Origin of the sequence: Arthrobacter sp. fls2-241-R2A-172, assembly GCF_030208885.1 — a bacterium.
Classification (GTDB): Bacteria; Actinomycetota; Actinomycetes; order Actinomycetales; family Micrococcaceae; genus Arthrobacter.
Genome location: NZ_JARVTB010000013.1, coordinates 111,042 through 166,900 on the forward strand (window position 1 = coordinate 111,042; position 55,859 = coordinate 166,900).

Here is a 55,859-nt window from a genome sequence, read left to right on the forward strand (position 1 = left end):
GCTTGGCACTGACCCGCGACGTTTTGTGGGACAAACTGCCGGAGCGCGTGCAGGAGCAGCTCATCGCGTGGTTGGAGACCGTGATCGGCGAGGAATATCCGCCCATCAACTGGGTGTGGTTCCAGATCGTGGTGGAGACGTTCCTGGCGTCGGTGGGCGGGCGGTCTTCGGACGAGGACATCGACGCAGGGCTCGCCATCCATGACTCGCTGTACCGGGGCGGTGGCTGGTTCGCGGACGGTCCCGAGCGCGCGTATGACCACTACGTGGGTTGGGCGTTTCAGGTTTATCCGCAGCTGTGGGCCCTGATGGCACCCAACGATCCGCGGGTGATTGCCCGGAAAGCGCTCGACGGCGACCGGCTGGCAGATTACCTGGACGACGCTGCGTATTTGGTCGGTGCGAACGGAGCTCCGCTGATCCAAGGCAGGAGCCTGATCTACCGATTCGCGGCGGCCGCCCCCTTCTGGGTAGGGGAATTGTCCGGGCACACGCGGTTGGCGCCGGGCATGGCCCGCCGGGCTGCCTCAGGGATGCTCGACTACTTTGCCCGCCACGGCTCCATCACTGAGGACGGCCTCCTCTCCATCGGTTGGCATGGCGAGTTCGCGGGCATGAAGCAGGCGTACTCCGGCTTTGGCTCCCCGTATTGGGCCGCGAAAGGCATGCTCGGGCTCGCGCTGCCCGCGGATCACCGGGTGTGGACTGCGGTGGAGGCGCCTTTGCCCGTTGAGGTTGCCGACACGCAGCGCCTCATCACTGCTCCGGGGTGGCAGGTGGACGGGACTGCGGCGGACGGGGTTGTCCGGATCCGGAACCATGCCACGGATCACGCCGTTCCCGGGGCCTTGGTGTCCGACTCTCCGCTGTATGCCCGCTTTGGCTACTCCACGCACACGTTCCCCGACCTGAACCCGGAATCCCGGGACAATGCCGTGGTGTTCCTTTCCCCTGACGGCGCCTTGACGCATCGGACCGGGTTTGAGTACTTGGGCTCCTTTGCCGAGGGCGGCGTCCAGGTGGGCGCTTCCCGGTTCACTGCCCACTGGATCGAACCCGACCCCGACGCCGGACCCGATCACGGCAGCGGCGTCACCGGCACCGCGACCCCTGGGCCTTCTGTAACCGTGGTGTCAGCGACGCGGGGTGCTGTTGAGCTGCGGTTGGTACGCGTTGCCGGTTCTTCGGTCGCTCCGCTCAGGATTGGGGGATGGCCGGTGGACAGTGCCTCCTCCGTGGTTAGCTCGGTGCTTCCCGTGCCTGGGTTTGGGTTGTCCTTGGATACATCGGGGACCTTCGTCCGTTCTGGCGCACACCCCATGGGGTCGGAACTCGCCATTCCGTGGGTGGGCACCTTGGGCACCGCGCACGATGGCGACTACGCCGCCGTCGTGGTTCTCGCCGGTGACGGAGGTGCTGCGGCGGATACTGGTGTCACGTTTGTTGCCGGAGAGGATGGCGGCCGCTTCGTGTTCCCCGACGGCGCCTCTGTGGCCCTCGCGCGGCTCGCCCGTTTCGACGCCTAGCTGCACAGTAGACGACTCCTACCGTCTAACGCGCAGCAAACCATCGAGTCGGTTGCCCGGGGCGTGCGTGGGGAGCCCACGAGGGTCTGCAGTAGGCTCGCTGGATGAGCCAAACCGATGATCGGGCACGCTTCCTCGCGGCCTATGACCAGGACCTTCGCACCGACGCTGAGACCCCAAGTGCCCTCAAAGTGACCCAGTATGGCCCCCTGCGCTTGGTGACCTTCATGAAGGGTCGCGGGTTCGTCACGTACAGGGATCTGGATGATGCGGACGCGCCGACCGTGAAGCGGCTCGTCGCTGAGGCAGGCGCCTACTTCCGTGCTGAACCTGAGATCACCAGGGTGGAATGGAAATCCCGCGGGCACGATCACGCTCCGGGTTTGCACGAGGCGCTCATTGAGAACGGCTTCGCCCAGGACGAGCCGGAGTCGATCATGATCGGTGAAGCGAAGGCTCTGAACACAGCCGTGCCACTTCCCGACGGCGTGACGCTGCGGCAAGTCAGGGACGAGCCGGACGTTCGGGCCATGAGCGCGATGCAGGATGAAGTCTTTGGCGAACCGGTGTCGGATGAGATGGCTGAGGCCTTGCTGCGACGGCTCTCGCTGGGTGACGGGATGCAACTGTGGGTGGCCGAAGCGGAGGGCCGGATGGTCAGCGCCGGACGCCTGGAGCCAGTGCCCGGCACAAGCTTCGCCGGGATCTGGGGTGGTGCCACAAGGGAGGAGTGGCGCGGCCGGGGGATTTACCGGGCATTGACCGCCCGCCGCGCTCAGGCCGCCCTTGAGCTGGGAAAGACACTCATCCACAGCGACTCCACCGAATTCTCGAGGCCAATCCTGGAGCGCTCCGGGCTGCTCAAAGTTTCGACGACGACGCCGTACCGTTGGGTGCGTGGCTGAAGGCTCAGACGGCTTTGAGGGCCAAGGAATTACCTTGTTCCATGCGCTGTTCATTTGCGCGCGCTCGTCCCGCTTCGGTAACGACACAGCAAGGCCCCCCAGGATCCACATCCGGAGGGGCCTCGCTGGCTCAAGAATCCACTACTTACCAGCCGCGAAGAAGCTCACGCACTGCCCCTGGTTCTTGAATACGGGTGACGGACTCGTCTTCCACCCATCGTTCTTGCACGCGTCCTTGCCGGTGGACACACTCACGCGATACTCCTTCGTGGTGCCGTCGGGCGCTGTCACGGTGATTACCGCCGTCGGGCTTTCCGCCGTTGCCTGCTGAACCGTCACCTTTGCGTTCGTGTCCAGCGGGTAGCCGACGACGGCGGGAGTCGCCGACGTCGACAACACCCGGTAGTCGGTGGTCGCCGGAGCGAAGCCCACTACGGATGCCTGGTTCACCAGCAGGCGGCCGAGGTCGGCAAGGCTGCTGTCCGCCAAGCGGGATCCGGCGATGGCTACCTCTGCGATCTTCGTGTACGAAGCCGTGGTCACAAACGACACCCGGATCCCACGGGTGGTGACGGGGTCGAAACGAACCGTCGCTGGTGAAGAAGTGGACAGGCCGGTGATGGTTCCCGCGGAGGTGTCCTTCCACGCTCCGGTCGCGTCCTGGTACTGGACCTTAAGGCTCTGCGCCGCTTTCTCCGCAGACGTGACGGTCACGGAGGAAACGGTGTAGTCGCGGCTAAAGGCGTAATTCAGGCTGTCACCGGCCCGGCCGCCGCTCACCCAGTTGGACCATCGCGTAGAGGCATTGGCGTCGCACGTGTTCTTCGCGATGTACGAGCCTTCGGTGTAGCTGGCGGTGGCGGCTGTGGTGGGGTCCTCCTTGCAGATGTTGATGCTGGGAACCCGGTTCACTACCACGATGGTGAGTGTCGCGGGCAGGGAGCCGGCCTTGCCAGGAACGGTCGCGGAACCAACGGATTCCAACGCAGAGTCAGACAAGGAAGCCCAGTCCCACACCACAGGAATCGGGTTGCGGGCAGGTCCGTCGCCGATCTGTCCGGGGACGGTTGCAGGTGCAGCAGCCTGCACGGCAGCGACGGTAGAGCCAACACCAACTGTCACGGTGGCGGGATCCGTGGCGACGTACTGCCCCGCCGTCACAGTGAGGAGCGCGTCGTCAAAAACCTGCCCGTAAGGGTCAACGCCGGAACCGCGGAGGGTTACCTTGCCGTCCTTCTGCCAGACCGACGGATCAACTGCGGACCAGGTAACGGCCAGCGGCTTGCCCGGACCCGACTTATACAGCGGAGTCACTGTCGAAGGGAGGGTTGGCGCAACGCCGGTGAGTGTGCTCAAGTCAACGGGCGAAACACCCAAGAGCTTTAAGTCAGCGATATCCGTGAAGGCCCACGCCTGATGTGGGCTGGCGGTAGCGGTAGCCGTAGTTCCGGTAGACGACGCCAGGGCCACCGATGTTCCAGCAGCCGTTTGATTGCCCGAAACCTGCAGCGCAATCGCCGCGCCGGCGTTCACCAAGGACCACTGCTTGCCGTTTTCAGTGGTCACTATCCACTGTGCAGAAGGAGTGGCTTTCGCCTGGTCCAATGTCAGGGAAGCCAGTGTTGCCGCACCGCTCTGGCTACCGTTCAGCACGCCACCATTGCCCGTGAGCACCCGGCCATCCTTGTTCGTGACAACCCAGCGGCGATCGTTGGCGACCCCATCCTTGCCATTCACGGCGTTGAACGTCCACATCTGCGGAGCCACCCCGGCAGCGTCCGTGCCCAGTCCTTCAATCGAGGCAGATCCATCCGTACGCCCGGTCAGGTACTTGCCGCTCGCTTCACCGCTGAGGTGGTAGCTGTGGCCGTCCTGCACCGGTGCGGCGTCGTCCGAAACTCCACTGACGCCGTCGACGACGAACGTCACCACTGATGCGGCAGGAACCTCGAGCGTCGCGGACTTCGCCGCGGCGTCGACTGTAACCGGGGTACCCTTCACGAGCGCATTTTTCTCGATGTCATCCAGCGGCGACTTGGTGGTGACCACGGGCGTGACCTGGGCACCCGGCGCGATGCTGCCGAAGCGGCTGAGATCAATGGTGACCTTTTCCGGCGTCGGGGTGTCATTGAAGTGGACCAGCGTGGCGCCGTTGCCGTCGGCACGGAGGGCGCTGGCGGTCTTGGCGTTGTCGTTTTGGATCAGGAAGTCGCCGGGCCGGATGAAGTGGGTGAAGTTGCGGGTGGTGTTGTACTTCTGGTTGGTCAGGACCTTGCACTTGGCGTTATCCAAGGTGGCGCCGTCGTTGATCCTGCGGTTTGAGTAGCCTTCCCGGCCGGCGTAGTTGCAGTCGAAGTCCACGTAAATGGAACCCCAGCCTTTATCAGCCTTCTCCTGCTTGTACGTGTCCTCCACAGGCTGCCAGAAGACCCAGGCGTTGGGGTCGAGCTCACGGAGGTCGTTGACCATGCGGCTGGCGATGCCCAGGCCGTTGGTGATGTTGGAGCGGTCCCAGCCGCTGGTGGAGTCGCCCAGCGCAGGGTTGCCCGGCCAGAATCCGCCCACCTCGCTCATCCACAGCGGCTTGTCCGTGGAGCTGGCCAGGTCCCGGACGCGGCGGCGGTCATTGGTGCCGTACGTGTGGACGTTGAGCTGCGCTACGGCGTCCTTGGCTTCCTGGCTGTACCCGTTCCAGTTGGTCATGAACTTGGTGGGGTCGGTCTCGTCCATCGCGGAGATGACGGCGCCCGTGGTGCCCTTCTCCAGCTCAGCGGACAGCAGTTTGGTCACGCGGTCCTGGGCCGCGGGGTAAATCAGCGCACCCTCCTGCTTCTGCGTGTAGGTGGTGGGCGGTTTGCCGGTGGTGGCGTTGATGTCCGTGCCCCAGTAGCCCGAGTTCGGCTCGTTGAAGGGATCGATGGTATTGACCTTGATGCCGCTTCCCTTTTCGAGAAGTTCGACGGCGTTCCTCATGTAGGCGGCGAACTTGGCTTCGGCTTCGGGCAGGAGATTTTCGCCCTTGGCCGTGTTGACCTGGCCGGAAACATATCCGCTCTTGGTCATGAACCACGGCGGGGAGTTGCTGAACGCTTCCCAATGGGTGATCTGCTGATCCGCGGCGAGGCGTTCCACCCACCAGCGCTGGTTCTGGTCGGCGTCGGGGTTGTAGGACGCGGGATCGTCCGGGTTCCATGCCTTGAGGAACGCGAGCTTGTTGGCCTGCGCTTTGTCGACGGTTCCATCCGGGTTGTACAGGTTCGACGCCGGCTGGCCGGGTTGCGCTTCGGCCACCGGCTTCCACCATCCCTCCACAGCGCTGCCATCGTTGAGGTAGTTGGCTACGTCTGACGCGTTGCCTCCGCCCACGTTGTATCGGGCGATGTTGAGGTTGAGTCCGTCCTCCCCGAAAACTTTCTGGTACAGCTCCTCCCGCAGCTCGGGGGAGTAGCCCGCCGTCGCATTCGCGAACCACACCAGGCTGGTTCCCCACCCTTCGAACGCTTCGCCGCGGGTGGCGGGGTTCGGGGTGATGGTGACGGCTGTTGCATCGTCTGCGTGTGCTTGCAGTGTGGTTGCGGGCATGAGTGCCAGGCTCGCGGCTGCTGTAACGGCTGCCGCCAGGACTGCCACTGGCCGTCGGATTCTTCGCGCGGAAAACGCCATGGGTGGACCTCATCGTCGGGGTTTCATTGGGTGCTGTCCGGGCTTCGGGGAAGGCCGGGCAAGCCGAGACTATGAGGCTCTTGGGGTGGTAAACAAGGCACTCGAACAGGCTCGAACGGGGTTGGTCGGATGTGGTCAGAGGGGTAACAAGATTGCCCGCCACTTCCCCAACCATGTATAGATGTATACAAGTACACCTTCTTCTCGGCAGGGCGGCATCACTTGGCAGATCCACAATCACGCAACACAGGGGCTCACTTGGTCTATGGCGAGCTGAAGCGCCGGATCCTCAGCCTCGAACTGAAACCGGGTGAGCGTATCTACGAACCAGCCATGGCGGCTGAACTGAAGGTCAGCCGCACTCCACTCCGCGAGGCCATGCGTCGCTTGGTTTCGGAGAGCCTGCTTGAGCAGCAGCCCACCGGGGGAGTGCTGGTGCCGGCGCTGGATGAGAAGGTGATTTCAGAGCTGTACGACGTCCGGGCCGCCCTGGAATCCCTGATGGCCCGCGAAGCGTGCGCCAATGCCACCGCGGCAGATCTGGAAGAACTTCAGGGAATCGTCGCCCGGAATGCCGCGATGGTGGAGTTTCCCGACGAAGCCATGAAGTACGGGGTTGCCCTGCACGCCGCGATCGCCAGAATCGCCGGAAACTCCTGGGCCCAACGCTTCCATGGCCAGATCGCCAGCCAGGTTGAGCGCTACCGGTACTTCACCAACAACGCTCCCGAACGCCGCCACGAAGCACTCGCCAATCACCGGCTCCTGGTCGAGGCGATCGGTTCCAAGGACGCGGAAAAGGCAGCAAAGGTTGCCTTCGACCACGTGATCGGCGCGCGGGAGGAGACCTTGCGGGTCATTTCCGCCTCCGGCCTCGTCATCGAATGATCGGCGAACTCGGACGGCGCTCGTCCACCGCACTCCTGGTCCATTCGGCGCTCATCCAAGCCGTCACATTCCTGGTCCGCCCGGCTACCACGTACCGCGCACTCGAATTGGATGTTCCCGGGTTCGCCCTTGGCCTTCTCGCCGCCAGCTACGCAGTGTTTCCCCTGCTGCTCGCCCTGCCCATCGGCGGACTGGTGGACCGCCTTGGTGAGCGTCGGCTCATGGCGATCGGAGCCGCCGTCGTGCTGGGTTGTTCGGCTTTTCTGTTGTTTTGGGGGACGTCAGTCCCCGCGCTGGTGGCTGGAACGGCGCTGTTGGGCGCAGGCCAGCTGGCTTGCGTGGTGGGTCAGCAGGCGGTGGTGGCCAACAATGCTGCGGCTTCCCGGCTCGACTCGGCGTTTGGTTACCTGACTTTCGCCGCGTCCTTGGGCCAAGCCCTCGGACCGTTGGCGATCTCCGTGGTGGGCGGTGCTTCCGTTCGACCGAACACGCAAGCGATCTTCCTCCTCGCGACCGCCATGAGCTTGGTGATGTTCCTGACCACGTTCGTGATCTCTTCGAAGGTCAGCCGGGGCAGGCGCACAGCCAAGGGCACGGGTACCAAGGGCAGTTCACTGGCCCTTCTCCGGACTCCCGGCGTCGTCCGCGCGTTGGCCACCAGCGCCACCGTCCTGGCAGTAGTGGACCTGACCGTGGTCTATCTGCCTGCACTCGGCGCCGAACGCGGCCTCACGGCCGCCACCGTGGGCCTGATGCTGACCGTCCGGGCGGTGTTCTCCATGATTTCCCGGCTGGGACTCGGCAGCGTGACCCGAAAACTGGGGCGCATGAAACTGCTGATCCTGAGCCTGGCCGTCTCCACGGTTGCACTGGCCGTGGCCGCCATTCCCATGCCCTTGTGGCTGCTCTTTATGGTTATGGCATTCCTCGGCCTCGGGCTGGGAATTGGCCAACCACTGACCATGTCCTGGCTCTCAGCCCAGGCGCCCGAAGGCCAACGTGGACGGGCACTGGCTTTGAGGCTCGCGGGAAACAGGGTGGGCCAGGTGGTCCTCCCCAGCGCCATCGGCGTGGTGGCTGTGGGCCTTGGAGCGGCAGGGGTGTTCCTGGCATCCGCCGTGGCTGTTGGCGGAACCATGCTGTTGCTCCGCGGGGTGCGGCTGGACGACTGAGCTGAACCTATTCCGCGAACAGCGCCGCCAAGTCCTCCGCCGTCAACGAACCACCGGCCAGGGCGTCACCTTCCATCACATCCGCGAACAGCTGCGATTTCTTGGCTTTCAAGGCCATGACCTTTTCCTCGATAGTGTCTTTCGCGACCAGCCGGTAGACCATGACGTTGCGGGCCTGGCCGATACGGTGGGTTCGGTCCACGGCCTGGGCCTCGGACGCCGGGTTCCACCACGGGTCCAGCAGGAACACATAGTCCGACTCAGTGAGGTTGAGCCCAAATCCGCCGGCCTTCAACGAGATCAGGAACACCGGGGCCGAGCCGTTCTTGAACTCGCTCACCACGTCTCCGCGGTTCCTGGTGGACCCGTCGAGGTAGCAGTACTCGATGCCCTCGGCGTCCATGCGGTCGCGGACCTTGCCGAGGAAGCCGGTGAACTGGCTGAAGATCAAGGTCCGGTGGCCTTCGGAAATGATGTCTTCCAGCTGTTCGAACAACACATCCAGTTTGGACGACCGCACGGCGGACAGTGAAGAGTCCACCAAGGACGCGTCAAGGCTCAGCTGCCGCAGCAACGTCAGCGACTGGAAAATCGTGAAGCGGTTCTTGTTCACGTCATCGATCAGGCCGAGAATTTTCTGCCGTTCGCGCTGCAAGTGGGTCTGATAGACCTTCTGGTGCCGCGGGTTCAGCACGACCTCCAGGATCTGCTCCTGCTTGGGCGGCAGGTCCTTGATGACCTGCTCTTTGGTGCGACGCATCATGAGCGGACGCACACGACGGCGGAGCTTACCCAGTTGCGCGGAGTCACCGTTCTTCTCAACCGGCTTTTGGTAGTTCTCGGCGAACCGTTTGGGGCTGGGGAACAGCCCCGGCGCCACAATCGAGGTCAGGGCCCAGAACTCCATGAGGTTGTTCTCCAGGGGCGTGCCCGTGATGGCCAGCTTGAAACGGGCCGGCAGCTTGCGTGCACACTGGTACGCCTTGGACTGGTGGTTCTTCACGAACTGCGCCTCATCCAGCATCAGCCCGGCCCACTGGAACGACGCGTAGGCATCGTAATCGATCCGGAACAGCGCATAGGAGGTAATGACGACGTCGGCACCCGCCAACGCGTCCACCGGCGACAGGCCGCTCTTGGCAAAGGTTTCACCGACGGTCCGCACCACCAGGCCAGGGGCGAACCGTTGTGCTTCCAGAGCCCAGTTGCTGACGACACTTGTTGGTGCGACCACCAGGAACGGCGCACGGGGAGCCACGTCCGCGGAAGGCCCTTGAGCAGCAGTAACGCTCTCCGCCGCCAGGTCCTTGGCCGCGCACATCAGCGCGATCGCCTGCACGGTTTTACCCAGGCCCATGTCGTCCGCCAACACACCACCGAGGCTGTGCTTGTACAGGAAGCTCAGCCAGTTGAATCCTTCGAGCTGATACGGACGCAGCTCAGCGTTAAGGCTGGCCGGCAGCGGGAGCCCGGTCACGCCGTCGTCGAGCAATCCGCCCACAGCTTCGCGCCACGCCGCGGCTTGCTCGTCCACAATCCCGAGCTGCGCCAGATCGTCCCAGAGCCCGGCCTGGAAGCGGCTGATCTGCAGGGTGCCGTCCTTGTTGTCCGGGTTGTCCTGCAGGGAGCGCGCTTCGTCGATCAGGGCGCGCAACTGGTGGAGCTCGGGCAGGTCCAAGGAGAAGTAGGCGCCGCTGGGCAGCAGCATGCGGCTCATGCCGGCGGCGAGGGCGGAGAACACCGCGGCAAAGGAAACGGGTTCGCCTTCGAGCGTGATCACGATGCCGAGGTCGAACCAGTCGCCGCTGGCAGTCTCCTTCGTGGAAATCGAAACGACGGGAGCTTCGGCTGCTTCACGGTAGTCGGCGATGTCACCGGAGGTTTCCACCACGACGTCGGGCAGTTCCTTCAGCGCGGGCAGCACCTCCTCGGTGAATGCCAGGGTGTCCAAACCGCTGAGCTCGGCAGAGGCCGCGAGCCGTGGAGCACCCCAACCACCCGTTGCCGACTCCGCCAACGCAGCCACCACATCCCATGGACGGCCCAGCGATTCCAGGATGCGGGCTTCCTCGGGATCGTCGCGGTAGCCGCGGTCGTCCGGGTGCCGCCACAAAGGCTGCGCGGTTACCAAGGTGCCGGACTTGTAGTGCCACTCCCAGTGCAGCCGGACCTTGTGGTCGTTGCCGTAGTTGGCCAGCAGGGACAGCGTGGGGACCGCCAGTGTAGGCAGCTCAACGGACTCATCCGCGGCCTGCACGGGTGTGGATTGCCGCAACTTCGGGTAGAACGACGTCAGGAAGCGGCTCTCATCCTCAGCAGGAATCTGAAGGGTTTGGCCATCGGTAACGAACTCCAGGAGCTCATCGCTGACATCGCCCTCGATCGGGGCCAGGGTGATCAGGTTATTCTGCTGCGGCACGCCCGGCAGGGTGGCGCCCGAATGCGTGAAGAAAATCCCGTTGGCCGGCTTGCCCAGGAATCCCACAGTTCCGGCATCAACGGGCTCCCCGCCGACGGTGACGGACGGCGCAAGCTGCAGGCCGCCGTCGGGCGCCGCGCTTTCGGTTCCGTTCGCGTCCAGGCGCGCCAAGCTGAGTCCGACGACGGCGGGTTGGGTCTCGACGCGGACGGGCTCGCTCCCAGCCGAGTGGATGAGTGGGATGCCGGCTTTGGCGGCGTCGGAAAGGAGGGTCCACAGGTTCTTGGCAGCGAAGTCGTTCAGGCTCAGCCACATGGCGCCCGACGGTTGCTGGCGGCCGTTGCTGGAACCGTGGGCCGCGAGGAAAGTCTGCAGCCATTCGACGTGGATCTCGTTGAATTCGCGCCGGAAACTGATGTAGCTGAGGTTGTTCCAGGAGACGTCGCCGCGGATCCATTTGCCTTTCGCGCCCATCATGACGGGGCGGGCCTTGAGCTGGCGGACGCTGCGCATGGGGTCGCGTCGGCCTGTGTAGGAGAAGTGCGCGGCGGGCTCTTCCACCTCGAACTGGAGCGCGAGCTGAATGCCTGCCGCGCTCGGAGCAGTGCCTGGCTTCGTAATCAGCCTGTTGAGGGCTTGTTCCCAAGCCGGACGGGCGGTACCGCCCTGGTGGCCCGAGCCCAGGCGCGATGTCTGGATGCCGGGTGCCTGGGAAAGGAGCTGCGCGCGGATGGTGGGGTGATCCTCAGCCGTGAACAACAACGCTGCGACGTGCTTGCAATCCTTCCGGACCGGGCAGCTGCAGATACCCACAGTGCAGCTCCAGCCACTGGGTTTGCGAACCAGTTTTGCCGATGTCGAATAGGGCTGTGGGCCGTTTCCGCGGACCTTGCCGAGGAGGAGCCCCGTAGCCGCGTCGAAAGAAATCCCGCTCACTCGGCTGCCCATGGCATACGCCAATCCGGCCGCCAGGGAGCGGTCGTTGATGGCAGGAGTCTGAATGGCCAGTTCCCAGGTTTCGTCTGTGTGGGACGGCATGCGTCGGGCTACTTTCGGCAGGAGGTTATCTGCTCAATCTTAGTCAGCAGAAAACGGCTCCCAAACTTCGCCCTCCGTTAACCTCAACCTCGATTGCGGCGCAGCTCCCACGCGTACGTTGAAAGAGTCCGGAGCACCATCAGCTTTCAGCAGTGAGGATTCCCCATGACTACCAACGAGTACCCCGTCGTCCTGAACAAGACCAGCTTCGAAGCAGGCAATGCGGATGTTGTGGATTCCAACGTCAATGTCGTGAACGAGATGTACCAGGAACTCCTGAACAGCGACGAAATCGCCACCGCTGCGCTCAACAGCTACTTCGTGGACTTCTACCTGACCCAGGCACTGGCCGGCGGTTTCGCCCAGTACGTCTTCACCGCACCGGAACGTGAAGAAGTGGACGGGTACGTCCGGGCAGGACTTTCGGAAATGGGCGCGGTCCGCCACTTGGACCTGTTCAACCGCACTGCGGCCGCCTTCGATGCACTGACCGAGGACGAAGCCGAGGCCTACCTCGACGGCGAACTGGACGAATCCGAAGCCCCGGTTCCCGCTGTCGCGCTCCTTGATGAACTGGACGGCGAGTTCGAAGCCCTCCTCGAAGAGGAGGACATCATCGACCTCAACGCCACCTACCTCCGTGACCAGTCCGAACTGCTGGTCCTCTCTGAAGAGGACATCGAGGCACACATCGCCGAGCGGATCGCGCAGGTTCCTGACCTTGCCGAGCGCCAGGCCGAAGCCGAGGAAGAAGCCCTCGCCAACGCCCCCGAGTTCGAGATCATCATCCGCGAGCTGTGCGACGTGGCTGGCTACGCCCTGGAAAAGATCACCATGGGCGACCCCAACTACCAGCACGACGGCGTCACCACCCTCGCCTGGCACTTCTCCACCGACCACGGCGACTACATCATGGTGGAGGACGACGACGAGGCCTTCATGATCCACCCCGAGACGAAGGAAATCATCGCGGCCGTGGAGTTCGAGGAGTCCGACGAGTTCGCTGACGCATAGCCCGCTGGCCGGCTGGGTTTTGGGTTAGCTGGAGGGCCTTCGTTTCAGTTGGATGAAGCCCCAGATGATCGTCGCTTGCCAGAAGGCGAGTAAGCCGACCCAGATCCAGTCGAGGCCACCGTTCGTGGCGTTGATTACCATCGCAGTGAAACCCAGGGCCCAGGCCACTTCCTGCACGACGAGGAACGCCGGGCTGGGCGGATTCTTGGTGCCGTTTTGTGCCATCTTCCCTCCCCAATGAGTAGCCTGCAGTCTAACGGACCCCGAATTCGCTGGAACGGTGCGAGATCGCGGAGCGGCTCCAGCGGTCTCGCACGATTCCCCGGCTTTCGGCGCACCAAACTCAGTAACCGGAGGCCGCGGCGCCCTTGACCATCTCACCCGTAGGGCTGACCAGGTACCAGACACTGCCAACACCTTGGCCGGTCACATCACCGGGAGCCTTGTCCTTGGCGTAGTAGTAGAGCGGCATGCCGTTGAGGGTTACCTGTTTCTTGCCGTCCGGCGAGTTGATGGTTCCCACCTTGCCCGTGACGCCTTCAACGGCGGGCGCGTCCGACGTCGTGGTGAAGATCGGCCACGCAGTAAGGCAAGCGTCTACGCAGGCGCTCTTACCTGAGTCCTTAACGTCCTTGGTGAAGAAGTAGAGGCTCATCCCTTTGCTGTCCACCACAATCTGGCCGGCACTGGATGAGGAGGTTTTCATCTCCGCAGCCGCGGAGGTGGCCATGGAGGAGGCGGACGCTGATCCCGAGGAGGCGGACGACGGCGCCGCGGACGAAGCAGGCGGGGGAGCGGACGACGTGGTGGTTCCTGGACTTCCGCCACACCCCGCCAGTGCAGCGCTCAACAGCAACGCTCCGATTCCAAGGCTGAGTCGTGTTGTCATCTCTAGCTCCTTTGCTCGGCCGGCCGGGATGAGTCGGCGCTAACCCCTACGACGCGGATGGGGGAAGAATGGTTCAGGGGACTGAACCGTTTCTGCGCGGCAGGCGTCGTATGAGCGAAGGGGCAACCGGGAAGGGGTGGATATGCCGCTGGATGAGGACGTGGTGGCTGCGATCTATCGCGACCATGGCACGGCCCTGAAGCGCTTTGTGCTCAGCTGCACACCGGACGCCCACCAAGCCGACGATGTTGTGCAGGAGACCATCCTGAAGGTGTGGCAGCATGCCCCACAAATCACGGGCAGCCTCCGCAGTTACCTCTTCCGCACGGCACGAAACGTGATCATCGACAATTATCGGAAGGCGCAGCGCCGTCCTGCCGAAACCGGAGAGCACGACCTTCCCGACCACGCCGCCACCGAACGCGTCGATGAGCTGCTGAACCGGGTCCTCATGGAGGAGGCCCTGCTCCGGCTCAGCCACGAACACCGCGAGGTCCTGGTGGCCTTGCACTACCAGCGGTTCACCGTCAGCGAGGCAGCACTGCAGCTGAACATCCCGGCGGGAACCGTAAAATCCCGGGCTTTCTATGCTGTGAAAGCCCTCCGAACAATCCTTGACGAAATGGGGGTGGAACGATGAACGGCAACTCCGTCCACCAATTGCTGGGCGCCTATCTTTTGGGCGGGCTCGACCCCGTGGAGGAGGCCGCCTTCCGGGACCACCTCGCCCACTGTGCCGACTGCCGTCACGAGCTGGAGGAACTGGAAAGCCTCCCCGCCTTGCTCGACGCCGTCCCCGCGGCTGACGCTGTCGCCCTCACCGCGGCGGGGGGTGCCGGCGCCCTCGCGCCGCTGGAACCACTGCCCGAAGCGCTTCCGGAGAAGGTGCTGGTCGATTTGTCGGTCCGCAGGCGGAAATCACGACGCCGGTGGGCGGCTCTGGTGGGTGCAGTCGCCGCTGCTTGCCTGGCAGTTGGGTTCCTTGCCGGGCCGCTGCTGAACCAGGCACCGAAGCCTGATGCGAGCTACTCGGTCCAGTCGGACAGCGGATTACAGCTGACGGTGGGCATGGTGAAGAAAACTTGGGGCACCGAGCTAGAGGTGGAAGGCCGGAGCATGCCCCTCCAAGGGACGTTGTATTTGTGGGTGAAGGGCAGGGACGGGGCCGAGGAACGAACCTGTGGCTGGACAGCGACACCAAGCGGCCGGATCAAGATCACCGGCGCAACCCCGGTGCAGTTGGCGGGCATTGCCGGTGTTGAGTTGCGCGACGATACCGAGAAGACCGTGGCATCGATTTCGGTGCCTTAGGCCTCAGCGCTCCGGGGCGCCCTGTGATCGGAATTCTGCCACGAGGGCAGGATCCTCGCAGGCCTTGGCGAACGCCTCGATGCGTCGCTCGATTTCCCGGCCAAGCAGCCAGCTGCCGATCCGCTCTGCCACTGGCTTCAGCAACGCCGGGCGGCATGAAAAGGTGTACTTCCAGACTGCCCGGGTGCCGCCGTCGTCCGCTGTGAACCGCCAACCGCCACCAAAGTTCTCAAAGAACCAAGGCCCGGCAACCATTGTCATGCCCACGTTGCGCGGTGGCGTGTACGAGACGTATTCGCTGACCATTTTCAGGCCCATGCGTGACACAGTCCTGGTGCGCACGCCCTTGCCGGCCTTCGTGGCGCCGTCCAGGAAGCCTTGCGCCGAGATGAACGGGTCCCACTTGAGACGGAAGGCGCCAGTGGTTTGGGAGAGCGCGAAAGCTGTTTCGGGATCCAAGCGGATGAGGCGCTCGGCGCGGACCTGCGGCATCTCAGTTCCCCTGCCCCGCGCCGACCACAAGGAAGACCATGAAGACCACACCAAAGATGTTTACCGCCATGATCGCAAGCCCGATGATGCCGGTAATGCGGCCCGCGTTCATTCGCCCGGCCCGGAACACAGCGATCAGCCCACAGACCACGGCCACGATGGCGAGCAGGACAGCGACACCAGCCAGCACCAACGCGCCGAACCACCAGGCATCGTTGCCCTGGTTGTAGCGGCTCACCGCCGAAGCGACGGCTGCTATGCCCAAGGGGATGCTGACTACCGCCGCGATGGGTGAAAGGACTGCGGAGATGATGCTGGTGATGCCGGCACCCAGGCCACGATTACCGGACCGTTGGGTTTGCTGGTAGTAATCGACCGGTGGCTGGTAGCTCATGGTTCCCCCAATAAGTCCTGGCTAGATCTTGCGGTAGGTGAGGTCGAAGATCATGCGCCCGGCCTCGTGGGCTTTGTTCTCGAAGCTCGTCCGGATGCGGCCCTCAAAGCGCGGAGCCCAGCCACCTTCCTGGTCGACTCCCTCATTAGGGCCGGTGTGCTCGGTACTTACCGGCGCGCGGCCTTCCCTTACCGGCGCGCCGCCCACCACGGACTCGACGCCGGATTGCCAGACTTGCGTCAGCGGGCTTTCCTCGCCACTGCGCTCGCCGTCATGCATGTTCTCAAACTCCTTGGAATCGGCCAGGACTTCCCGGACGTGCACGGCATAGTTGGACCAGTCCGTGGCGATGCGCCAGTAGCCACCCTTTTCCAGGGCCTTGGCCGCGACGGCCGCGAACGCCGGCTGGATCAGGCGGCGCTTGTGGTGCCGTGCCTTATGCCAGGGATCCGGGAAGAACACCCAGAGTTCGCTGACCGACCCGGGTGGAAGCATGGACTCGAGAACCTCGGGAGCGTTGGCTTCCACCACGCGTACGTTGGTCAGCCCGCGGCTGTTGATCTTGATGATGGTGTTGGCCAGCCCGGGCGTGTAGACCTCGACGGCAAGGAAGTCCTTGTCCGGGTTCTGCTCGGCTGCGTGGACCACGGCATCGCCCAACCCGGAACCGATCTCGACGATCAGTGGAGCCTTGCGACCAAACACGGCCTCGGCGTCGAACGTGTAATCCGGGTGGACCGAGGTGTTGGCGACGTGGCGGGGCACTTGGATGGCCCAGCGCTCGGCGTGCTCTTCCCAAGCGGCCTGCCTGCGGCCCTGCAAGCGGGTGCCCCGGCGCACAAAGCTGACCGGGCGGCCGCCGTATGTGCCGAACGAAGCCTGGGTGCCGGGCGTGACTGGTCGCGGGGAATCTGGGGTTTCACTCATCCCTTCCAGAATACTTTGGTTCGGATGCGAGGATTCTCTGCGTTCCGGATCAGACCACCAGCGCCGCTCCGCCGTTTTGCCATGGGGAGTTGTGCCCCTGTGGGTAGAGTTGCCTGATGCTGGAGATCCGCCCGAACTGTGAATGCTGCGTTGCGTCTCATAGTTGTCCAGGGCAATGAATACAAGCGAGGAGACGCTGGAGCGGGTTCTAGGATCCCTGGTGGCGGCAACGAAAGGGCGCACACCTTTTACGCTCGGTTTCCTGGGCACCACGGGAGCGGATGGAGGACCACGGGTCCGTGCGGTCATCGTCCGGGAGGTGGACCGCGCCGCTGGCCGGCTCATGGTGGCCACCAATTCCCTGTCCCGTAAGGTCGCCGAGATTGACCACCAGCCACGGGTGGCACTGACCTTATACGACGACGACCGCGGGGTTCAGCTGCGCATCAGAGGTGACGCGGCGGTGGTCGAAGATGAGAAGGAACGACGCCGGGCCTGGGAGCGGTTCAGCCCGAGCAGCCGTCACCTTTATGCGTCCCGCCTGGTTCCGGGAACTCCCCTCCCGGATCGGCCTGCTGATGGCCCCGATGATGGTGAGACGGCAATGGAGCGTTTCGCTTGGATCAGGATCGACATGACGGATCTGGACTGGTTGGACCTCTCGGGCGACCCCCACATCCGCTGGCAGTTCACCCGCGACGACGGCGGCTGGCACGGACTGGAAGTTGTCCCCTGAGATCGGGTCACATCACGGGCAATGGCTGCCAGCTGAGGCCCAGTAAGCGCCGGCTGACAGAATAGGACGTGTGACCTCCTCCCAGAAGTTCGGCTACCCCAAGGATCAAGTCCCGCCTTCAATCGCGGTGGACGCCGAAACCAACGAAGAACCACCCGCTGACCCCACGCAGTTGCGCGGCAAGAGGGGCCTGGTTTACCTGGCCATCTGCCTGGTGCTCATTGGCTTGAACCTCCGGACGGTCTTCTCGAGTTTCTCTGCGGTGCTTCCGGAAATTACGTCCGACGTTGGCCTTCCGGGCTGGGCGCTGGTTGTCCTCACCACCGTGCCGGTCACCTTGTTGGGCGTCTTCGCGCCTCTGGCTCCCATCCTTGCCCGCAGGTTCGGGGCGGAGCGGGTGCTGCTCGGGGCCATGGTTGTCCTCACCGCGGGGTTGCTCCTGCGTCCGGCCGACATAGGAACCGCGGGCCATCTCCCTACGCTCTTGATCGGAACGGCGGCGTGCGGTGCCGCCATCGCGTTGTGCAACGTGCTTCTTCCCGGCGTAGTGAAGCGGGACTTCCCGCACCGGCTGGGCCTGATGGGTGGGCTCTACACAACGGCCATCTGCGCGTCCGCCGCACTTGGTGCCGGCTTCACGTATCCGGTGTTTGCGGCTACGGGGCAGTGGACGTCGGCACTGTGGTTCTGGGCGGTTCCAGCCGCCGTCGTCCTTTTGCTTTTCCTGCCGTTGGCAATCCGCCAGCCCGCGGTAAAACACCAGGCCGTTCGCAGTGGTGCGAATGTTTGGCGTTCAGCGGTGGCATGGCAGGTCACCCTGTTCATGGTGCTGCAGGCCATGATGTCCTTCAGCGTGTTCGCCTGGATGGCGCCGATTCTGCGTGAGCGGGGAGTCGACGGCGGAACGGCCGGGCTGATCGTGTCGGTGTCGATCGTGCTCCAGATGCTTGGCTCGCTGTTTGCCCCGGCCCTGGCTACACGGTTCAAGGACCAACGGATCATCAACATGGTGGTGGCGCTCATGACGGGTGGCGGGTTTGCGTTGACGATCTTTGGCCCGACGGAACTCATCTGGGTCTGGACCGGGCTCAACGGCCTGGGTCAAGGCTCCCTCACTGCCGTAGCCCTGACCATGATCATGGTCCGCACCCGGGACGCCCACACGGCAGCGAATCTGTCCGGGATGATGCAGGGCGTGGGCTACGGAGTAGGTTCTGTTGGCACCTTGATGGTGGGCCAGCTTCACCAGGCCACGGGCGGCTTTGCTGCAGCGGGGATCCTCTTCCTGGTGATCGGGGCACTCGCCGCCTTCTTCGGCTACCGCGCTGGCCGCGACCGCTTCGTTTAATGTTGTGAGGCCCGCTCTGCGTCCTAAAACCTCGGGTAAGCGTGCAGAGCGGGCCTCGCAACGAAAGAGAGCCTAGACGGTGAGGTCCTTGCCCTTCGTTTCCGGAATCGAGAAGGCGAACACGATGCCCACCAGCAAGAGGATCACCGCGTAGACGTTGAACAGGTAACCCTGCCCGATGCTGCCGAGCCAGGTCTGCAGGTATGGAGCCGTGCCACCGAAGGCGGCCACGCAGATGGAGTACGGGACGCCGACGCCGATGGTGCGGATGTGCGTCGGGAACAGCTCCGCGTAGACAGCAGGAACAATGGCTGCGCTGCCTGCGATGAAGAACAACATCACGGACATGGACACTGCCAACTGCCATGGTGAGTCCTTCAGCAGCCACGTCATGGGGAAGTGCAGCAATGCGGCGCCCGCGGACGAAGCGATGATGACGGGCTTACGGCCGATCCGGTCGGACAGTTTGCCCCAGAACGGCAGGGCTGCGATGAAGACAACATTTGCGATCACACCCGCCCACAGGGCCGCACCGCGGTCCATCTTCAATGAAGTCGCCGCATAGCTCGGAGCCACAACGCCCCAGATGTAGTACACAACCGTCAGGCCAACGGTGAGGCCGATAACCTGCAACGCCTGCTTGCGGTACTTGACGATCTGCGGCCAGACCGGCAGTCGCTTCTCTTTGGGGGCCTCGGCTTCGAACGCTTCGGTTTCCTTCATCTTGGCCCGCATAACCAGGGCGTAGACACCCAGCGCACCACCAACGAGGAACGGGATCCGCCAGCCCCACGCACTCATCTCTTCCTTGCTCAGGACAGCGGTGAGGATAGCGCCCAGCAACGTTCCCGCGAGGATGCCGGCCGTGCCCGAGGTGTAGATGAGGGTGGCCCAGAAGCCGCGCTTTTCCTTTGGAGCCATTTCAGACAAATACGTTTGCGACGACGGCAACTCACCACCGTGCGCCAGGCCTTGGATGAGGCGGGCCACCAGGAGCATCACCGAAGCGAACGCGCCCACAGCTGCGAACGTCGGTGCGATACCGATCATGAGGCTGCCCACGGCTCCCAATGCCACCGCGAAAGTCATGGAGGTTTTACGGCCAATGCGGTCGCCGATCCAGCCGAAAACGAAACCGCCGAACGGCCGGGCAACGAACCCGACGGCGAAGATCGCCAAGGTGGATAGAACGGCTGACGTGGGGTCCGCCTGGCTGAACAAAGCGCTCGCAATGAAGGGCGAGAATGTGGCGTAGATGGCCCAGTCGTACCATTCGACGGCGTTGCCAATGCCCGTTCCGACGAGCGTTCGCACATGGGACTTGTGGACTTTGACCTCGGGGGTCGTTCCTACGGTAGCGGTCATGTCATTCTCCAAGTGGGGGGAGGGGCTGGGAGTCAGTTGCCGGCGAGGGCAGCGATGCGGGACACGGCGAGTTCGGCGTACAGCGCGGCACCGTCGGTGAGGACGCCGTCGTCGAACATTGCGTAAGGCGAGTGGTTGAACGGCGACGTCGTGTGGTCGGCGCCGGGGGCAACGGCGCTCAGCCCCACGAATGTCCCGGGAACTTCGGCGAGAACCCGGGAGAAATCCTCGGAGCCGCTGAGCGGTGTGGCCATCCGGGTGTGGCGGGAGTCGCCGAACATTCCGGCGATGACCTTCTCCGCAGTGGTGGTCTCGTGCTCGTTGTTGATGGTGAGGGGGTATTCCTCCTGGTAGTGCACGTCCACCTCCAAGCCGTGGGCTACGGCGATGCCCTGGAGCAGCCGGGGTACCGCTTCCATCATCTTCTGCCGGGACGCTTCGGAGAAGGTCCTGATGGTTGCTTCGATGCGGGCAGTCTCGGGGATGACGTTGCGCTTGGTGCCCGCTTGCAGGACACCGACTGTCAGGACCACGGGATCAAACATGTTGAACTGGCGCGTGACCATGACCTGCAGGGCGGTGACCATTTCCGCTGCGGCGGTCACGGGGTCCTTCGCCGAGTGCGGGGCCGAACCGTGGCCACCCGCGCCCAGCACCGTGACCACCAGGCCGTCGGAGGAGCTCAGCATGACGCCGGGCTTGGTGACGAATTGGCCATGGGGTTCAAGGGAGGAGAAGACGTGCATTCCGTAGGCGGTGTCCGCACGACGGCCGGCTGCGTCCAGGACGCCCTCCTTCAGCATGTAGCTTGCACCGTCGTAGCCCTCCTCGCCGGGCTGGAACATGAGGATGACATCTCCAGCCAGCTGGTCGCGACGCTCCGCGAGGATTGTTGCCGCGCCGGCAAGCATGGAGGTGTGGAGATCGTGGCCGCAGGCGTGCATGGCGCCGTCCACCCGGGACGTGAAATCCACGCCGGTGCGTTCCTGCACGGGGAGCCCGTCCATGTCAGCCCGAAGCAGAACTACGGGTTTCTCGGCCGAGGCGTGGGCGGCGCCGCCGCGCAGAACCGCGGTGACCGACGTCGTTTCCTTGCCGAGCGTAATCTCGTAGGGGAGTCCGTCCAGCGCCTTGAGCACCTTTTCCTGGGTGCGGGGAAGATGCAGGCCGATCTCAGGTTCGCGGTGGAGGTCATGGCGGAGTCGGACGATGTCGTCCTGCATTTCCTTGGCGTCGGCCACGATGGTCATTTGTGCTCCTGTGTGCTTGGGGGCGGGTTCCTTAAGCCATTGTGTGGTGACGTGGTTCACATGCTTCTAAACATCTGAAAATATGCACCGAATCGCACCGAATTGCAGGAATCATGCACTGGTTCTGGATAATGGACTCATGGAACTCAGCGAGGAAGACCTGCGCCTGGTCAACGCACTCCAGATTTCGCCCCGGATCAGCTGGTCCGACGCCGGTCAGGTACTCGGCGTCCACGGGACCACGCTGGCTGCCCGATGGGAGCGCCTACGGGCGGCGGGTGCAGCCTGGACCACGGCCCACCTCATGGGTGATCCGAAGGACATGTGCCTGGCCATGGTGGACATCGACTGCGAAATGCACCTCAGGCCCAACGTCACGGCCGCCGTTGCCCAGCTCCCCGAAGTGATCACCGTGGAAGAGGCGGCCAGCAACCGCGACCTCACTCTCACCGTCATCACCCAGGACCTGGAACAGTTCAGCACCCTGTTGCTGCCCAAGCTGAAGGAAATCCAGGGGCTCACCAAATACCAAACGGCCCTCTGCACCCGGATCCACACCAGCGGTTACGCCTGGCGGCTCAACGTCTTGACCAAGGCGGAGCAACAGGCTCTGCGGAGTCTCGCGGGGCCCGAGTCGGCCAACCCCTCAGCGCAGGATGCGATCGTGGTCCCGCTCCCGGAAAGCCACCTGGCCCTCATCCCGTTCCTCGCACGTGACGGACGCGCTACCGCGGCGGAAATCGCCCGCGCCTTGGGTCGGAATCCAGCCACCGTCCAGCGACAGCTCGGGCGTGTGCTGGCCAGCCGGATGCTGTCCTTCCGCTGCGAAATTGCCCAGCAGTTCTCCGGTTTCCCTGTCACGGTTCAATGGTTCGCGAACGTTCCAGCGGGAGAACACGAAGCCGCCGCCACGGAACTCCGGGCCATCAGGAACACCCGCTTTTCGGCATCCACCACGGGCCGCACCAACTTCACCATGATCATGTGGCTGCGTTCATTGGCCGATGTCATGGAGTTGGAGCTCATCATCCAACAGCGCATTCCGGGCATTGAATTGGTGGAAAGCGTGGTCATGTTGAACACAGCAAAGCGCGTCGGCTGGATGCTCAACCCCGACTCCACTGCCACCGGGGAAGTGGTTCCGGCGTATGGAGAGCTGCTTCCGGACGGCGTTTAGCTGTGACCTTCGGCGATAAATGGCGGTCTTTTGCAGCGCTGTTTGGCGTGCACGCACAGCCTTGGAACTTCAAGCTGCGCTCATAACTAAATGCTGCCATACCAACCCGCCACAACTATCAAGGCAGCTGCATGCTTGAGGATGCTCAACCGGGCGTTCAATAAGCGAATGAATCAGATGTTCTCTCGGGTGAGGTCGATTTCGAGGCCGCAAGAAAATCGGTTCCAGTAATGGACTTCGTCCTCCTCGTTGCCGCCGTGGACGTCCGCGATGAGGAGATCACCGCCGAGCAGATCTTGAACGATGAGAGCTGTGGGTCCGCACTGGCCGTGTGCCGGGTTGTCAGGGTTCCACTCCGCAAGGCCCTTTGCGTCGAGGCAGGTCGTATCTGCGCCCCAAGATAGGCGGAATGCTCGCTCAAGCTCGAGCAACGTATGAGTCATGGCGCCAGAGTACCAAGGGCCTGCTGAACGATAAGGCATCTCTCATCGGGTGCCGAGCGAGCACACCCTGCTGCCAACGGTTCGGTCCAGTCCGCGGTCCGGCAATCTGGTCCCGCAGTCAGTCTCGACCCTCGGCGCCGCTAACAGAACGGAACGCCCGGCGATGTACTTGCCCAGCTTCGGAACTGTCTCCCAGGTTCCGGGGGTGGAGTGTCCTGCGCCAAAGATCGCATCTTCAGAGAAGCTGGAATTAGGAAAATCCTGGATGGTCACCGTTCCCTCGGACCGTAGATCCACGATGGCCGAGGATAAGTCGGTCTTCCTCAGGGGAGCGCTTTCAGACGGGGAGAACTTCCATATCCCCACCACTTGTTCACGATCGGTGCGTGAGGAATCGGAGCCGAGCACGATGTCGTGGAGGAAGAGGCGGCGAACACGAGGACCAACGCGGATATGCGCAGAATGTTCCGTCGTTTCATCGCCGGGCGTTCCGTTCTGTTGCTGTAGCCCGCTTATGCAGTGCACCAGGTAATCAGGATTTGACGCGCCAAAGGCGGATCAGGCGAAGGTTTATGCTAATCATTGGATTAACCAAGGTGGTGAAGGGGAGCGGAGTGGGGATTGCCTTTGATGAGGGTGCGGCCGATGCTCTGATCAGTGCCGCCGAGGCCGCGGAGGAGATCCTGCGGTCCGAGGGCTGGTTCCTGGGCGGTGCCATTGACCAGGCGATGCAGGACTTCAAAGGCGGTTACGCGCAGCTGTTCATCGAAGCCTGCGCCACGAGAGCTGATGACCGCGGCGCACTGGCCGGTGTCCTCGCCGGGCTCGCCGAAGACGTCCGCGGCGCGAAAGTCCGGGCAAGAGAAGAAAAAGCCCGGGAAAAACATCTCACCGCTTGGCGGCTACGTGCCGATGCCCGTCAACAGGACCTGGCCTCTCTGGACGCGGCACGGCAGTCCGCGGCCATGCTGGAGATGGCGCACGATCCCAGACCCGAGGAAACCCCTGTCCCGGCACCGAGCATCACCGCGGTGTTCTCTCCGAGGGACAGGAACCGGTTCGCCGGCGGATCCGGGAACGGAATAAGCTCAGCGGACCCCGCAGCGTTGCGGGGATTCGCAGCCCAGTCCCGTGCCTCCTCGAACATCCTCAACAGTGAACTCGGCCACGTGCGGAACGCGTGGGCCGTATTCGCCGCAGCGTGTTCCTGGGTGAACCATGGCGTAGTGACTTACGTGGCCGGCTTCGAGCGGCTGCTGGCCGAGAACACCGCCGACGCTGACTGGATCGAACAGATCGGCGCCGCGTTCGAATCAGCCGGCAGCGGCTCCATGACCGAGGCCATGCTCAACAGCGCCCTCATCCGGTACGCACCAGCCGGGCGAATCGGTTTGAATGACATCGGTGCCCTGAACACCGAGCAGCTGAAAGCCTGGCTCGCCACACCCGCGAACAAAGACCGGCTCCGAGGGCTCCTGCAGCAACCAGGACTGGACCCCGGGGTGATAGCGACTTGGTGGGCGGGGCTCGGCCACACCATCGCCAAAGACGGCTCTCTTGAACCCGGCGCAAGCCAGAAGCTTCTGATCGAGACCTTCCCCGGAATAATCGGGAACCTGAACGGAATCACGGCCACCGCCCGGAACGAAGCCAACCGGATACGCCTCGTCACTGAGCAGGAACGCATCAAGGCCGAGCTCGCCAGGACGCCTCAACTTCTGCCCGTCAGTCAAGGCCTGTCCATCACCAACCCGGCGTGGACACGGCTGCAAACGCAGCAGAAGGCCCTTGATGGCATCACCGACGCTGTAAGGAACGCGGGCGGCGTCAACGCTGTCCTACTCGGCTTTGACCTCACCAACGGTTCCCCGAAGGCACAGGTCTCTGTGGGTAACCCCGACACGGCTGACAACGTTACCTACGCCGTGTCCGGCATGCTCATCACCCCTCAAAGCGGCTTTAACGACTGGGCAACAAACGCCGCCAACCTCCAGGAGCGACAAAGGCGACACGACCCGAGGAAATCGTTCGCTGTGGTGGCGTGGATCAACTACGAACCACCAACAGTCCCGACCGTGAACAGCGGCGATGCCGCCCATGCCGGTGCGGACCGATTCGTCGCAGACCTGCAAGGGTTCAACGCCGTCAGAGACAGTCTGGGCAACAGAACCCCCGAGACCTTGAACGTGCTGGCCCATTCCTACGGCACCACCGTGACCTCCAACGCCCTCGCGTCCGCGCACTTGAACGTCGCCTCCTTCACGATGCTCGGTTCCGCCGGCATCGAAAAGGACATCCGGAACACCTCGGACCTCCACGTCCCCGCCGGACAGGTCTACGCCACCGAAGCCGCAGGTGACGGGCTGGCTGACCTGGGCCGCTTCCAACGTCAGGACCCGCGGATGGAATCCTTCGACGCCAAAGTGTTCTCATCAGAAACGGCCATCATCGACGGAACCGAATACCACGGCACCACCGAACACAACACACTGGTACACGGAACAGACAACAGCGGCTACGGCTACCTCGACAAAGACACCACCGCCCTCTATGAAGCGGCCCTCACCACCACCGGCAACGGCGACCGTATCCTGCCAGGCGCACGACCCGTAACGCCTCCGGCCGGATTTGCCGGCCGATAAACAACCCAGGAAGAGTGAACCCCATGCCCCACGAACCAAAAAACCGGCACAAGACCGGCCGTATCCTCGCCGCAGTGGTCTTCACGGCCATCGCGCTAAGCGCCTGCACCCCCACCACCACGGAGAACCCCATGACCGGCTCAAACAACCCCAGCGACCCCGCAACCGTCAAAGCCCAAGTCGAAGAACTCAAACAAGCCCTCACCGACCTCCACGCCTTCAAAACCGAAACCCAACAAACCATCGGAACCCAGAAATGGGAAGACAAAAACCTCCGGAACAGTTCGTGCGCCACCGATGACGGCAAAGACGGGGTGAATTACCGCATCCTGAGTCAAACCCTCGATCCCGTGGATCTGGAAGCGTCCGTAGAAGTTGTCAAGAAGTTTTGGGAATCCAGGGGCTTCACCACCCGAGTCGAAACCAACCCCAAGGACCCGGGTCTCATCGACCTCTACGCCAATCAGAACGGCGGACACTTGGTGTCCTTCACCGCGAACGTACGGGGCTCCAGTTTGGGGATGGACACCGTCTGCGTCGCGGGAGACCAACACGCCATCTACAAAGAGCTCGATAGGCAGGAAGCAAGCGCCGCGCCCACTGAGACTGGAAAGTAGAACCTCCGACAGCGCGTGTTCCCTCTGTGCTGAATCGGTGCAGGCTGACGGCGATTGCTCTCTCGGCCAGCGCCCTCCTGCTGCTGACAGCCGGATGGGCCTCCATATCCACCTTCTCGTGAGTCCACAGATCCGAGAGTGATGCGACGTCCACCCCTTCTCTCGGGCGTATAAGCGTTTAGCCCGCTGGCTTCGTTGTCAGCCGCGTCCCTGGCCCAGTTTCGTGGCCTTGAGGACGGCGTCCGAGGTGGTTCCGGCTTCGCCGTTGGGCCCGGACACTGCGCGCTTCCTTTCGTCCACCACCTCTAGCTGCCAGTTGTCGCTGTTGTTCATGCCGAGCTCAGCGGCCAGTTGCTCCGGGGTGAAGAACATGCCGGAATCGTGGTGATGGCTCCACTCCGGCAGCCCCTGCGGATGGTGCCCCACGATCAACAGCGTTCCGCCGGGCGCCACAGCAGCTGCGGCCTTTGCCGCGGAGTCCTGCCACGGCAACAGGGGGGAGTGCAGGAAATGGGCTGACACCAGATCGAATTCAGGCTGCGGCGCCCATTCCGTGAGGTCCTGCTGCTGCCAGGTGATCTGGTCCGCGTACTCGGTTTCCGCAGCGTGGGCTGCTGCCCGTTCAAGCGCGACGGCGGACACGTCCAGTGCCGTAACGGTCCAGCCTTGCGCTGCCAACCAGATCGCGTCCCCGCCCTCTCCGGAGCCCAGATCCAAGGCCTTGCCCGGCTGCAAACCCGTGACCTCGGCAACCAACTGCGGGTTGGCGTTCCCGCTCCAGATTTTCGCCCGCTCCCGGTACATGCCGTCCCACATGTCCACAGCATTGTCAGCGTCTTCGTGGAGGTTGAGCCCGCGCTGCTCCGCGCTTGGGTGGGAATGCCCGTGCTGGTGGGTGTCGGCGTCGTGCAGGTTTTCAGTCATGGGACAAGCCTGCCGTGCGCCGCGTCCCGAAGGCAACGCCTGTTGCCGAATCGGCAAGCTACCCCAAAGCATGGTTTTTTGGTTCGATGGTGGCTACCCTCAGGTGGACAGCGCCCCTGTTGGTCTCGCGGCGCATGAACCGGGGGATTCATGATGTTTCTTAGGCGAAAATTGCGTTGGTTCCGCGGACGGACGGGAATCGTGGGTGTCTTGGCGGTCGGCGGACTTTTGGCGTCCGGACTCCCGTGCGCGGCAGTGCCTGCTCAGGCTTGGACCAGTGCCAAGGACGCGGTGCGTGCGGCCGCTGTTCCGAATCTTGATCCTGTGAAGATTGATGTGACCAGCCCCCGATTCGTGGAACCCAGCGCGGATAGCTCACGGCTCTTCGCAGCGTCCGAAAAAGGTGACTTCACTGTCATTAACGTGCCCACGGACCAGGTCTCGGCGACCCTCAAAGTGGGAAACGTGTCTTCCATGGTGGTCAGTCCTGACGGTTTGAGAGTCTTTCTCGCCACGAGCCAACAGCAGAAGTATGGCGTGACTCTTGTGACCCTTCCGTGGAAAGAGCCAACCGTCATACCAACGGAAGGCCCTGTGCGTGGTCTGGCCGTCTCACCTGATGGCTCCTCCGTGTATGCCGCCGTGTCTGGGTCCCCTCTCGGCTCCATTGCCGTTATCGATGTTGCTACGGCACGAATCCGCATGACAATTCCGGTGGGCCACGACCCTTCACAGATCCTTGTTGCCCCGGCCGGGGACAAGATCTACATCCTCAGCGCCACCGACCGGTCCGTCACAGTCATAGCCACCTCGACAGGCACCGTAGGAAGCAAAATTCCCTTGGGCGGTGCTCCGATGGAGGGGGCTATATCTCCAGACGGAAGTCATTTGTATTACCCCAAGGGCGATGGCGGCATCGCCGTGGTGTCAGCGCTCAAGAGTGCTGTGATCGGTGAAATTCCGACGCGCGCCGTGGCCACAGCCCCGATCTTTACTCCCGACGGGTCCCGTGCCTTCACCGTTGACCAGACTGGTGATGAGTATTCGTTGGCCGAAATCGATCTCCAACGCAATTCGCTGACAACGGTGGATCTTCAACCCTCTGGACCGCCGACCATGAACCTGGGAGCTTTTACGGTCCGGTTGAGCCACGATGGTTCGCGTCTCTTCGTCGTCAGCACCTACATCATGGTGGTCAACGTCCCGACGCTTGTAGTGGCAAGGCATATTTCCCCTCAAGGCGACTACTTGCAGGGTCTGCTGACAGTTCTTCCGAACGGGGAAAAGGGATATGTGGCGCCGGCGGATCAAGGGAACTACCTCTGGGTGATTCCCACTCCGCGGTCGGCGAATATTTGGAAGGACTATAACTCCGATGGCCGCACTGACGTCCTCGCCCGTGATACCACAGGTGAGTTGTGGCTGTATCCCGGCAATGGCCGGGGTGACTGGCTTCCCCGCTCGCGGGTTGGAACCGGTTGGAACACCATGAACTTGATCATGACCCCCGGCGACTTCAACGGCGATGGGTCATCGGACGTTCTTGCCCGGGATCAAGCAGGCGATCTGTGGCTGTACCCGGGGAACGGTCGCTCTGACTGGCTGCCACGCTCAAAGGTGGGCGGTGGCTGGAACGTGATGACCGCCGTCGTGACCCCCGGCGACTTCAACGGTGACGGTCACGGCGACATTCTGGCGCGCGATGCCCAAGGTGATCTTTGGCTCTACCCGGGTAACGGTAGAGGGGCCCTGCTTCCGAGAACCAAGGTAGGAACAGGTTGGAACGACATGACCGCCATCCTGGGTCCAGGCGATACACACCAGCAAGGACGTGACGTAGTCGCCCGTGACAAGTGGGGAACTCTGTGGCTGTATCAGGGGGATAACTCGGGCGGGTGGGTGCCCTTCCGGCTGCTGGTGGGCCTTGAGTGGAACGTCATGACGGCGATGGCCACACCCGGCGACTTCGACGGCGATGACCTGCCGGACATCCTGGCCCGGGACTCGGCAGGCGTCCTGTGGCTTTACCCAGGAACTCTTTATGGCGGCTATCAGCCCAGGCAGCGGGCAGGTGTTGGTTGGAATGTTATGACGGCTCTGGTTTGACGAGCTGACTCCAGCGCTGGGCTCCCGAGCCGGAAGCGCCGAGTTCATCGGACGGGTTCTGCAGCGTGCACGACTTCAGGCTGAGGCAGCCACAGCCGATGCAGCCATCCAGATCGTTGCGCAGATGTTGAAGGGCCGCGATCCGTTCGTCCAGTTCTTTCCGCCAGCGCAGCGACAGTTTGGCCCAGTCGTGCCTGGTGGGGGTGCGGCCCTCCGGCAGCGAATTCAACGCCTCAAGGATGTCCTTGAGTGGCAGACCGACCCGCTGGGACGTCTTGATGAACGCGACCCGTCGGAGCGTATCGCGCCGGTACCGCCGCTGGTTTCCGGCGGTCCGCTCGGCGTGGATGAGCCCGTTGCGTTCATAAAAGTGCAGGGCCGACGGCGACACTCCGCTTCGTTCTGAAAGCTCGCCGATGCTGAGGGGCCGGTGCGTCTCAACAGGTGTCATGTGGTGCTCCGAGGAAAGGGCGTGGTGGATTGACCTCAACATTAGTTGAGGTTCTAGGGTAGCGTGCATGACCACTGACACCCCAACGGCCGGGATACTCGGCCGTCCATACCTGCTTGCCACCGTGGGGGCTTGCGCGCTCGTTTTCCTCAGCGCGTTCGAGTCCCTGGCGGTGACCACCATCATGCCGCTCGTGAGCCGCGACCTGGACGGAGCCGCGCTCTACGCGCTGGCCTTCGCCGGCCCGCTGGCTACTGGCGTGATGGGCATGGTGGGTGCCGGAAACTGGTCTGACCGTCGTGGCCCGGCGGCGCCGCTGTACTCCTCGGTGGCGCTCTTTGTCCTCGGCCTCCTTATTGCCGGGACCGCGGGGTCCATGGAGATCCTGGTGCTCGGCAGGTTGGTCCAGGGACTCGGTGGCGGCGCAATGACGGTGGCGCTGTACGTGTTGGTGGCGCGCGTTTACCCGCCTGCCCTGCACCCCAAAATCTTCGCGGCCTTCGCAGCGTCCTGGGTGGTGCCTTCCCTGGTGGGTCCCTTCGCTGCTGGTGTGGTCGCCCAGCTGAGCAGCTGGCACTGGGTGTTCCTTGGCGTGGTGGGCCTGGTGGTGCCGGCGTTGTTGATGGTGGTTCCCGCAGTGCGCGGAATGGACTCCGAACCCGCTGCGGATCCCGTTCCGTGGGCCTTCGGACGCATGGGATGGGCTGCGCTCGCGGCCGTCGCCGTCCTGGGACTGAACCTGTCCGCAGGGGTGCCGGGCGTTGGCGGGGTGATTGCCGCCGTCGCGCTTGTCCTTGCGTTGGTTGCCTTGCGACCTTTGGTGCCGCAGGGGACCCTCACCGCCCGCCGGGGATTGCCCAGCGTGATCCTGGTCCGTGGGCTGGCGTCGGCCGCGTTTTTCGGCGCCGAGGTGTACCTGCCGTACCTGTTGACAGAACGGTATGCGTTCACGCCCACGTTCGCGGGCCTCACGCTGACCGGTGCTGCGCTCGCGTGGGCGGGGGCGTCGGCGATCCAAGGCCGGCTTGGTTCGCGTCTCGCCGACGATCTTGCCATCAAGATCGGCGCCTCGCTGGTCCTGGTCGCCATTCTTTCGACCCTGGCGACGGCGGCGTTCGCCCTTCCCGCAGCCGTGGCTATTGTGGGTTGGATCCTTGCCGGTGGCGGCATGGGGCTCATGTACCCGCGGCTCTCCGTCATGACCTTGGCCCTGTCCACGCCGGAGAACCAGGGCTTCAACAGCGCGGCCATGTCTATTTCCGACTCCCTGGGCGGGGCGCTCTCCCTTGCCGCCACCGGGCTGGTCTTCGCGGCGTTCTCAGCCAGCCCCTTCGCTGCCGTCTTCGCGCTGACGGCGGTAATCGCCGTCGTCGGGGTTGTCATGGCCCCGCGGGTCGCCGCCCGCCCGGGCTCCTCCGACGCTCCGGGCGCCGCGGATCCCCAACCGGAGCTCACACGCCGCCCCTGACGCGTTGCGGGGCCTGCTCAGCGTGCTTCGCGAGCCCGGAGGCACGTAAAGCAGGCCCCGCAACGCAAGGTGGGTGACTTGCGAGGCCTGCTTTGCGTGCTTCGCGAGCACGGAAGCGTGTAAAGCGGGCCTCGCAACGCACCCCTGACCTGCCCCGATGCGAGTCCTACGCCCGGATACTGCTAAGATGGGTTTACTTGATGTGCGGTGACGCCCTGAAGCAGGTGGCCTGAGGCTACGCGGCGGGGCATTTTTCATGTGAGAGGCACATCCTGCGTCGATGAACGCGTTCTATTTGGTCCCGGCCACCGCTGTTGAAGCGAATCGGTAGACCACCTGACTTTTCCTCGGCGAACCCCTGGCCCAACCGGCGTCGGGGGCCGATGTCCGCAATTGGACACCGCCCGAAAGACATGAAGTTTATGACTACTTTTGCTGCCCTTGGCACGCCCAAGCCCATTGCTGAATCCCTGGCCGCAGATGGCATCGAAGAGGCATTCCCCATCCAGGTGAAGACCCTCCCGGACACCCTCGCAGGTCGCGACGTGCTGGGCCGTGGCCGCACCGGTTCCGGTAAGACCATCGCTTTCGCCATCCCGCTCGTGGCCCGCTTGGCCGAGCGTGAAGCAAAGCATTTCCGCAAGCCGGGCCGCCCCATGGGCCTGGTCCTTGCACCCACCCGTGAACTGGCAACCCAGATCAACGCCACCATCGAGCCGTTGGCCAAGGCCATGGGCCTGAACACCACGGTCATCTACGGCGGCATCTCCCAGGCACGCCAGGAAAAGGCGCTGCGCGCCGGCGTCGACATCGTCATCGCCTGCCCGGGCCGCCTCGAAGACCTGATCCGCCAGCGCATCCTGACCCTCGAAGCCGTTGAGGTCACCGTGCTGGACGAGGCAGACCACATGGCCGACCTCGGCTTCCTCCCCGTAGTCAAGAAGCTCATGGACATGACCCCCACCCAGGGTCAGCGCCTGCTCTTCTCCGCGACGCTGGACAACGGTGTTGACAAGCTGGTCAACCGTTACCTGTCCAACCCGCTGACGCACTCTGTGGACGACCCCCAGGCCGCTGTCACCACCATGGAACACCACGTCCTGGTGGTCAACGACCAGACCGTCAAGAAGCAGCTCATCGTTGAACTGGCCTCCGGCGCCGGCCGCCGCGTTCTCTTCATGCGGACCAAGCACCACGCCCGCAAGCTTGCCAAGACCCTCACCGACGCCGGCATCCCCGCCGTCGACCTGCACGGCAACCTTTCGCAGAACGCCCGCGACCGCAACCTTGCCGAGTTCTCCAACGGTGACGTCCGCGTCCTGGTGGCCACCGACGTCGCAGCCCGCGGCGTGCACGTTGACGACGTCGAACTCGTCATCCACGTGGACCCGCCCACAGAGCACAAGGCATACCTGCACCGCTCGGGCCGTACGGCCCGCGCCGGTTCCGATGGCACCGTGGTCACGCTGACGCTTCCCGAGCAGCAGAGCGACGTCAAGAAGCTCATGAAGGCCGCCGGCGTTGATGTTTCGTTTGAACGCGTTACCGCCAACTCGCCGCTGGTAGCCGAGCTTGTAGGCGACATTGCCGACAAGGTCGATCCCCGCACCCGTGCGGCCCTCCTCGCGGCAAAAGCCCCGCAGGGTGGCGGCACCTCCACCGGGGCCAACGCCCAGCGCAAGCGCGCCCGCCGTTCCACCCAGGGCGCACCCACCGCGGGTGGCCGTGGTGGTCGCAACGGACGCGGCAAGGTTGCTGCTGAGCCGGTTCGCACGGACACCAACCGTGCCGATCGCCGGGCAGCAATGAACGACGACGTCGCCCGCAGCTCACGCGGTCGTGGCAAGGCAGCTTCCACTCACCGCAACGACGTTCCCGGCTCGCAGGGGCAGGGTGGCCGCAGTGGCCGTCCGGCTACCGGCCAGCGCTCAGCCTCGGCTCCGCGCACGGCGTCCACTACCTCTACGCGTACCGGCGGAAACAAGGCCGTATGGTCCTCTGCTACGGGCGCTACGTCCGGGGGATCCTACGGTTCGGGTTCCGGCAACTCCGGTCGCGGTGGCTCGGGTGCGGGTCGTCCGGCACGCAGTGGCCCGCGTCGTGCATCTGCTCCCGCGTCGAACGAACGTCGCGGCCGCTAATCTCTGGCATTGCGAGGCCCGCTCTGCGCGCTATTCCTGAGGTTTAGGACGCAGAGCAGGCCCCACAACGGGTTCACCAGCCCCGGGCGCGCCACTCCTCAAGGTGTGGCCGCTCGGCTCCGAGGGTCGTGGGCAATCCATGGCCCGGGTGCACCAGGGTTTCGTCCGGATAGGCGTCGAACAGTCGTTCCGACACGTCGTTCAACAGAGAAGTGAAGCGTGCAGGATCTTTCTGTGTGTTGCCGACGCCTCCCGGAAACAGCGAGTCTCCACTGAAAATGTGGGCCGGCCCGTCCGGATCCTGGTAAACGAAAGCGATCGAGCCCGGGGTGTGTCCACGCAAATGGACCGCTGTGAGCTCCAGGTCGTCGAACCGCTCAACGTCGCCGTGACCGAGCCGGACATCCACCGGAACGGGCAACGCATCGGCGTCGTCCGCTCCTGCGGAGGTGGTTGCCCCGGTGGCGGCCACCAACTCCTCCAACGCACGGACGTGGTCCCAGTGCTGGTGGGTGGTTGCGATCCTCGCCAGTTTGGTGGGGGCCGACGAATCAACCGCGCTGTCCTGCAGGAGCTGCTGGATGGCGGGCAGGTCATCGGCGGCATCGATCAGCACCTGTGTTCCCGTGGACTTTGAGGTCAACAGGTAGACGTTATTGTTCATCTCGCTGACCGAAATGCTGCGGATGGTGACGTCACGGAGTGAATGAATAAGCGAGTCCATGCCTTCAGCCTACGTTGCCGGCTTCGCGGCCTTCCGATACCCAGTTGGGGTCGGCGGATCGTGAACCGACGACGGCGGACGCGGCCTGGTCAAGCAGCTCAAGGTGCGCTGCTCCCAGTTGCAGGGACAGTGCGCCCAGGTTCTCGTCGATCCGGTGCGCCTTGCGCGTGCCGGGGATGGGAACCACCGGAATCCCAAGGCGCTGACCTTGGGTGAACAGCCAAGCCAGGGCTACCTGGGCCGGAGTTGCATCCAGCCCACTGGCTACCTCGCGGACCGCGGCCACGACGGCCTGGTTCGCGTCAAGTGCCTCGCCACCAAAACGGGGGACCCTGTGGCGGAAATCGTTCTCGCCGAGGTCGCTCGCGCTGATGGTTCCCGTGAGGAACCCGCGGCCCAGCGGCGAGTACGGCACGAATCCCACGCCAAGATCCTTGGCTGCAGGAACAACGTTGAGCTCAACATCCCTGCTCCAGATTGACCATTCACTCTGGACCGCGGCAATGGGATGGACGGCGTTGGCCTGCCTGAGCTCCTCGGCAGTCACTTCAGACAGGCCGAGGTGCCGGACCTTGCCCTCACGAACAAGCTCTGCCATGGCCTCCACGGTTTCCACTATCGGAACGCGGAGGTCACGGCGGTGCATGTAGTAGAGGTCAATCACGTCAGTGTCCAGGCGGCGGAGGCTCGCTTCTGCCGCTTGCCTGATGTAGGGCGCATCCCCGCGGACTCCCGTGTACCCGTCCGCGGGGTTGCCCTCAATTCCAAACTTGGTGGCCAGCTGTATCTCGTCCCGGCGATCCTTGAGCAGCCTGCCCACAAGTTCCTCATTGCTGCCCGCGCCATAAACATCTGCGGTGTCGATGAACGTGATCCCCGCATCCACCGCGTGTCTGAGGGTCTTGAGGCCTTCCTCAGGATCGATGCCCCCATACACCGGGGTCAGGGCCATCCCGCCGAAACCGAGGGGGCTGACAGTGAGGCCATCGCCGAGCTGAACTGCAGTCATGAACTTCTCCAATGCGCGTTTGGGTGCTCTTTATCAGTGCTCTCCTTGGCATGAACCTGACGCGACGCATGGGTATTCCTGCGCTCCCTCCCAGTTGGTCCGGTGATGCCCGGTCACCTTGGACGCGGGCTCCCGTCATTCCGGGGTTTCCGCGTGCAGTCGGCGGGGTGCGGGGGGAGGCAACTGGGAAGGAGCGGTGCGGCAGGGGCACCTACTCGGGCTTGGCCACAGGCTTCTCGGTAGGCAGGGCCTTCAAACCAGCGGCACAGCCCACAATGCCCGCGATGAACAGCAGCTTCAGCGGGCTCGCGGATTCCACGCCCGTGATCATGGCCCAGCCCACGGTCAGTGCCGCACCGATCCCAACCCACACTGCGTAGGCGGTACCCAGGGGAATGCGCTTCACCGCGAAGCCAAGTCCGAGCATGCTCAGGAGGGCAGTAACAGCGAAGACGATGGTGGGTGCGAGCTGCGTGAAGCCGTTGGAGAGGCCCAAAGCGGTGGCCCAGACGGCTTCAAGGATGGCCGATGCCAGGAGGATGCCCCAGAAGATGCCGGTGTTCTTGGTGTTTGTCATGGCTATGCCACCACCTTCAGGCCCACCACGCACGCGCCGATGCCGGCGAGCAGGAGCAGCCGGGCCGTCGTCGCGCGTTCTACCTTGGTGACCATGGCGTACGTCGCTGTCAGTACCACACCAACACCAACCCACACCGCGTAGGCAGTGCCCGTGGGAATGGACTGCATGGCGATCGCGAGTCCGGCCATGCTGGCAATCACGGACACAAGGAACACACCAGTTGGGATGGGTTTACGGAAGCCCTTGGAACGGTGGAGTGCTGCGGCCCAGACGGCCTCAAGCGCACCGGAGAAAATGAGAATTAACCACGACATGACATTTCCTTTGGCCAGTCTTGTCGCGTGCCGGGTACTGAACCGTCGTCCGGAGGTTCCAGAGCGGAACCTTCATTTCAGGCTAGCAACTCCCGCGCAGGGTGGCCACTTCTGGTGGTTAACGTCACCAGTTACGGTTCGACGTGGTCGATAGAGATGACTGCAACGAAGCCCCTGCCCGAGATCTCCGGGCTGCGTGAGTCCGAGCCCACTACGGTGTCGTAGCGGGACAACTCGACAGGTTCGCTGGCGGCGGTTGCCGGGGCGTCGCCGTCGGACTCTGCCTCTGCAGCGGCGCCGGGAGCAACGGTGGCCTTGCCCTCCAACAAGACAGCCAACTGGCCCTCGAAGACAGGATGTGCGCGCTTCTTGGAAATTTCGACAATGGACGTATAGCCCTTGAAAGCCCCGGTCCGTGCAATGACGTTGAGGTCCCGGATGTCGCCGGTGGGAAGCGTCGCCGCGGAGGCAGCCTCGCCGGAGAAGCGGAATGGCCGGTACTTCTCCAAGGGGTGCTCGGCGCCATCGACCGTGAGGAGCAGCAGTTCGCCGTCGATGATGGTGATGACCCGCTCCATGCCCGGAAAGTTGGAGAACTCACCGGCTTTTGCGACATCGGCGATGCTCACGCGCCAATCCCAGGCGCCGTCCTGCGCCGAAGCGGCCTTCGGATGGCTGGCGAGTTCGCGCGTCACCCCGCCTCCGTTGCGCCACGGTTCAGGACGGATGTCGGCAAAGCGGATGATCTCCATTCGACCAGCCTAGTGGTGGACAGCGCTTCTTCGTTGACGATCCGGCTTGCTAACGTCATATGTGGAAAACGTTGTGAAAATGGCTGGAGGCGCGGGAATGTTCGTCAAAGTGTGCGGCCTGAGCACGCCCGAGTCCGTGCGCGAAGCCGTGGACGCCGGAGCGGATGCGGTTGGTTTCGTCCTGACCTCGAGTCCCCGCGAAGTCAGCCCGGACCAGGTCCGCGTCCTGCTGCCGTTGGTTCCTTCCTCGGTCAAGGCCGTCGGAGTGTTCCGCCACGAGTCCGCCGCTGACGCCGTGGAAACGGCACGCGCCGCCGGGCTCGATTGGGTCCAGTTGCACGGTCGGCGGACCGCCGACGACGTCAAAATAGTGCACGACGCCGGGATGCGGCTCATCAGGGCCGTCACCATGGGTGCGGGCCAGGACGAGTTCGCTGATCTGGGCGAGGACCTGTTCCTGGTCGATGCCGCAGTTCCGGGGTCAGGGGAGGCCTGGGATTACGCGTCCGTGCAGGAGAAGGGGCTTGACGGCAGGGATTGGCTGCTCGCGGGAGGCCTCGAACCCGGAAACGTGGCCTTCGCTGCCACCGCGGCCGCAGCATGGGGTGTGGACGTCTCCTCGGGTGTTGAGGCATCGCGTGGCGTGAAGGATCTGGCGAAGATCCGCGCGTTCGTCGAGGCCGCCAAAGCCTGACGCTCTCTCACATCCCACCCGCTTCAGGCCACCCCTCCCTCACATCCCACCCGCTTCAGGCCAACCCTCCCTCACATCCCGGCCCGGTATGGGGCTGCACCACAAGTCAGGGAAGATTCAGGGCAGACCCCTAGGCGTTTTGTCTGACCCAGAGGGGAGAATGAAGACTATGAAAACGATCCTTAACGTCATTTGGCTTGTCTTCGGTGGGTTCTGGTTGGCCCTGGGCTATTTCGCAGCCGGCATTATTTGTTGCGTGCTGATCGTGACCATACCGTGGGGCATCGCCTCGTTCCGGATCGGCGCCTACTGCCTTTGGCCTTTCGGGCAGATGGTGGTTGAGAAGCCCGGGGGTGCAGGGGTCTTCGCGCTCCTCGGAAACGTCATCTGGTTGCTGGTTGCGGGTATTTGGATTGCCATCGGCCACGTGCTTACGGCTTTCGCCATGGCGATCACCATCATCGGAATCCCCCTGGCGATCGCCAACCTGAAGTTGATCCCGGTTTCGCTGATGCCGCTTGGCAAGCAGATTGTGCCCACCAACCAGCCGTTCGTCAGCAACTACCGCTAGGACACCTCCACGGCGCCGGTGCGCAGATCGAAACTGAACGTCCGGTCCAAACGCACCGGGCCTGCGGTAGGTCCGGACCCGGCGTCGGCCTCTACAGTGAAGACGAGGTCCAGCGTCTCCCGCAGCAGGTCTGAATCGGTGATGGTGTACGTCGGCGTGAAGTACAGGATATGGCCGCCTGGCGGCAGGTTCGTGGGTGGGAAATCCTCGGTGTTGCCGTGTGGTCCAAGAAGTTCGACGCCGGTAGCCGCCTGAGAGCCGACGTTGCGGGCACGTCCGGTGAAGGCCAGGATGTCCCCGGCCTTATAGCCAGGGATGATGGCGCCGTAGTTCAAGTCCTGGGCCTCTCGTGTGCCCAAAACCTGGTCGTGGTCCGCGTAGCCCTGGCCGATTTCCTTCCACGTTTGGACGTCCCACTGGCCGTCACTGTTGGAAGGGACCACATGAAAGTCGCCGGCATTCTGCCAGACCGTGGGCCGGCCCGGAGTGATGGAGCGCAGTTCCATGTGAAAGACCAAGCCGCCGGATTCCACCGCGGACTCACCAGCAGTGGACACCTCCGCCGCATACGCTCCAGCAGCCACCAGAGCCGGGGCCGGACCCGGCCAGCCAGCCAGCTGCTGCGTCAGTTGCCCGGCCGGAATCGAAGCAAAAACAATGTCCCGATACCCTTGCCGCTCGTAGAGCACCCCGACATTTCCGTCGGGTAGCCGGGTGACGGTCGAGTACGCCGAGCTTCCGGGGCACACGACGAGCTTTGCGGGCCATGTGGCACCGTTATCCGGGGAGAGGCTCAGGACGGTGTTCCGGCGAAGATGCGGATCCTGGTTGTTGCTCGCGATCAGCCACCGGGAATGCTCCGGGTGTGAAGCGGATGGCTCGGCAACGGAAACCGCAGAGGGAAGTCCGTCAAAGCGGGCAACAGATCCGTTGTCGCTCGGGTCCGGCATATCCGGGATGGGCTGGAGCGGGCTCCAGGAAACCCCGCCGTCCTTCGAAAACGCAGACAAGCGGTGGGGGGTTGCCCGCGAGTGCAGGAGCAGTCGGCCGTCGTCGAGGCAGACAACCTTGTTTTCGTTGGGTCCTATGCCTGAAACGCCAGGGCCGATCAGCTCTCCCAGGGCCCAGTTTTCACCGTGATCGTCACTGAACGCCGAGGCGGCCATGATGGCGCCGTCCACCAGCACGACGAACTGCTGGACCAGTCGGCCCTTGTAGGGGCCGGTATGTATCTGGATTCCTTGGCCGGCGGCCGCGAAAAGCCCCGTGATCCGGCCTGTTTTGAGCTGGGCGGTGAGCCTGCGGTGCTGCCAGGTGTCGCCGTCGTCGTCTGAGTAGCTGAGATCGGCGTGCTGGACGTCGTCGTCCGGCTCCATACCGGCGACCGCTTCAAAAAATCCCGCGTGCGTTCCTGCCGCGTGGAACATGAAAATGCGGCCTGTCGCTGCGTCGACCAGCAAACTGGGGTCACCGAAACCCTGGAGCCCAGATCCTGTGCGGACCACTTGCTGAGGGCCCCAGGTGTTCCCGTTGTCCTCACTGCGGCGCAGGAGGAGGTCTATGGGGTTGGGCAGGTCGTCCAGGTTCGGCCTGCCGTCGTAGGCAGCCAGGACTGTTCCCCGGGTGCTCACTGCAAGTGCCGGGATGCGGTACTGGCGGTATCCGCCCACCCCGCGAACAGCCAGAACGTGCTCCACCGACGGTTCCGCTAGTGGAGGATGGCCCTGTGACGGTTGGAGGTAGGAGGTCATACCTCCCAGTCTAGGGGGCTCGTCTAGTCGGCTCGGCTAGACGCCTTGAAAAGCCCCGTCCCGCAGGAGGGCCACGGTGGAGCTGGCGTCCAGCCCGGCGGCAATTTCGACGTCGTCTGCGTAACCGGCATCCATGAGTTCCCTCCCACTGGAGCACCCACGCAGAACAGCTGCGAGCTGCGGTTCAGCGGCGTCGAAAGCCGCCGCCGCCGCTGCCGCCTCCGGGGAAAAGTTGTGCCGCCCGGCCGCTGCGAGTCCAGCAATGAACGCGCCGGCCCCGAGCTGGTCTTCCAACGCCGGCCGCAGTGCCCCGTGGGGCCACTTCTCACCCGCTGCGATGACGGCTATGACTGCACCTTCGGGCAGGGTGGAGTGAACCCAGTCGGCTGTAGCGGCGGCGTTCCGTAGCGACACAGCCACCACCTGCCGGGCCGAGGCTGCGAGTTCATGGCTGATGGTGGAACCATTCGGGGAGGGCAGTACCACGCGGTCCAGCAGATGGGCGTCCCGAAGGCTTACAGGGGACAGGCTGAGGCCTTCCGCGCCCCGGGCGCCCGCCAATGCGGCCCCGTTGCGGGTGGCGAACTCGCTGGCCCCCACGTCCCGATGAGGGTACGGGAACACCAAGGCCCCGCGGTCCACGGCGACACTGACGCACGTGGTGAATGACAGAACGTCAACCACCACCGCGAGGTCAGCTCCGGGAACAACTGATCGGGCGCCGTCGAGCCCCCATTCGAACCGGACCGTGTACGGCAGTTGGCGCTGCGGCGCTCCGGGTTCGCTCAACACGCTGTTCACGCCAGTTCGCCGGCGAGGTTCCGACGGGCGGCTTCAAGCCACAGCGCCTTGGCGCGTTCGCCGTGGAACAGCGGATCCAGGCCCAGGAGGTGGCGTACGACGGCGGCGCGCCCCTTCGCGAAGTCGTCGTCGCTGACGTGCGCGTAGTCTTCCCGGACGGCGGCCAGGTAGCGTGCGTACGATGATTCGTCGCCGCCGAGCACGGAGAGATCGGCATCGCAGAGCAGGGCGCCGGCGTGGTCGCCGGGTTGGGGGTCGTGCGTGGAGGTGAGCCGGACAAGCCGCGCAACTTCAGCTACGTCGTCGGGAGCCAAGCCTTCCGCGGACAGTCGGGCCTCGGCAAGGAGAGCGGATTCTTCCTCGTCCTGGCCAGCCACGCCCTCATAGACGGCATCATGGAACCAGGCCGCCAAGGATACCGTTCGGGCCGGGAGGGCCGGCTCTGTGAGGATGTCCAAGGCTTCGAGAACCGCGAGCAGGTGGGTGCGGCTGTGGTATTTCCGGCCGTCCTCTCCCCAACGCTCCAGCAGTTCCAGTCCCAGGCTTTCATGGCCGGGGTAAATGCTGTTCCAACGCTCCATCAGTGGCACCGTCAGTGCCTTGCTTCGCTCACGGGCGGGGATGCGGAGCCCGCTGGCGATGAGCTTGCGGACCAGGATCCGTGCTTCCACCGGGATGGCGCCGGCTGCGACGAGGTCCTCGTAACGGCGTTCGGGAACGTCGTAGTGGTCGCCGTCGAAGGCCCGTTCTGGAACTCCGGCAGCGGCCGCGAAAGCGTGCAGCTCCTTCAGCGACTTGTCTGAAACGAGGTGCGAGAAAACGGTCCCATGAGCCGGCCAAAGAGGCGGATCGACGTAGATGGCCATGGCCAAAGTGTACCGAAACGATCCTTCCCGGCTGTCGGTCATCAGGACGTCTACCGCCGTGCTTGCCGTCCCGGAAAACGGGCGTCAGTGCCCGTGGTTATCACGGCAACCGGGAAGGAGCGCGGTGGACCGTTGGCGGGCTCAGGCTCCCCAAGAACAGGGTACGGCTGAGGACCGCCGATGGGCCAGAGTTCGACGGCGGCCTGCCGCCTTCGAGGTGTGGGGGCGGCCATGCGTCATATTTGGTTTGCGGAACAATCTCGAGATCTGAACCGTATCTGCGGAAGTACACTGACACCATGCCGCAAATACGAATTTCCGAGGCCGCCCGCTTCCTCGGGGTCAGTGACGACACCGTGAGGCGTTGGACCGAGAATGGAACGTTGACACCGCAGAAGGACGGAGCGGGCCGCCTTGCTGTGGACGGGCTTGAGCTCGCCACGCTTGCCAGGGACCAGTCCCATCTCCCGGACGACCCCTCCCGCTCGGGAAGTTCGGCACGGAACCGCTTCGTCGGCCTGGTTACGGGGATCACCATGGACAAGGTCATGGCCCAGGTTGAGCTGCAATGCGGGCCTTTCCGGGTGGTGTCGCTCATGAGCAGCGAGGCCGTCCGGGAACTCGGCCTGGAACTCGGATCCGTGGCTACGGCCGTCGTTAAGGCCACCACCGTCATTATCGAAACTCCGCAGGGAAAGAGCATCATATGAGGACACACATGAAGAAGGGCATTGTGGCCGCGGCTGTCGCTGTGGGATTGGCCAGCGCCCTTGGGGCCTGCGGCACTACCGCCCCCGCAGCCGCACCATCGAGCAACAGCAGCGCGTCCCCGCTGAGCGGAACAGTGACCGTCTTCGCTGCGGCTTCCCTCAAGTCCACCTTCACCCAGCTGGCCAAGGACTTCGAAGCCAAGAACCCCGGCACCAAGGTGACGCTGAGCTTCGCCGGTTCCTCGGACCTGGTCACCCAGATCACCCAAGGGGCGCCAGCGGACGTGTTCGCTTCGGCCGATACCAAGAACATGGCCAAGCTTGCCGATGCCAAGCTGCTGGACGGTACCGCAACCAACTTCGCAACCAACGTTCTGGAGATCGCCGTCCCGCCCAGCAATCCGGCGTCGATCTCTTCATTTGCCGACCTCGCCAAGCCGAGCGTCAAGGTGGTGACGTGCGCCAGCCAGGTTCCCTGCGGCGCGGCGACGGACACCGTGGAGAAGGCCACGGGAATCTCGCTGCGCCCGGTCAGCGAAGAGTCATCGGTGACCGATGTCCTGGGCAAAGTCACCTCGGGCGAGGCCGATGCAGGGCTGGTCTACGTCACGGACGTCAAGGGCGCCGGAGACAAGGTCAAGGGCATCGCCTTCCCGGAGTCGGACAAGGCGGTCAATACCTATCCCATAGCCACGGTAAGCTCCAGCCAGAACAAGGAACTGGCCGCGGCATTTATCGGCTCGGTGACCAGCGAGGCGGGTAAGAAGGTACTGGGCAACGCCGGATTCGGCGCGCCCTAAGCACCGCGCCCTAAGCACCGAGCCGCACCACTTTGAGGAGACCATGAAGACCGCCACCGGCTACCAAGGCATCCCGCGCTGGATCTTTGCCGTCGCAGCTGTGGGCGGTCTGCTGGTGGTCCTTCCGCTGCTCGCGATGGTGGCCAGAGTGAACTGGCCGCAGTTCATTCCGCTCATCACGTCCGATTCGTCGTTGGCCGCACTGGGGCTGAGCTTGCGGACCTCGGCGGCGAGCACCGTCCTCTGCGTCGTGCTGGGTGTCCCGTTGGCGTTGGTGCTGGCCCGTGGCGACTTCCCCGGACAAAGGCTCCTGCGCTCCTTTGTGCTGTTGCCGCTGGTCCTGCCACCCGTCGTCGGAGGCATAGCGCTCCTGTACACATTCGGGCGCCAGGGCCTGCTGGGGAAGTCGCTGGAAGTGGCCGGTATCCAGATTGCGTTTTCCACTACCGCGGTGGTTCTGGCTCAGACGTTCGTAGCTTTGCCGTTCCTGGTGGTCAGTCTGGAGGGTGCACTGCGATCGGCCGGAAACAAGTATGAAGCCGTTGCTGCGACACTCGGTGCCCGGCCCACCACGGTTCTTCGGAGGGTCACCCTTCCCCTGGTCCTACCAGGGCTGGCCTCCGGGGCTGTGTTGTCGTTCGCGCGGAGCCTGGGTGAGTTCGGGGCCACGCTGACCTTCGCTGGGAGCCTTGAAGGGGTCACCCGGACGCTACCGCTGGAAATCTACCTTCAACGCGAAACCGACGCCGATGCCGCCGTCGCGCTGTCCTTGGTCCTGGTGGCTGTGGCGGTCGCCGTGGTGGGGCTCAGCTATGGTGCCCGCCGGAGCAGTGCACCTGTGGCGGTCCAGCCATGAGCTTTGAGCTGCAGGCCAGCCTCCGCGCCAGGAATTTCGACATGTCCCTGAGCCTCCGCGATGGCGAAACCGTGGCCATCCTTGGTCCCAACGGGGCGGGCAAATCCACTCTGTTGGGAGTGATCGCGGGGCTGTTGCGGCCCGATTCCGGCTCGGCACGGATCGGCGATAAAGAACTGTTCAACCTCGACGGCGGCTCCCGCCACTGGAGCCCACCGCACCAGCGCGGGACTGCCTTGCTTGCCCAGGAGGCGCTGCTTTTCCCGCACCTGAACGCACTGGATAACGTGGCTTTTGGTCCCCGCAGTGCCGGAGCATCCACAGCGGCAGCGCGGGAAGCGGCCCGCCATTGGTTGACGGAGGTGGATGCGCTGCCACTTGCCCAACGAAAACCCGCCCAACTCTCGGGCGGGCAAGCGCAGCGCATCGCCGTTGCCCGTGCGCTGGCCGCCGAGCCCGAACTCCTCTTGCTCGACGAACCCATGGCGGCGTTGGACATCCATGCGGCACCGTTGCTCCGCCGCGTGCTCAAGCGTGTGCTGAAGGATAGGAAGGCCATTATCGTCACGCACGACGTCCTGGACGCTTACATGCTCGCCGACAGGGTGATCGTGGTGGAGCAGGGCTGCATCGCCGAAGAAGGGCCCACGCGCCAAGTCCTGGAACGCCCACGAAGCCAATTCGCGGCTGGCCTCGCGGGGCTCAACCTCGTTTCCGGGATCATCACCAGGGATGGAATCACGACGCCGGATGGCCGGGTCTTCGCCGGCCAGCACGATCCCGACTGGTCACCTGTGCCCGGCCAGGCTGGCGTGGCGGCCTTCCCGCCGTCGAGCGTTTCCGTCTTCCTGGGCGACGTCCACGGGAGTCCGCGCAACGCGTTCCCCGTCACCGTCACGGACCTTGAGCCGCACGGAGACCAGATCCGCGTCCGGGCCAGTGCGGGCGCGTTAGCCCAAGCCTTGTCCGCCGACATCACGCCCGCGGCGTCGGCAGACCTCGGCCTTGTGCCAGGAATGGACGTGCGGTTCGTGGTCAAGTCCGCGCTGGTGTCGGTTTACCCGGCGTGACGGGTCAGTCCCGGTACATTCCCTCGGCGTAGGACGGTCCGTAGTAGGACTCCAGTTCCTCCAGCGGGGCTTCGGGCTGGGTGTAGGTCTTCGCGAGCACGGCAATGCTCGGCAAATCGCCGCTCTCCCAGGTTTCCGGCTGCCAGAGTCCGCTGCGCATGAACGCCTTGCCGCAGTGCGTGAACACTTCCTCCACGGTCACCACGACGGCGGCCCGTGGGCGGTGCCCCTTGACCACCATGTGTTCAAAGAAGTCTGCGTCGCTGACGACGCGCGCGGTCCCGTTGATCCGCAAGGTGTCGGTGCGCCCCGGGACGACAGACAGAATGCCGACGTTCGGGTTCTCCAGGATGTTGTGGAAGCCGAAGGCGAGCTTGTTGCCCGGTCGTTCGGGAATGGCGATGGTGTTGTCGTCCAGGACGTGGATGAAACCGGCGGGGTCACCCTTGGGTGAGGCATCCACACGGCCCTGGGCATCGGTAGTGGAGATCACGCAGAAGGGGCTCGCGGCGAGCCATTGCCGGTCGAAAGCGCTGAGCTGCCGTCGCACCTTCTTCCGTACGCGATCCAAGGGGCGTCCAATGAGTTCTTCGAGTTCCTCCGCGCTGGAGATAGTGTCCATGCCCCCAGCCTAAGCGCCTCCCCAACCCAAAGGCTCTGGACACTGGTTTCGCCGTGGGCAAACATGGAACACAGGGCCCCATATTTCAAAGTTGAGCGTAGTAGACTCAACTTGAAAGAATCGGTCTCACCAGAAAGGGTGCACTCTTTGGACGTCAAATTCACTACCAAAAGCCAGGAGGCCCTTTCTGCGGCCGCCATGAACGCCTCAACCGCGGGCAACCCGCAGCTCGAGCCCGCACACTTGCTCAAAGCACTCATGGACCAGCGCGAAGGCGTCGCAGTGGCGCTCCTGCGTGCCACGGGCGCGGACCCGGATGCCGTCAGCGTCCAGGCAAGCTCTGCCATCAAGGCGCTGCCGTCGTCCTCGGGCAGTTCGGTCCAGCAGGCGCAACTCTCCCGCCAGTCCATGCAGGCCATCCAGGCCGCCCAAGGCGAGGCCGACAAACTCGGCGACTCCTTTGTGTCCACCGAGCACCTGCTGCTGGGGCTCTCGGCCGGAAGTGACGCCGTCGGGAAACTACTGCGCGACGCCGGTGCCTCCCATGAGGCGCTGCTCGCCGCACTCCCGGGTGTCCGTGGCGACAGGAACGTCAATTCGCCCGACCCGGAAAACACGTTCCAGGCCTTGGAGAAGTTCGGCACCGACCTCACGGCGGTAGCGCGGTCCGGCAAGCTCGACCCCGTCATCGGGCGCGACAGCGAAATTCGCCGCGTCATCCAGGTCCTCAGCCGCCGCACCAAGAACAATCCGGTGCTGATCGGCGAACCCGGCGTCGGTAAGACGGCCGTCGTGGAGGGCTTGGCCCAACGCATGGTGGCTGGTGACGTCCCGGAAAGCCTGCGCGGTAAGACCCTGATCGCACTGGACCTCGCTTCCATGGTGGCCGGGGCCAAGTACCGTGGCGAGTTCGAGGAGCGGCTGAAGGCTGTCCTTGAGGAAATCAAGAACTCCAACGGCCAGATCGTCACGTTCATCGACGAAATCCACACAGTCGTAGGTGCCGGGGCTACCGGCGAGAGTGCCATGGACGCTGGCAACATGCTTAAGCCCATGCTTGCCCGTGGGGAACTGCGCCTGATTGGTGCCACCACCCTGGATGAGTATCGCGAGAACATCGAAAAGGACCCGGCCTTGGAACGCCGCTTCCAGCAGGTCTACGTCGGTGAGCCCAGTGTCGAGGACACCATCGGCATTCTTCGTGGCTTGAAGGAACGCTACGAGGCGCACCACAAGGTGGCCATCGCCGACTCCGCACTCGTGGCGGCGGCCACCCTGTCCAACCGCTACATCTCAGGCAGGCAGCTGCCAGATAAGGCAATCGACCTCGTGGACGAGGCCGCGTCCCGGCTGCGCATGGAGATCGATTCCGCGCCGGAAGAGATCGACCAGCTCCGCCGCGCCGTCGACCGTTTGACCATGGAGGAACTGGCGCTCCAGAAGGAGACCGACCCGGCCTCGGTGGAGCGGTTGGCTGCGCTGCGTGCCGACATGGCCGATAAGAAAGAGGAGCTCAGCGCCCTCAATGCTCGCTGGGAGGCCGAGAAAGCGGGCCTGAACCGCGTTGGTGACCTCAAAGCCAAGATCGACGAGTTGCGTTCCGCCGCGGACAAGTCGCAGCGCGAAGGCGACCTGGAATCGGCGTCGCGCATTCTCTACGGAGAGCTGCCCGCCCTGGAGCGGGAGCTGAGTGCCGCGGCCGAAGAAGAAGCCCGCACCAGTGCCGACAACAAGCCGGAACTCATGGTGGCCGAGGAGGTGACCGCGGACGACATCGCCGAGGTCATCTCCGCGTGGACGGGCATCCCGGCGGGGCGCATGCTCCAAGGGGAATCGCAGAAGCTCCTCCACATGGAAGAGGAACTCGGGAAGCGCCTGATCGGCCAAAGCAAGGCTGTGCAGGCCGTGTCTGACGCCGTCCGCCGGGCCCGCGCAGGCATTAGCGATCCCAACCGGCCCACGGGTTCGTTCCTGTTCCTGGGCCCCACGGGCGTCGGTAAGACGGAGCTGGCCAAAGCGCTGGCAGACTTCCTCTTTGATGACGAGCGCGCCATGATCCGGATCGACATGTCCGAGTACAGCGAGAAGCACGCCGTCGCCCGCCTGGTCGGTGCCCCTCCGGGATACGTGGGCTACGAGGAAGGCGGCCAGCTGACCGAGGCTGTTCGCCGCCGCCCCTACTCGGTGGTGCTGCTGGACGAAGTGGAGAAGGCCCATCCGGAAGTCTTCGACATCCTTTTGCAGGTGCTCGACGACGGTCGCCTCACCGACGGCCAGGGCCGCACCGTGGACTTCCGCAACACCATCCTGGTGCTGACGTCCAACTCCGGAAGCCAGTTCCTGGTGGACCAGTCACTGGACGCAAGGGCCAAGCGGGAAGCGGTCATGGCCGTGGTGCAGGCATCCTTCAAGCCTGAGTTCCTGAACCGCCTGGATGAAATCGTCCTGTTTGATCCGCTGTCCGTTGAGGAACTGGCCCGGATTGTTGAACTGCATGTGGCAGAGCTGGGCAACCGCCTTCGCGATCGCCGCCTGAGCCTGGAAGTCACCGACGGCGCGCGTGCGTGGTTGGCTATGTCCGGCTACGACCCCGCGTACGGCGCCCGCCCGCTCCGCAGGCTTGTCCAGCGCGAGATCGGCGACCGGCTCGCCAAGGAGATCCTTGCAGGGGAGATCAGCGATGGTGACACCGTTCTGGTGGACACTGCCGCGGACCTGGACGAGCTCACCATTGAGGGCTTTGAGGCCCTGACAGGGCCCGACGGCGGAATGCCGGTGGGTGCCGGCCTGACGGTCCGCAGGAAGTAGGGGACCCGGCAGCTACTTTTCGAGGAGGTTTTCCTTGATGGTGTTGCCGGAATCCACCACGATGAAGCAATCAACGCGGCGGTCGCCACGGTCCCAGCTGGTGGTGCTGGGGTAGACGTTCTGCTGAAGCAGGACGTATTTGTCGGCCGCCGCGTTGAGCTTCACTGTCCGGCACACTTCGCGGCCCTTGTCACGCAACGCATTGGTTCCGGGGAACGACTCGTCTCCGGTGTAAGTGAAAACAGCGCCAAGTTGGGCCGAGTGCTCGGTATCACACGCTACGGCCCGCGCTTTGGAAGCATTGGGGTCGAAGTCGGCAAAGCAGTCTCCCACTTGGAAATCCTTGGCCTCGGTATCACGGGGGAGGGGGCCAAGTGTTGCTGTAGCGCTGGGGCTGGTTGTTGCCGCTTCCGGGCGGGTGCCAAGCAGGTTGAGCAGCACCCAGATCACCACGCCAATAAGCACAAGGACACCCAGGACGATCCCGCCGATGACCAGCCGCTGCCGCTTGACCGGGTCCCCATGCTGCTCGGGCTGCCACTCTTCGGACGCATTCGGTTGCTGGCCCGGATATGCAGCGGGGTAGCTGGGCTGCTGGTCGTCCGTCGGCGGGGCCGCGGGGTCCGGCTGTTCGCCCGGATTGGGCACGAAGTCGGGGTCCATTTCGGGCGCAGGGTCTGGCTGCAATCCGGAAGGTGAGGCCCACGGTGCAGGAGGGAGCCCTGAGGGTGCGGTGGGCGCAGGGTCCACGGCGTCCTCGCCCTGTTCGCGTGGTGAACCGTCACGTGGTGGGGTGTTGTCCTGGCTCATATTCCGGTGAGTGCCTTCCTGCTCTTGGGTCGCATTGAGGCAGACTCTACCGAATTTTCACCCTTGTTGGAGGTGTCCAGCCTTGGTTTTGCTTGTGGTTGGCTGTGCCGCCGCGTTGTGTTGGCACGCAGGCACCTCCGAAAGCATGTAATCTAGACATACGACAAATTGACCAAACATTCCGGGGCCTCACCGATAGCCAAGGTGACCACCTCCGGTCCAAGTACAAAAGGGGGTCACGCCATGGGGCGCGGCCGTCAAAAGGCAAAAGCTACCAAGCAGGCTCGGGACATTAAGTACTACTCCCCGAACACTGACTATTCGGCACTTGAGCGGGAGCTCACGGGTCCGTCCAGTCGTGTAAAGAGCCACTTCCCCGAAGATCCCCCGGAGCCGGACTATTCGGCCTACGAGGACAAGTACGCGGAAGACGATGACGACGAGGTAGACACCCGCCGTATCGGATAGCTGTCGTGACCAACAGGTGCCTTTGGCACTGAGTTGCGGACCGCCGTCGTACATCAAGGTCAACGCGCATCTTCGGATGCCGTAAATCTTTTGAAAAGGGCCCCCAGGGCACGCCGTTCTTTGGCGTACCCCGGGGGCCCTTTTCTGCGTAGTCTTGAGCTCGGGTGCATCGAAAGGGAGAACCATGCCGGAGGTCGATAGCTACAAGCAGGGGACACCGTGTTGGGTGGACCTGTCCTCCAATGACATCGACGTGTCCGCAAAGTTCTACAGCGCCCTCTTTGGCTGGGAGCTGGAGGCGCGCGACGCCGGGGACGGTGTGACGTACTACATGGCGAAGCTTCGCGGGCGATACGTTGCCGGCCTGATGCAGCAGTCGCCGGACGCGCCGCAAGGGATGCCGTCGTACTGGGCGAATTACCTTGCCGTGGATTCAGCGGACGCTGCTGCCCGGGGCGTGGAGGCCGCCGGAGGATCGTTGCTTTCGCCGCCCGAATCGGTTCCCAACGGCGGCGGCCGCATGTTCTTCGCCACAGACCCCACCGGAGCCCAGATCGGTTTTTGGGAGGCCCTGAACCATTCCGGTTCAGGTCTTGTGAACGAGCCTGGCACCATGATTTGGAACGAGCTTCAAACCAACGACGTCCCCAAGGCAGTGGCCTTCTATAAGGCCGTGACCGGATGCGACAGCCGGACAGAGCCGGCAGGGGACCTGCAGGAATACACATCACTGTTGGTGGACGGAAAGCGGATCGCCGGCGCGCTTACACTCCCCATCGAGGGCCTCTCGCCGTTTTGGATGACGTACTTTGCCGTGGCTAACGTGGATGCCGGTGTGGATATGGCCGTGGAACTCGGCAGCCACGTCATCGCCCCTGCTTTCGACGTGCCGGGCATAGGACGCATGGCGGTGCTCATGGACCCGGCAGGGGCAGCGTTCAGCATCATGACAGGAGTTACAGCATGACGGTCCGGAAGCATTACACCAACGGTGAGCCGTGCTGGGCCGACCTGCAGGCCAGGGACGTGGCCGCAGCAAAGGAGTTCTACCAGCACCTTTTCGGCTGGAGCTATCAGGACCTGCCTACCCCGGACGGCCGCAGCTACTCCCAGGCCTTCATCGGGGAGCATCTCGTGGCCGTCATCGCCCCGCAGAACCCCCTGCAGGAAGCCGCAGGGACCCACAGCCAGTGGAACATCTACATTGCGGCCACGGACACCGAAGAAATCGGGGAAGACGCCGTTCATGCCGGCGGGAAGCTGCAGTTCGGGCCCGAGGCCGTGGCGGACACCGGGGTGTTGGCGTTCATCGAACCCCCTGGCGGCGGAACCACCGGGGTCTGGCAGGCTGGCACGCACATCGGCAGCCACCTCTTCAGTGAGCCCGGTGCGTTGGCTTGGGCCGAGCTGTTGACGCCTGAGCCGCAGGCCGCCGTCGGGTTCTTCCAGCAGCTTTTCGGGCATGAGGTCACCGAATACCCGCAGGACGACGGCGGCAGCTACAGCACGCTGATGGTCAACGGTGACGAGGTGGCCGGCGTCGTTCCCGCGGACGAAGGCGAGGATGCCGCCTGGCAGATCTATTTCGGTGTCGCGGACGTGCGCCGGGCCGTTGACTCTGCGGTAGCTGCCGGGGGAGTGGTGCTGGTGGAACCCGAGGAGACCACCGAGACCGGATCCCTGGCCACCGTTCAGGACCCCCAGGGTGGCGTCCTGAGCCTGATCCAGGTCTCGTCACGCTAGTTGGGAAGCTGGCGAACAACAAAGAGCGGCCCTGCAGTTCGAAACTGCGGGGCCGCTCTTTTCAGATGCGGTCTAGGCGTACGCGTTCACCAAACGGACAGCGCCGCCGTCGACACCCTTGGCACCCTGGACGTAGTCCGGGCCGGTCTTGTCGATCGAGTCCGAGTCAGCCGAAACCGTACCCATGACCCACGACGGCAGTCCGCGGTCGTTCAGGCGGGCAACAGCAGCGTCGGCAACTTCGGGGGACACGATGGCGATCATGCCCACGCCGAGGTTCAGTGTGCGCTCCAGGTCGGCCAGGGGAACGTTGCCGAGCTCGGAGACCAGCTTGAAGATCGCGGGGAGTTCCCAGGTGTTGCGGTCAACCGTGGCAACCAGGCCCTGCGGGAGGACGCGGGCCAGGTTGGCGGCCAGGCCACCACCGGTCACGTGGCTGAAGCCGTGAACTGCGGCGCCACCCGTGAGCGGGAAGGTGCGTGCGAGGTCCAGGCAGTCGGCTGCGTAGACGCGGGTCGGCTCAAGGAGCTCCTCGCCCAGCGTACGGCCGAGCTCGGAAACCTGGCGGTCCAGGGCCCAACCAGCGTGGTTGATGACGCGGCGGACCAAGGAGTAGCCGTTGGAGTGCAGGCCGGAGGATGCCATGCCGATCACGACGTCGCCGGCGCGGACACGGTCTGGGCCAAGCAGGGCATCGGCTTCCACAACACCGGTAGCGGCACCGGCGACGTCGTACTCGTGCTCACCCAGGAGGCCCGGGTGCTCGGCGGTCTCGCCGCCCACAAGGGCGGTGCCGGCAACGGAGCACGCAGCTGCGATACCGCGCACGATGTCGGCGATGCGCTCCGGAACAACCTTGCCGCAGGCGATGTAATCGGTCATGTACAGCGGCTCAGCGCCAACCACCACGATGTCGTCCACCACCATGCCCACCAGGTCGAAACCGATGGTGTCGTGGATGTCCATGGCCTGGGCGATTGCCACCTTAGTGCCAACACCGTCCGTGGACGTGGCAAGCAGCGGCTTCTTGTAGGTCAGCAGCTTAGAGACGTCGTACAGGCCAGCGAAACCGCCGACGCCGCCAATCACCGAGTTGTTGTGGGTCGCCTTGACGGCGTCCTTCATGAGTTCGACGGCGCGGTCTCCCGCTTCGACGTCGACACCTGCAGAAGCGTAAGTGATGCCGTTTGCATTCTGGGTGCTGTCAGCGGCGGGGGTTGCGGAGGTCATACAGACTCTTTCTTGTCGGCGTCGGTCAAACGATCAGCGTCGGTAAGGAGGTTTTCGAATTCGGCGTCGGGTCCCGGATCGCAGCCTGTGGCACCGGGCTTCTCGGCCGGATCCTCAGAGTCGTCCACGGACTCGGACTCAGCGGCCGGTTCCAGGCCGCCCAGGTCCGTGCGCTCCAGCAGGTTCTTGCCCAGCTTGTCCGCATGTGGCAGCTCAATCGGGTACTTGCCCGTAAAGCAGGCCGTGCAAAGGCGTTCGCGCGGCTGCTGGGTGGCGCCGATCATGCCATCCTCGGAGATGTAGGCCAGCGAGTCGGCGCCGATGGCCTGCGAAATCTCCTCGATGGTTGCGCCGTTGGCGATCAGCTCCGCGCGGGACGCGAAATCGATGCCATAGAAGCAGGGCCACTGAACCGGCGGGGAGGAGATCTTCACGTGCACCGCAGCAGCGCCGGCTTCGCGGAGCATTCGGACGATTGCGCGTTGCGTGTTGCCGCGGACGATCGAGTCATCCACCACCACAATGCGCTTGCCACGGATCACCGATTCCAAGGCGTTGAGCTTCAGGCGGATACCCAGCTGGCGTAGGGTCTGCGAGGGCTGGATAAAGGTACGGCCAACGTAGGCGTTCTTGACGAAGCCGTGAGCGAACGGGATGCCCGACTGTTCGGCGTAACCAACAGCCGCAGGGGTACCCGATTCCGGAACGGGGATGACCAGATCGGCCTCGTGCGTGTTTTCGCGGGCCAACTGGCGGCCCATCTCAACACGGGCCTCGTACACGGAGCGGCCGGCAATGGCAGCGTCCGGGCGGGCAAGGTAGACGTATTCGAAGACGCAGCCGGCGGGGGTAGCCTCAGCGAAGCGCTGCGAACGGACACCGTCCTCGTCGATGGCAATGAATTCGCCGGGTTCGATCTCGCGGATGAAGCTCGCACCAACGGTGGCAAGGCCGGCCTGCTCGGAAGCGACCACCCAGCCACGGTCCAGGCGGCCCAGGCACAGCGGGCGGATGCCGTACGTGTCACGGGCTGCGTAGAGGGTTCCCTCGTCCATGAAGACGAAGCAGAAGCCACCCTTGATCTTGGGCAGCAGCTCCAGTGCGGTCTGCTCCAGGGTCTTGCCTTCTTCGCCCTCAAGGAGTGCGGTCACCAGGGCGGTGTCAGAGGTGTTGCCCTGCTTCATTTCACCGGTCAGCTGGCCATCGTTGCGCTCAAGGATCATTTCCCGGAGTTCAGCGGTGTTGGTCAGGTTGCCGTTGTGGGCCAGTGCAACCGTGCCGGTTGCGGTCGCACCCAGGGTTGGCTGCGCGTTGGCCCAGTGGCTTGCACCGGTGGTGGAGTACCGGCAGTGGCCAACGGCCAGGTGCCCGGTCAGGGTGTTCAGGGTTGTCTCGTCGAAGACCTGGGACACAAGGCCCATGTCTTTATAGACATTGATGCGCTTGCCGTCACTGGTAGCAATACCAGCCGATTCTTGTCCGCGGTGCTGCAGCGCATACAGCCCGTAATAGGTGAGTTTTGCTACTTCTTCACCGGGAGCCCAAACCCCGAAGACGCCACAAGCGTCCTGGGGGCCTTTTTCGCCAGGGAGAAGATCATGAGAAAGTTTTCCGTCGCCACGTGCCACTGGTCGATTGTCTCATGTTGTGGCCGTGGTAGGTCCCCCCGCAGCCTATGTGACCCCGCGAACAGCGCCGATACGGGCAAAATGCGACACGTCTCACAGTGCCTCCCCCGCGAAAGTTGGGTCTTAACGCCCGACTTACCGGACGTCGTCGTGCTCGGGGCCTTCATCCGGGACCGAGTCCGGAACGGCTTCCACCACGGCGCGCTGTGAGCGCTTGACGCTGATGCGGTCCAGGACCAGGGCGAGGATCGAGAACACGATCACGCCGCCGCCGGCGCAGACGATCAGGAAGAAACCAAAGACGGTGCTGGCGTCGAAGGCGGGGTCCGCCGGGCGGCCGTAAGCGATGATCGCGGCCACGATTGCGCCCACCACCGCGCCCAGAATCATGAAGGGTACGAATTTGGGTGCCCGCCGAACCGTGATTTCGCGGCGGGCGGAGTTGGGGGTGGTGTCCTTTGAAGCCATGTGTTAAAGCCTACCGTTCCCCGCCGATACGACAGTTAATGCCAATGTTCTTGGGGAACATTGGCATTAACTGGCAACTCGGCGGGGTGGGTTAGCTGCCGCGGTACGTCGAGAACGCGAACGGGCTCAGCAGCAGGGGCACGTGGTAGTGCTCGCCGGCATCGGAAACTGTGAAGTTCAGGTCCACTTCGGGGAAGAACGTCTCCGTGCCAAGGCCTTCGTAGTAGGCGCCCGTGGCGAAGTTCAGCCGGTAGGCTCCGCCGGGAATCCGCTCGGGGCCGAGGGTCTTGATGCGGCCGTCGGCGTCCGTTTCGCCCTTCGCCACCAAGGTCCAGTCGTCGCCTTCGCGGACGAAAAGTACGACGGCGACGCCAGCCGCCGGGCGACCGGAACCGGTGTCGAGGATGTGGGTTGTTACCTGCGAAACGCTCATGCGTTGACTCCTTCGCTGACCAGTCCGGAGAGGCGCAACAGTGCGATCTCCCGCAGCTGGCCGGCCACGATTGTGTCTTCTTCTTCGGGTGTGTGGGTAATGCGTTCCTGCAGCGTGGCGAGGATTTCCTCGGCGCTGCGGCCTGCGGCGCGGATCAGGAAAACCCTGCCGAATTTTTCCTCGTAGGCACGGTTCCCCTCGGCCAGGGCCGCTGTTGTCTGGTTGTCGCCGGGGTCAACTCCGGCTTGCTCCGAACGCGACATTGCGGCCTCGGTGGTTTGTGCCTTGGGGCGTTCGCCGATCCGGGGGTGGTGGGCCATGGCAGACTCCACTTCGGCCGGCGTGAAGGGGTGCGCGGCTTTGTTGGCGTGGGCCAACAAGTCGTCCACGCTTGCGAAGGGGCGGGCGTCGACGATTGTTTCGACCCAGCGGCTGATATCCAGGCAGGGTGTCAGGGTTTTGACGGCCTCATCCCGCTCAAGGCTGTTGAATACTGCAAGCTCCATGCTTGTCATCCTCAGGCAAATGCTGGCATCCATGGTGTGGGCTATGCGGAACTCCTGCGGTTCAGCAGGAGGAAGCGCGATACTTCTGCTTCCGCATCATGGAACTGTTATTTCAGCATACGTAATTTAGTTAAGCCGAGAGATCACTCTGGTGTCAAGAGACTACCGCGGTGTGGCGTCTCGTGCGCACGGTCAGATAGAGGCGATGGGCCGTGATGACCAGCGCCAGCCATGAGATGCCAATAGCCCAGGCTGCCAGGACATCGGTCAGCCAGTGATGGCCGAGGTAGACGCGGCTCAGGCCCATGGTGATGGCAAATGCCGCCGCCACCGCCACGG

At 63.9% G+C, this 55,859-nt stretch carries 53 protein-coding genes and 1 riboswitch (2 of these 54 cut by a window edge); of the genes, 25 read left to right on the forward strand and 28 right to left on the reverse strand.

The genetic code is table 11. The annotated features are described in order from the left end of the window. Positions 1–1,526: the 3' portion of a DUF2264 domain-containing protein gene (locus QRM57_RS17840; protein WP_257369477.1), read on the forward strand. The gene continues 364 nt to the left of window position 1, outside the view; the window shows 1,526 of its 1,890 coding nt (coding positions 365–1,890); its start codon lies beyond the left edge, outside the window; it ends in the stop codon at positions 1,524–1,526. 104 nt (positions 1,527–1,630) lie between these two features. Beyond that, complete coding sequence (locus QRM57_RS17845) at positions 1,631–2,431, forward strand: GNAT family N-acetyltransferase (RefSeq protein ID WP_257369478.1); 801 nt, start codon at positions 1,631–1,633, stop codon at positions 2,429–2,431. Between the two features lie 141 nt (positions 2,432–2,572). Here QRM57_RS17845 and QRM57_RS17850 read toward each other — a convergent pair whose 3' ends face one another. Beyond that, positions 2,573–6,061 carry a discoidin domain-containing protein gene (locus QRM57_RS17850; RefSeq protein WP_284987563.1) on the reverse strand — a complete coding sequence of 1,163 codons (3,489 nt, stop codon included), beginning with the start codon at positions 6,059–6,061 and terminating at the stop codon, positions 2,573–2,575. A gap of 255 nt (positions 6,062–6,316) precedes the next feature. Between QRM57_RS17850 and QRM57_RS17855 the strand changes: the two genes are divergently transcribed. Then, on the forward strand, positions 6,317–6,982 hold the full coding sequence (locus tag QRM57_RS17855) for a GntR family transcriptional regulator (RefSeq protein WP_257369480.1): 666 nt from the start codon (positions 6,317–6,319) through the stop codon (positions 6,980–6,982). After that, a complete protein-coding gene (locus tag QRM57_RS17860) occupies positions 6,979–8,154 on the forward strand; it encodes an MFS transporter (RefSeq protein ID WP_284987564.1) in 1,176 nt (391 codons plus the stop codon). Before QRM57_RS17855 ends, QRM57_RS17860 begins: the two co-directional genes overlap by 4 nt. A 7-nt stretch (positions 8,155–8,161) precedes the next feature. Here QRM57_RS17860 and QRM57_RS17865 read toward each other — a convergent pair whose 3' ends face one another. Continuing rightward, on the reverse strand, positions 8,162–11,611 hold the full coding sequence (locus tag QRM57_RS17865) for a DEAD/DEAH box helicase (RefSeq protein WP_284987565.1): 3,450 nt from the start codon (positions 11,609–11,611) through the stop codon (positions 8,162–8,164). A 165-nt stretch (positions 11,612–11,776) separates the two neighbouring features. On the opposite strand from QRM57_RS17865, the gene QRM57_RS17870 reads away from it, so the two are divergent. Then, a complete protein-coding gene (locus tag QRM57_RS17870) occupies positions 11,777–12,625 on the forward strand; it encodes a DMP19 family protein (protein WP_257369483.1) in 849 nt (282 codons plus the stop codon). A 24-nt stretch (positions 12,626–12,649) separates the two neighbouring features. On the opposite strand, the gene QRM57_RS17875 is transcribed toward QRM57_RS17870, so the two are convergent. Continuing rightward, positions 12,650–12,850, reverse strand: a complete 201-nt coding sequence (locus QRM57_RS17875; protein WP_257369484.1) for a hypothetical protein — start codon at positions 12,848–12,850, stop codon at positions 12,650–12,652. A 118-nt stretch (positions 12,851–12,968) separates the two neighbouring features. Beyond that, complete coding sequence (locus tag QRM57_RS17880) at positions 12,969–13,514, reverse strand: COG4315 family predicted lipoprotein (protein ID WP_284987566.1); 546 nt, start codon at positions 13,512–13,514, stop codon at positions 12,969–12,971. 142 nt (positions 13,515–13,656) lie between these two features. Here QRM57_RS17880 and QRM57_RS17885 point away from each other — a divergent pair, with 142 nt between their 5' ends. Further along, positions 13,657–14,154, forward strand: a complete 498-nt coding sequence (locus QRM57_RS17885) for a sigma-70 family RNA polymerase sigma factor (protein ID WP_211713707.1) — start codon at positions 13,657–13,659, stop codon at positions 14,152–14,154. Beyond that, positions 14,151–14,825: an anti-sigma factor family protein gene (locus QRM57_RS17890; protein ID WP_284987567.1), complete on the forward strand. Its 675-nt coding sequence runs from the start codon at positions 14,151–14,153 to the stop codon at positions 14,823–14,825. Before QRM57_RS17885 ends, QRM57_RS17890 begins: the two co-directional genes overlap by 4 nt. 3 nt (positions 14,826–14,828) lie before the next feature. Here QRM57_RS17890 and QRM57_RS17895 read toward each other — a convergent pair whose 3' ends face one another. From QRM57_RS17895 to trmB, 3 genes are read right to left on the reverse strand one after another with little or no spacing between them, the layout of a single operon-like run. Continuing rightward, positions 14,829–15,317: a type II toxin-antitoxin system RatA family toxin gene (locus QRM57_RS17895; protein WP_284987568.1), complete on the reverse strand. Its 489-nt coding sequence runs from the start codon at positions 15,315–15,317 to the stop codon at positions 14,829–14,831. 1 nt (position 15,318) lies between these two features. Then, positions 15,319–15,711, reverse strand: a complete 393-nt coding sequence (locus tag QRM57_RS17900; RefSeq protein WP_257369489.1) for a hypothetical protein — start codon at positions 15,709–15,711, stop codon at positions 15,319–15,321. A 21-nt stretch (positions 15,712–15,732) separates the two neighbouring features. Then, a complete protein-coding gene (gene trmB, locus QRM57_RS17905; RefSeq protein ID WP_284987569.1) occupies positions 15,733–16,638 on the reverse strand; it encodes a tRNA (guanosine(46)-N7)-methyltransferase TrmB in 906 nt (301 codons plus the stop codon). 220 nt (positions 16,639–16,858) lie between these two features. Between trmB and QRM57_RS17910 the strand changes: the two genes are divergently transcribed. Together QRM57_RS17910 and QRM57_RS17915 are read left to right on the forward strand one after the other, a co-directional pair. Then, on the forward strand, positions 16,859–17,374 hold the full coding sequence (locus tag QRM57_RS17910) for a pyridoxamine 5'-phosphate oxidase family protein (protein ID WP_284987570.1): 516 nt from the start codon (positions 16,859–16,861) through the stop codon (positions 17,372–17,374). 70 nt (positions 17,375–17,444) lie between these two features. Continuing rightward, positions 17,445–18,722 (forward strand): CynX/NimT family MFS transporter, encoded by a 1,278-nt coding sequence (locus QRM57_RS17915; RefSeq protein ID WP_284987571.1) that lies wholly within the window; start codon positions 17,445–17,447, stop codon positions 18,720–18,722. Positions 18,723–18,794: 72 nt separating this feature from the next. On the opposite strand, the gene QRM57_RS17920 is transcribed toward QRM57_RS17915, so the two are convergent. Further along, a complete protein-coding gene (locus QRM57_RS17920) occupies positions 18,795–20,087 on the reverse strand; it encodes an MFS transporter (RefSeq protein WP_235517757.1) in 1,293 nt (430 codons plus the stop codon). Positions 20,088–20,119: 32 nt separating this feature from the next. Beyond that, positions 20,120–21,337, reverse strand: a complete 1,218-nt coding sequence (locus QRM57_RS17925) for a M20 metallopeptidase family protein (protein ID WP_284987572.1) — start codon at positions 21,335–21,337, stop codon at positions 20,120–20,122. A gap of 139 nt (positions 21,338–21,476) precedes the next feature. Between QRM57_RS17925 and QRM57_RS17930 the strand changes: the two genes are divergently transcribed. Next, positions 21,477–22,514, forward strand: a complete 1,038-nt coding sequence (locus QRM57_RS17930) for an Lrp/AsnC family transcriptional regulator (protein ID WP_284987573.1) — start codon at positions 21,477–21,479, stop codon at positions 22,512–22,514. A gap of 173 nt (positions 22,515–22,687) precedes the next feature. Here QRM57_RS17930 and QRM57_RS17935 read toward each other — a convergent pair whose 3' ends face one another. Continuing rightward, a complete protein-coding gene (locus QRM57_RS17935; RefSeq protein WP_257369498.1) occupies positions 22,688–22,957 on the reverse strand; it encodes a YunG family protein in 270 nt (89 codons plus the stop codon). A gap of 614 nt (positions 22,958–23,571) precedes the next feature. Between QRM57_RS17935 and QRM57_RS17940 the strand changes: the two genes are divergently transcribed. Both QRM57_RS17940 and QRM57_RS17945 read left to right on the forward strand, forming a co-directional pair. Then, positions 23,572–25,599, forward strand: a complete 2,028-nt coding sequence (locus tag QRM57_RS17940) for an alpha/beta hydrolase (protein ID WP_284987574.1) — start codon at positions 23,572–23,574, stop codon at positions 25,597–25,599. 23 nt (positions 25,600–25,622) lie between these two features. Next, positions 25,623–26,216: a hypothetical protein gene (locus QRM57_RS17945; RefSeq protein ID WP_284987575.1), complete on the forward strand. Its 594-nt coding sequence runs from the start codon at positions 25,623–25,625 to the stop codon at positions 26,214–26,216. A 198-nt stretch (positions 26,217–26,414) separates the two neighbouring features. Here the strand turns inward: QRM57_RS17945 and QRM57_RS17950 are convergent, their stop codons facing one another. Further along, a complete protein-coding gene (locus tag QRM57_RS17950; RefSeq protein WP_284987576.1) occupies positions 26,415–27,140 on the reverse strand; it encodes an SAM-dependent methyltransferase in 726 nt (241 codons plus the stop codon). 324 nt (positions 27,141–27,464) lie between these two features. Here QRM57_RS17950 and QRM57_RS17955 point away from each other — a divergent pair, with 324 nt between their 5' ends. Further along, on the forward strand, positions 27,465–29,246 hold the full coding sequence (locus QRM57_RS17955) for an FG-GAP-like repeat-containing protein (protein WP_284987577.1): 1,782 nt from the start codon (positions 27,465–27,467) through the stop codon (positions 29,244–29,246). Here QRM57_RS17955 and soxR read toward each other — a convergent pair. Next, a complete protein-coding gene (soxR, locus tag QRM57_RS17960) occupies positions 29,227–29,766 on the reverse strand; it encodes a redox-sensitive transcriptional activator SoxR (protein WP_284987578.1) in 540 nt (179 codons plus the stop codon). The two genes, QRM57_RS17955 and soxR, sit on opposite strands and share 20 nt — an antisense overlap. Between soxR and QRM57_RS17965 the strand changes: the two genes are divergently transcribed. After that, entirely contained in the window at positions 29,765–31,165 is a 1,401-nt protein-coding gene (locus tag QRM57_RS17965; RefSeq protein ID WP_284987579.1) for an MFS transporter, read from the forward strand. The two genes, soxR and QRM57_RS17965, sit on opposite strands and share 2 nt — an antisense overlap. Positions 31,166–31,587: 422 nt before the next feature. Next, on the forward strand, positions 31,588–33,306 hold the full coding sequence (locus tag QRM57_RS17970; protein WP_284987580.1) for a DEAD/DEAH box helicase: 1,719 nt from the start codon (positions 31,588–31,590) through the stop codon (positions 33,304–33,306). 73 nt (positions 33,307–33,379) lie between these two features. On the opposite strand, the gene QRM57_RS17975 is transcribed toward QRM57_RS17970, so the two are convergent. From QRM57_RS17975 to QRM57_RS17995, 5 genes are all read right to left on the reverse strand, one after another. After that, entirely contained in the window at positions 33,380–34,030 is a 651-nt protein-coding gene (locus QRM57_RS17975; RefSeq protein ID WP_284987581.1) for an MBL fold metallo-hydrolase, read from the reverse strand. A gap of 4 nt (positions 34,031–34,034) precedes the next feature. Next, a complete protein-coding gene (locus tag QRM57_RS17980) occupies positions 34,035–35,039 on the reverse strand; it encodes an aldo/keto reductase (RefSeq protein ID WP_284987582.1) in 1,005 nt (334 codons plus the stop codon). A gap of 211 nt (positions 35,040–35,250) precedes the next feature. Further along, positions 35,251–35,616, reverse strand: a complete 366-nt coding sequence (locus tag QRM57_RS17985; RefSeq protein ID WP_284987583.1) for a DMT family transporter — start codon at positions 35,614–35,616, stop codon at positions 35,251–35,253. Positions 35,617–35,618: 2 nt separating this feature from the next. Continuing rightward, positions 35,619–35,933, reverse strand: coding sequence for a DMT family transporter (locus tag QRM57_RS17990; RefSeq protein ID WP_257369511.1), 315 nt, complete (start codon positions 35,931–35,933; stop codon positions 35,619–35,621). Between the two features lie 9 nt (positions 35,934–35,942). Next, a riboswitch (guanidine-III (ykkC-III) riboswitch) is annotated at positions 35,943–36,008 on the reverse strand. Positions 36,009–36,064: 56 nt separating this feature from the next. Continuing rightward, the gene (locus QRM57_RS17995; RefSeq protein WP_284987584.1) at positions 36,065–36,685 is read right to left on the reverse strand and encodes a HutD/Ves family protein; all 621 of its coding nucleotides are present in this window, start codon (positions 36,683–36,685) and stop codon (positions 36,065–36,067) included. A 97-nt stretch (positions 36,686–36,782) separates the two neighbouring features. On the opposite strand from QRM57_RS17995, the gene QRM57_RS18000 reads away from it, so the two are divergent. Continuing rightward, on the forward strand, positions 36,783–37,379 hold the full coding sequence (locus QRM57_RS18000) for a phosphoribosylanthranilate isomerase (RefSeq protein ID WP_284987748.1): 597 nt from the start codon (positions 36,783–36,785) through the stop codon (positions 37,377–37,379). A 169-nt stretch (positions 37,380–37,548) separates the two neighbouring features. Beyond that, positions 37,549–37,950, forward strand: a complete 402-nt coding sequence (locus QRM57_RS18005; RefSeq protein ID WP_284987585.1) for a YccF domain-containing protein — start codon at positions 37,549–37,551, stop codon at positions 37,948–37,950. Here the strand turns inward: QRM57_RS18005 and QRM57_RS18010 are convergent. Genes QRM57_RS18010 through QRM57_RS18020 form a run of 3 tightly spaced genes read right to left on the reverse strand, consistent with a single transcriptional unit; the run spans position 37,947 to position 41,368 of the window. Then, the gene (locus tag QRM57_RS18010; protein ID WP_284987586.1) at positions 37,947–39,701 is read right to left on the reverse strand and encodes a sialidase family protein; all 1,755 of its coding nucleotides are present in this window, start codon (positions 39,699–39,701) and stop codon (positions 37,947–37,949) included. The genes QRM57_RS18005 and QRM57_RS18010 overlap by 4 nt on opposite strands. A gap of 36 nt (positions 39,702–39,737) precedes the next feature. Beyond that, a complete protein-coding gene (locus QRM57_RS18015; protein WP_284987587.1) occupies positions 39,738–40,502 on the reverse strand; it encodes a 2-phosphosulfolactate phosphatase in 765 nt (254 codons plus the stop codon). Then, the gene (locus QRM57_RS18020) at positions 40,499–41,368 is read right to left on the reverse strand and encodes a DUF4031 domain-containing protein (protein ID WP_284987588.1); all 870 of its coding nucleotides are present in this window, start codon (positions 41,366–41,368) and stop codon (positions 40,499–40,501) included. Before QRM57_RS18020 ends, QRM57_RS18015 begins: the two co-directional genes overlap by 4 nt. 299 nt (positions 41,369–41,667) lie before the next feature. On the opposite strand from QRM57_RS18020, the gene QRM57_RS18025 reads away from it, so the two are divergent. From QRM57_RS18025 to QRM57_RS18040, 4 genes are read left to right on the forward strand one after another with little or no spacing between them, the layout of a single operon-like run. Further along, complete coding sequence (locus QRM57_RS18025; protein ID WP_235517734.1) at positions 41,668–42,078, forward strand: TOBE domain-containing protein; 411 nt, start codon at positions 41,668–41,670, stop codon at positions 42,076–42,078. Beyond that, entirely contained in the window at positions 42,075–42,878 is an 804-nt protein-coding gene (gene modA, locus QRM57_RS18030) for a molybdate ABC transporter substrate-binding protein (protein WP_284987589.1), read from the forward strand. The genes QRM57_RS18025 and modA overlap by 4 nt, the downstream gene beginning before the upstream one ends. A gap of 43 nt (positions 42,879–42,921) precedes the next feature. Then, positions 42,922–43,734, forward strand: coding sequence for an ABC transporter permease (locus QRM57_RS18035; RefSeq protein ID WP_284987590.1), 813 nt, complete (start codon positions 42,922–42,924; stop codon positions 43,732–43,734). Next, the gene (locus QRM57_RS18040) at positions 43,731–44,804 is read left to right on the forward strand and encodes a sulfate/molybdate ABC transporter ATP-binding protein (protein WP_284987591.1); all 1,074 of its coding nucleotides are present in this window, start codon (positions 43,731–43,733) and stop codon (positions 44,802–44,804) included. The genes QRM57_RS18035 and QRM57_RS18040 overlap by 4 nt, the downstream gene beginning before the upstream one ends. A 4-nt stretch (positions 44,805–44,808) precedes the next feature. Here QRM57_RS18040 and QRM57_RS18045 read toward each other — a convergent pair whose 3' ends face one another. Continuing rightward, positions 44,809–45,426, reverse strand: a complete 618-nt coding sequence (locus QRM57_RS18045; RefSeq protein WP_284987592.1) for an MSMEG_1061 family FMN-dependent PPOX-type flavoprotein — start codon at positions 45,424–45,426, stop codon at positions 44,809–44,811. Positions 45,427–45,573: 147 nt separating this feature from the next. On the opposite strand from QRM57_RS18045, the gene clpB reads away from it, so the two are divergent. Further along, positions 45,574–48,234, forward strand: coding sequence for an ATP-dependent chaperone ClpB (gene clpB / locus QRM57_RS18050; RefSeq protein ID WP_284987593.1), 2,661 nt, complete (start codon positions 45,574–45,576; stop codon positions 48,232–48,234). A gap of 12 nt (positions 48,235–48,246) precedes the next feature. Here the strand turns inward: clpB and QRM57_RS18055 are convergent, their stop codons facing one another. Further along, positions 48,247–49,044, reverse strand: coding sequence for a septum formation family protein (locus QRM57_RS18055; protein WP_284987594.1), 798 nt, complete (start codon positions 49,042–49,044; stop codon positions 48,247–48,249). 243 nt (positions 49,045–49,287) lie between these two features. On the opposite strand from QRM57_RS18055, the gene QRM57_RS18060 reads away from it, so the two are divergent. The 3 genes from QRM57_RS18060 (at position 49,288) to QRM57_RS18070 (ending at position 51,255) form a co-directional block, all read left to right on the forward strand. Next, positions 49,288–49,512, forward strand: coding sequence for a DUF3073 domain-containing protein (locus QRM57_RS18060; RefSeq protein WP_024818182.1), 225 nt, complete (start codon positions 49,288–49,290; stop codon positions 49,510–49,512). Between the two features lie 184 nt (positions 49,513–49,696). Further along, the gene (locus QRM57_RS18065; RefSeq protein ID WP_284987595.1) at positions 49,697–50,479 is read left to right on the forward strand and encodes a VOC family protein; all 783 of its coding nucleotides are present in this window, start codon (positions 49,697–49,699) and stop codon (positions 50,477–50,479) included. Beyond that, on the forward strand, positions 50,476–51,255 hold the full coding sequence (locus QRM57_RS18070) for a VOC family protein (RefSeq protein ID WP_284987596.1): 780 nt from the start codon (positions 50,476–50,478) through the stop codon (positions 51,253–51,255). The genes QRM57_RS18065 and QRM57_RS18070 overlap by 4 nt, the downstream gene beginning before the upstream one ends. A gap of 72 nt (positions 51,256–51,327) precedes the next feature. On the opposite strand, the gene purM is transcribed toward QRM57_RS18070, so the two are convergent. The 6 genes from purM to QRM57_RS18100 all read right to left on the reverse strand — a co-directional run. Continuing rightward, positions 51,328–52,485, reverse strand: a complete 1,158-nt coding sequence (purM, locus tag QRM57_RS18075; RefSeq protein WP_284987597.1) for a phosphoribosylformylglycinamidine cyclo-ligase — start codon at positions 52,483–52,485, stop codon at positions 51,328–51,330. Continuing rightward, the gene (gene purF, locus QRM57_RS18080) at positions 52,482–54,113 is read right to left on the reverse strand and encodes an amidophosphoribosyltransferase (RefSeq protein ID WP_235517716.1); all 1,632 of its coding nucleotides are present in this window, start codon (positions 54,111–54,113) and stop codon (positions 52,482–52,484) included. Before purF ends, purM begins: the two co-directional genes overlap by 4 nt. Before the next feature lie 135 nt (positions 54,114–54,248). After that, complete coding sequence (locus QRM57_RS18085) at positions 54,249–54,581, reverse strand: hypothetical protein (RefSeq protein ID WP_284987598.1); 333 nt, start codon at positions 54,579–54,581, stop codon at positions 54,249–54,251. Between the two features lie 91 nt (positions 54,582–54,672). Beyond that, positions 54,673–55,014 carry a hydroxyisourate hydrolase gene (gene uraH / locus QRM57_RS18090; RefSeq protein WP_284987599.1) on the reverse strand — a complete coding sequence of 114 codons (342 nt, stop codon included), beginning with the start codon at positions 55,012–55,014 and terminating at the stop codon, positions 54,673–54,675. After that, positions 55,011–55,520: a 2-oxo-4-hydroxy-4-carboxy-5-ureidoimidazoline decarboxylase gene (uraD, locus tag QRM57_RS18095; RefSeq protein ID WP_257369534.1), complete on the reverse strand. Its 510-nt coding sequence runs from the start codon at positions 55,518–55,520 to the stop codon at positions 55,011–55,013. Before uraD ends, uraH begins: the two co-directional genes overlap by 4 nt. A 154-nt stretch (positions 55,521–55,674) precedes the next feature. Next, positions 55,675–55,859, reverse strand: the 3' end of a protein-coding gene (locus tag QRM57_RS18100) for a phosphatase PAP2 family protein (protein ID WP_284987601.1). 646 nt of this gene lie beyond the right edge of the window; 185 of the gene's 831 nt are visible here — the last part of the coding sequence; its start codon lies off the right edge, out of view — the gene reads right to left on this strand; the stop codon is at positions 55,675–55,677.

What these genes read in the sequence shown, in the direction of transcription:
- QRM57_RS17975 (WP_284987581.1), bottom strand. Translation starts at nt 34,030, where the DNA reads ATGGACTCGCTTATTCATTCACTCCGTGACGTCACCATCCGCAGCATT.
- QRM57_RS17890 (WP_284987567.1), top strand. Translation starts at nt 14,151, where the DNA reads ATGAACGGCAACTCCGTCCACCAATTGCTGGGCGCCTATCTTTTGGGC.
- QRM57_RS17895 (WP_284987568.1), bottom strand. Translation starts at nt 15,317, where the DNA reads ATGCCGCAGGTCCGCGCCGAGCGCCTCATCCGCTTGGATCCCGAAACA.
- QRM57_RS17950 (WP_284987576.1), bottom strand. Translation starts at nt 27,140, where the DNA reads ATGACTGAAAACCTGCACGACGCCGACACCCACCAGCACGGGCATTCC.
- QRM57_RS17870 (WP_257369483.1), top strand. Translation starts at nt 11,777, where the DNA reads ATGACTACCAACGAGTACCCCGTCGTCCTGAACAAGACCAGCTTCGAA.
- trmB (WP_284987569.1), bottom strand. Translation starts at nt 16,638, where the DNA reads ATGAGTGAAACCCCAGATTCCCCGCGACCAGTCACGCCCGGCACCCAG.
- QRM57_RS18085 (WP_284987598.1), bottom strand. Translation starts at nt 54,581, where the DNA reads ATGGCTTCAAAGGACACCACCCCCAACTCCGCCCGCCGCGAAATCACG.
- purM (WP_284987597.1), bottom strand. Translation starts at nt 52,485, where the DNA reads ATGACCTCCGCAACCCCCGCCGCTGACAGCACCCAGAATGCAAACGGC.
- soxR (WP_284987578.1), bottom strand. Translation starts at nt 29,766, where the DNA reads ATGCACGCTACCCTAGAACCTCAACTAATGTTGAGGTCAATCCACCAC.
- QRM57_RS18045 (WP_284987592.1), bottom strand. Translation starts at nt 45,426, where the DNA reads ATGGACACTATCTCCAGCGCGGAGGAACTCGAAGAACTCATTGGACGC.
- QRM57_RS17845 (WP_257369478.1), top strand. Translation starts at nt 1,631, where the DNA reads ATGAGCCAAACCGATGATCGGGCACGCTTCCTCGCGGCCTATGACCAG.
- QRM57_RS18005 (WP_284987585.1), top strand. Translation starts at nt 37,549, where the DNA reads ATGAAAACGATCCTTAACGTCATTTGGCTTGTCTTCGGTGGGTTCTGG.
- QRM57_RS18065 (WP_284987595.1), top strand. Translation starts at nt 49,697, where the DNA reads ATGCCGGAGGTCGATAGCTACAAGCAGGGGACACCGTGTTGGGTGGAC.
- QRM57_RS18025 (WP_235517734.1), top strand. Translation starts at nt 41,668, where the DNA reads ATGCCGCAAATACGAATTTCCGAGGCCGCCCGCTTCCTCGGGGTCAGT.
- QRM57_RS18010 (WP_284987586.1), bottom strand. Translation starts at nt 39,701, where the DNA reads ATGACCTCCTACCTCCAACCGTCACAGGGCCATCCTCCACTAGCGGAA.
- QRM57_RS17985 (WP_284987583.1), bottom strand. Translation starts at nt 35,616, where the DNA reads ATGACAAACACCAAGAACACCGGCATCTTCTGGGGCATCCTCCTGGCA.
- QRM57_RS17865 (WP_284987565.1), bottom strand. Translation starts at nt 11,611, where the DNA reads ATGCCGTCCCACACAGACGAAACCTGGGAACTGGCCATTCAGACTCCT.
- uraH (WP_284987599.1), bottom strand. Translation starts at nt 55,014, where the DNA reads ATGAGCGTTTCGCAGGTAACAACCCACATCCTCGACACCGGTTCCGGT.
- QRM57_RS18055 (WP_284987594.1), bottom strand. Translation starts at nt 49,044, where the DNA reads ATGAGCCAGGACAACACCCCACCACGTGACGGTTCACCACGCGAACAG.
- QRM57_RS17995 (WP_284987584.1), bottom strand. Translation starts at nt 36,685, where the DNA reads ATGGAGATCATCCGCTTTGCCGACATCCGTCCTGAACCGTGGCGCAAC.
- QRM57_RS17965 (WP_284987579.1), top strand. Translation starts at nt 29,765, where the DNA reads ATGACCACTGACACCCCAACGGCCGGGATACTCGGCCGTCCATACCTG.
- QRM57_RS17935 (WP_257369498.1), bottom strand. Translation starts at nt 22,957, where the DNA reads ATGACTCATACGTTGCTCGAGCTTGAGCGAGCATTCCGCCTATCTTGG.
- QRM57_RS18060 (WP_024818182.1), top strand. Translation starts at nt 49,288, where the DNA reads ATGGGGCGCGGCCGTCAAAAGGCAAAAGCTACCAAGCAGGCTCGGGAC.
- QRM57_RS18000 (WP_284987748.1), top strand. Translation starts at nt 36,783, where the DNA reads ATGTTCGTCAAAGTGTGCGGCCTGAGCACGCCCGAGTCCGTGCGCGAA.
- QRM57_RS17970 (WP_284987580.1), top strand. Translation starts at nt 31,588, where the DNA reads ATGACTACTTTTGCTGCCCTTGGCACGCCCAAGCCCATTGCTGAATCC.
- uraD (WP_257369534.1), bottom strand. Translation starts at nt 55,520, where the DNA reads ATGGAGCTTGCAGTATTCAACAGCCTTGAGCGGGATGAGGCCGTCAAA.
- QRM57_RS17990 (WP_257369511.1), bottom strand. Translation starts at nt 35,933, where the DNA reads ATGTCGTGGTTAATTCTCATTTTCTCCGGTGCGCTTGAGGCCGTCTGG.
- QRM57_RS18070 (WP_284987596.1), top strand. Translation starts at nt 50,476, where the DNA reads ATGACGGTCCGGAAGCATTACACCAACGGTGAGCCGTGCTGGGCCGAC.
- QRM57_RS17875 (WP_257369484.1), bottom strand. Translation starts at nt 12,850, where the DNA reads ATGGCACAAAACGGCACCAAGAATCCGCCCAGCCCGGCGTTCCTCGTC.
- QRM57_RS18020 (WP_284987588.1), bottom strand. Translation starts at nt 41,368, where the DNA reads ATGGCCATCTACGTCGATCCGCCTCTTTGGCCGGCTCATGGGACCGTT.
- QRM57_RS17930 (WP_284987573.1), top strand. Translation starts at nt 21,477, where the DNA reads ATGGAACTCAGCGAGGAAGACCTGCGCCTGGTCAACGCACTCCAGATT.
- QRM57_RS17945 (WP_284987575.1), top strand. Translation starts at nt 25,623, where the DNA reads ATGCCCCACGAACCAAAAAACCGGCACAAGACCGGCCGTATCCTCGCC.
- QRM57_RS18040 (WP_284987591.1), top strand. Translation starts at nt 43,731, where the DNA reads ATGAGCTTTGAGCTGCAGGCCAGCCTCCGCGCCAGGAATTTCGACATG.
- QRM57_RS17885 (WP_211713707.1), top strand. Translation starts at nt 13,657, where the DNA reads ATGCCGCTGGATGAGGACGTGGTGGCTGCGATCTATCGCGACCATGGC.
- QRM57_RS17880 (WP_284987566.1), bottom strand. Translation starts at nt 13,514, where the DNA reads ATGACAACACGACTCAGCCTTGGAATCGGAGCGTTGCTGTTGAGCGCT.
- QRM57_RS17925 (WP_284987572.1), bottom strand. Translation starts at nt 21,337, where the DNA reads ATGACCATCGTGGCCGACGCCAAGGAAATGCAGGACGACATCGTCCGA.
- QRM57_RS17860 (WP_284987564.1), top strand. Translation starts at nt 6,979, where the DNA reads ATGATCGGCGAACTCGGACGGCGCTCGTCCACCGCACTCCTGGTCCAT.
- modA (WP_284987589.1), top strand. Translation starts at nt 42,075, where the DNA reads ATGAGGACACACATGAAGAAGGGCATTGTGGCCGCGGCTGTCGCTGTG.
- QRM57_RS17980 (WP_284987582.1), bottom strand. Translation starts at nt 35,039, where the DNA reads ATGACTGCAGTTCAGCTCGGCGATGGCCTCACTGTCAGCCCCCTCGGT.
- QRM57_RS17920 (WP_235517757.1), bottom strand. Translation starts at nt 20,087, where the DNA reads ATGACCGCTACCGTAGGAACGACCCCCGAGGTCAAAGTCCACAAGTCC.
- QRM57_RS17900 (WP_257369489.1), bottom strand. Translation starts at nt 15,711, where the DNA reads ATGAGCTACCAGCCACCGGTCGATTACTACCAGCAAACCCAACGGTCC.
- QRM57_RS18035 (WP_284987590.1), top strand. Translation starts at nt 42,922, where the DNA reads ATGAAGACCGCCACCGGCTACCAAGGCATCCCGCGCTGGATCTTTGCC.